The organism is Actinokineospora inagensis DSM 44258 (assembly GCF_000482865.1).
In the GTDB taxonomy this organism is placed as follows: Bacteria; Actinomycetota; Actinomycetes; order Mycobacteriales; family Pseudonocardiaceae; genus Actinokineospora; species Actinokineospora inagensis.
In genome coordinates, this window is record NZ_AXWW01000006.1 from 173,015 (window position 1) to 214,489 (window position 41,475).

38 protein-coding genes and 1 pseudogene (1 of these 39 running past the window's edge) are annotated in these 41,475 nt (G+C 70.7%); 7 read left to right on the top strand and 32 right to left on the bottom strand.

The features are described 5' to 3' along the window. From H504_RS0101925 to H504_RS0101940, 4 genes are all read right to left on the bottom strand, one after another. Positions 1 to 973, bottom strand: the 5' portion of a protein-coding gene (locus H504_RS0101925; RefSeq protein ID WP_245614031.1) for a Calx-beta domain-containing protein. Its footprint begins 932 nt before the window's first position; 973 of the gene's 1,905 nt are visible here — the first part of the coding sequence; it begins with the start codon at positions 971 to 973; the stop codon falls past the left edge of the window. A 246-nt stretch (positions 974 to 1,219) separates the two neighbouring features. After that, positions 1,220 to 1,825, bottom strand: coding sequence for a LutC/YkgG family protein (locus H504_RS0101930; RefSeq protein WP_035302991.1), 606 nt, complete (start codon positions 1,823 to 1,825; stop codon positions 1,220 to 1,222). Positions 1,826 to 1,827: 2 nt separating this feature from the next. After that, complete coding sequence (locus tag H504_RS0101935; RefSeq protein ID WP_035302992.1) at positions 1,828 to 3,189, bottom strand: LutB/LldF family L-lactate oxidation iron-sulfur protein; 1,362 nt, start codon at positions 3,187 to 3,189, stop codon at positions 1,828 to 1,830. A gap of 56 nt (positions 3,190 to 3,245) precedes the next feature. Next, positions 3,246 to 3,944: a (Fe-S)-binding protein gene (locus tag H504_RS0101940; protein WP_026421373.1), complete on the bottom strand. Its 699-nt coding sequence runs from the start codon at positions 3,942 to 3,944 to the stop codon at positions 3,246 to 3,248. A gap of 170 nt (positions 3,945 to 4,114) precedes the next feature. Between H504_RS0101940 and H504_RS0101945 the strand changes: the two genes are divergently transcribed. After that, positions 4,115 to 6,475, top strand: a complete 2,361-nt coding sequence (locus tag H504_RS0101945) for a Tex family protein (protein WP_026421374.1) — start codon at positions 4,115 to 4,117, stop codon at positions 6,473 to 6,475. 425 nt (positions 6,476 to 6,900) lie between these two features. Here the strand turns inward: H504_RS0101945 and H504_RS0101950 are convergent, their stop codons facing one another. The 20 genes from H504_RS0101950 to H504_RS0102040 form a co-directional block, all read right to left on the bottom strand. After that, positions 6,901 to 7,218, bottom strand: coding sequence for an STAS domain-containing protein (locus H504_RS0101950; protein WP_051385396.1), 318 nt, complete (start codon positions 7,216 to 7,218; stop codon positions 6,901 to 6,903). Positions 7,219 to 7,323: 105 nt separating this feature from the next. Next, complete coding sequence (locus tag H504_RS0101955; RefSeq protein WP_026421376.1) at positions 7,324 to 8,133, bottom strand: phosphate ABC transporter ATP-binding protein; 810 nt, start codon at positions 8,131 to 8,133, stop codon at positions 7,324 to 7,326. A 10-nt stretch (positions 8,134 to 8,143) separates the two neighbouring features. Beyond that, positions 8,144 to 9,055: a class D sortase gene (locus tag H504_RS0101960; RefSeq protein WP_026421377.1), complete on the bottom strand. Its 912-nt coding sequence runs from the start codon at positions 9,053 to 9,055 to the stop codon at positions 8,144 to 8,146. An 82-nt stretch (positions 9,056 to 9,137) separates the two neighbouring features. After that, the gene (locus H504_RS42280) at positions 9,138 to 10,760 is read right to left on the bottom strand and encodes a hypothetical protein (protein WP_211239239.1); all 1,623 of its coding nucleotides are present in this window, start codon (positions 10,758 to 10,760) and stop codon (positions 9,138 to 9,140) included. Positions 10,761 to 10,803: 43 nt separating this feature from the next. Continuing rightward, positions 10,804 to 11,559, bottom strand: coding sequence for a hypothetical protein (locus H504_RS0101970; RefSeq protein ID WP_026421379.1), 756 nt, complete (start codon positions 11,557 to 11,559; stop codon positions 10,804 to 10,806). Next, positions 11,546 to 12,586: a WxL protein peptidoglycan domain-containing protein gene (locus H504_RS32900; RefSeq protein ID WP_051385397.1), complete on the bottom strand. Its 1,041-nt coding sequence runs from the start codon at positions 12,584 to 12,586 to the stop codon at positions 11,546 to 11,548. The genes H504_RS0101970 and H504_RS32900 overlap by 14 nt, the downstream gene beginning before the upstream one ends. Before the next feature lie 101 nt (positions 12,587 to 12,687). Further along, positions 12,688 to 14,262 (bottom strand): Ig-like domain-containing protein, encoded by a 1,575-nt coding sequence (locus H504_RS0101980; protein WP_051385398.1) that lies wholly within the window; start codon positions 14,260 to 14,262, stop codon positions 12,688 to 12,690. 43 nt (positions 14,263 to 14,305) lie between these two features. Next, positions 14,306 to 15,289, bottom strand: coding sequence for a substrate-binding domain-containing protein (locus H504_RS0101985; RefSeq protein ID WP_084467301.1), 984 nt, complete (start codon positions 15,287 to 15,289; stop codon positions 14,306 to 14,308). Positions 15,290 to 15,853: 564 nt separating this feature from the next. Further along, the gene (locus tag H504_RS0101990) at positions 15,854 to 18,331 is read right to left on the bottom strand and encodes a type 2 periplasmic-binding domain-containing protein (RefSeq protein ID WP_245614032.1); all 2,478 of its coding nucleotides are present in this window, start codon (positions 18,329 to 18,331) and stop codon (positions 15,854 to 15,856) included. Next, a complete protein-coding gene (gene pstS / locus H504_RS0101995) occupies positions 18,328 to 19,944 on the bottom strand; it encodes a phosphate ABC transporter substrate-binding protein PstS (protein ID WP_026421383.1) in 1,617 nt (538 codons plus the stop codon). The genes H504_RS0101990 and pstS overlap by 4 nt, the downstream gene beginning before the upstream one ends. Beyond that, positions 19,941 to 21,320: a phosphate ABC transporter permease PstA gene (pstA, locus tag H504_RS32905; RefSeq protein WP_245614033.1), complete on the bottom strand. Its 1,380-nt coding sequence runs from the start codon at positions 21,318 to 21,320 to the stop codon at positions 19,941 to 19,943. The genes pstS and pstA overlap by 4 nt, the downstream gene beginning before the upstream one ends. Then, the gene (gene pstC, locus H504_RS0102005) at positions 21,320 to 22,342 is read right to left on the bottom strand and encodes a phosphate ABC transporter permease subunit PstC (protein WP_026421384.1); all 1,023 of its coding nucleotides are present in this window, start codon (positions 22,340 to 22,342) and stop codon (positions 21,320 to 21,322) included. Before pstC ends, pstA begins: the two co-directional genes overlap by 1 nt. 166 nt (positions 22,343 to 22,508) lie before the next feature. Further along, the gene (locus tag H504_RS0102010) at positions 22,509 to 22,862 is read right to left on the bottom strand and encodes a hypothetical protein (RefSeq protein ID WP_026421385.1); all 354 of its coding nucleotides are present in this window, start codon (positions 22,860 to 22,862) and stop codon (positions 22,509 to 22,511) included. A gap of 131 nt (positions 22,863 to 22,993) precedes the next feature. After that, positions 22,994 to 23,185: a hypothetical protein gene (locus tag H504_RS40755; protein ID WP_157440154.1), complete on the bottom strand. Its 192-nt coding sequence runs from the start codon at positions 23,183 to 23,185 to the stop codon at positions 22,994 to 22,996. Positions 23,186 to 23,202: 17 nt separating this feature from the next. Next, complete coding sequence (locus tag H504_RS0102015; protein ID WP_026421386.1) at positions 23,203 to 23,667, bottom strand: helix-turn-helix domain-containing protein; 465 nt, start codon at positions 23,665 to 23,667, stop codon at positions 23,203 to 23,205. 350 nt (positions 23,668 to 24,017) lie between these two features. Beyond that, positions 24,018 to 24,287, bottom strand: coding sequence for a DUF202 domain-containing protein (locus H504_RS32910; protein WP_035302994.1), 270 nt, complete (start codon positions 24,285 to 24,287; stop codon positions 24,018 to 24,020). Further along, positions 24,284 to 24,628 (bottom strand): YidH family protein, encoded by a 345-nt coding sequence (locus H504_RS0102025; RefSeq protein WP_026421387.1) that lies wholly within the window; start codon positions 24,626 to 24,628, stop codon positions 24,284 to 24,286. Before H504_RS0102025 ends, H504_RS32910 begins: the two co-directional genes overlap by 4 nt. Before the next feature lie 98 nt (positions 24,629 to 24,726). Next, the gene (locus tag H504_RS0102030) at positions 24,727 to 25,626 is read right to left on the bottom strand and encodes a 1-phosphofructokinase family hexose kinase (RefSeq protein WP_026421388.1); all 900 of its coding nucleotides are present in this window, start codon (positions 25,624 to 25,626) and stop codon (positions 24,727 to 24,729) included. Further along, entirely contained in the window at positions 25,623 to 26,477 is an 855-nt protein-coding gene (locus H504_RS0102035) for a class II fructose-bisphosphate aldolase (protein WP_026421389.1), read from the bottom strand. Before H504_RS0102035 ends, H504_RS0102030 begins: the two co-directional genes overlap by 4 nt. Before the next feature lies 1 nt (position 26,478). Then, positions 26,479 to 27,327 carry an SIS domain-containing protein gene (locus H504_RS0102040; RefSeq protein ID WP_026421390.1) on the bottom strand — a complete coding sequence of 283 codons (849 nt, stop codon included), beginning with the start codon at positions 27,325 to 27,327 and terminating at the stop codon, positions 26,479 to 26,481. Positions 27,328 to 27,497: 170 nt separating this feature from the next. Between H504_RS0102040 and H504_RS32915 the strand changes: the two are divergent. Then, positions 27,498 to 28,046: pseudogene (locus H504_RS32915) on the top strand (class I SAM-dependent DNA methyltransferase); the annotation flags it as partial. Between the two features lie 32 nt (positions 28,047 to 28,078). Here H504_RS32915 and eda read toward each other — a convergent pair. Next, positions 28,079 to 28,693, bottom strand: a complete 615-nt coding sequence (gene eda / locus H504_RS0102050; protein WP_035302995.1) for a bifunctional 4-hydroxy-2-oxoglutarate aldolase/2-dehydro-3-deoxy-phosphogluconate aldolase — start codon at positions 28,691 to 28,693, stop codon at positions 28,079 to 28,081. An 11-nt stretch (positions 28,694 to 28,704) separates the two neighbouring features. After that, positions 28,705 to 30,576: a phosphogluconate dehydratase gene (gene edd / locus H504_RS0102055; RefSeq protein ID WP_026421392.1), complete on the bottom strand. Its 1,872-nt coding sequence runs from the start codon at positions 30,574 to 30,576 to the stop codon at positions 28,705 to 28,707. A gap of 222 nt (positions 30,577 to 30,798) precedes the next feature. On the opposite strand from edd, the gene H504_RS0102060 reads away from it, so the two are divergent. Beyond that, complete coding sequence (locus H504_RS0102060) at positions 30,799 to 31,494, top strand: FadR/GntR family transcriptional regulator (protein WP_245614038.1); 696 nt, start codon at positions 30,799 to 30,801, stop codon at positions 31,492 to 31,494. A gap of 2 nt (positions 31,495 to 31,496) precedes the next feature. Here H504_RS0102060 and H504_RS0102065 read toward each other — a convergent pair whose 3' ends face one another. The 4 genes from H504_RS0102065 to H504_RS0102080 form a co-directional block, all read right to left on the bottom strand. Beyond that, a complete protein-coding gene (locus H504_RS0102065) occupies positions 31,497 to 32,036 on the bottom strand; it encodes a methylated-DNA--[protein]-cysteine S-methyltransferase (RefSeq protein WP_026421394.1) in 540 nt (179 codons plus the stop codon). A gap of 833 nt (positions 32,037 to 32,869) precedes the next feature. Continuing rightward, complete coding sequence (locus H504_RS40760; RefSeq protein WP_051385399.1) at positions 32,870 to 33,538, bottom strand: hypothetical protein; 669 nt, start codon at positions 33,536 to 33,538, stop codon at positions 32,870 to 32,872. Between the two features lie 38 nt (positions 33,539 to 33,576). Then, positions 33,577 to 34,173, bottom strand: a complete 597-nt coding sequence (locus H504_RS32925; RefSeq protein WP_051385400.1) for a hypothetical protein — start codon at positions 34,171 to 34,173, stop codon at positions 33,577 to 33,579. Positions 34,174 to 34,286: 113 nt separating this feature from the next. After that, positions 34,287 to 34,676 carry a rhodanese-like domain-containing protein gene (locus tag H504_RS0102080; protein WP_084467302.1) on the bottom strand — a complete coding sequence of 130 codons (390 nt, stop codon included), beginning with the start codon at positions 34,674 to 34,676 and terminating at the stop codon, positions 34,287 to 34,289. Positions 34,677 to 34,747: 71 nt separating this feature from the next. Between H504_RS0102080 and H504_RS32930 the strand changes: the two genes are divergently transcribed. Beyond that, positions 34,748 to 35,722 carry a helix-turn-helix domain-containing protein gene (locus H504_RS32930; RefSeq protein ID WP_035302996.1) on the top strand — a complete coding sequence of 325 codons (975 nt, stop codon included), beginning with the start codon at positions 34,748 to 34,750 and terminating at the stop codon, positions 35,720 to 35,722. On the opposite strand, the gene H504_RS0102090 is transcribed toward H504_RS32930, so the two are convergent. Further along, the gene (locus H504_RS0102090; RefSeq protein WP_026421396.1) at positions 35,677 to 36,165 is read right to left on the bottom strand and encodes a winged helix-turn-helix domain-containing protein; all 489 of its coding nucleotides are present in this window, start codon (positions 36,163 to 36,165) and stop codon (positions 35,677 to 35,679) included. The genes H504_RS32930 and H504_RS0102090 overlap by 46 nt on opposite strands. 146 nt (positions 36,166 to 36,311) lie before the next feature. Further along, complete coding sequence (locus H504_RS0102095) at positions 36,312 to 37,337, bottom strand: hypothetical protein (protein ID WP_026421397.1); 1,026 nt, start codon at positions 37,335 to 37,337, stop codon at positions 36,312 to 36,314. Between the two features lie 526 nt (positions 37,338 to 37,863). Here H504_RS0102095 and H504_RS0102100 point away from each other — a divergent pair. From H504_RS0102100 to H504_RS0102110, 3 genes are all read left to right on the top strand, one after another. Further along, on the top strand, positions 37,864 to 38,625 hold the full coding sequence (locus H504_RS0102100; protein WP_026421398.1) for a bestrophin-like domain: 762 nt from the start codon (positions 37,864 to 37,866) through the stop codon (positions 38,623 to 38,625). After that, entirely contained in the window at positions 38,622 to 39,833 is a 1,212-nt protein-coding gene (locus H504_RS38315; RefSeq protein WP_051385402.1) for a DUF6923 family protein, read from the top strand. Before H504_RS0102100 ends, H504_RS38315 begins: the two co-directional genes overlap by 4 nt. A gap of 66 nt (positions 39,834 to 39,899) precedes the next feature. Continuing rightward, positions 39,900 to 40,550, top strand: coding sequence for a 4'-phosphopantetheinyl transferase family protein (locus H504_RS0102110; RefSeq protein WP_026421399.1), 651 nt, complete (start codon positions 39,900 to 39,902; stop codon positions 40,548 to 40,550). Positions 40,551 to 41,475 lie beyond the last annotated feature (925 nt).

Here is a 41,475-nt window from a genome sequence, read left to right on the forward strand (position 1 = left end):
GCACGCGGATCGTCGTCGTCTGCGTGTACCCCTGCGACGCGCCGTCGACCAGGTAGTCGACCACGCAGGTGTAGGTGCCGGGGGCGGTGTTCGCGGCGACCGAGACGGTCTCGGTGAAGGTGGCGGCCTTGCCGCTGGCGACCGAGGTCGTCGCGGGCGTGTTGCTCACCGAGACACCGGTCGGGCAGCTCGTCACGCTCGGCGTCACGGCGACCTTGATGTTGTGCAGGCCGTCCAGGATCGCCTGCGGGACGGCGGTGGAGGACACGCCGTTGAGCAGGACGCCGCCGGTCGCGTTGACCAGTGCCGTCGCCTGGCCCCTGGCGTCCAGGCCGGACGAGTTGACCGCGACGACCCGGATCTTGGCGGCCTGCAGCGCGGCGGTCGTGTCGGCCAGGGTGTGGCCGTTGCTCGGGTCGTGCGAGGGCGCGTCGCCGAACATGACGACGACGCGGGAGCTCGTGGCCCGGAAGGCGATGTCGCCGGTGGCGATCCGGTAGAGGGCGTTGAGCTCGTCCTCCGGGAAGTCGCCGCCGCCGCCCGCCGACCACAGCGCCGTGCCCGCCTGCACGGCGGTGACGTCGGCGGTCAGCGACTGGTCGACCTGGAACGGGACGTCGTCGGTCATGTCCTTGTACTCGGCGACGGCGAACCGCGCGGTGGGCGCCTCGGTGAGCACGGACCCGGTGAGGGAGCCGATGTTGGACCGGACGTTGGCGATGGCCGAGGTCATGCTGCCGGTTGTGTCGGCCAGGAACACGATGTCCGGGGTGCTGGGCAGGGTCGAGGTGGTGACGGTCTTGGTGACGGTGGTCGACCCGCCCGGGGCGAGGACCACGTCCACGGTTGACGGCACCACACCGGGCACTCCCGCGTGCGCTGGCGTCACCCCGGCCGCGACCAACGCCGTGACCACGGCGAGTACTACTGGATAGCGGAGGGGTTTTCGCAGCGACTTTCCAACTGAGCGCACGGATCCTCCCATTCGGATGGCGTACCGGCCACCGGCCGGTCCGTCTCCGATCGTTGAGGCGCGGGCAGCGGGACGCCACTGGCCGGCCCCGCAGACCACCGACCTGGGTATCACCCCACTTCTATTGGCGTAGCCACCGGGTTCTCCGTCCTACTGACCGTCCACACGGGGCGGTGCTTGTTATTCCGGTGGGTGAGGTCGTGCGCACCACTGTGGACTTGCGCGACGGGCTGTGACGTCAGTGGGTCAGGGACCGGTGAGCAGCACGACCAGGGTTCGCGGCCCGTGCACCCCTTCCACCCGTTGGAGTTCGATGTCGCTGGTCGCCGACGGCCCGCTGACCCAGGTCGCCGGGAGCCGCGCGGCGGCGTGGTCGAGCTCCGGCACCGCGCCGACGACCCGGTCGGCGGGCACGACGCACAGGTGCACGTCCGGGACGAGGGTGACCGCGCGCCTGCCCTGGTCGGGACCGAGCACGATCGTGCCGGTCTCGGCGACGGCGGCGGCGCACTCGGTGATGACGGCGTCGGTCGCGTCCAGCTCGGCCATCCCCAGCGGCGGGTCGTCCCGGCGAACCTCGATGTCCACTCCGGACAGGTAGTCGGCCGGGAAGCCCGGCGGGACGGCCAACGACCGCAGCCCGAGGTCGCGGACCACCGCCCGCACCCCGGCCGCCACGTCCCAGCCCACGCGGCGCACGTCGGCCCGGTAGTCGGCAGCGCGTTCGGCGAACAGCGCGACCACATCGGTGCCTTCCGGTAAGGCGTGGTCGTAGTCGCGGGGGATGGTGACGGGTTCGCGGCGGGTGGTGGCGGCCCGGATACGGGTGAGGATCTCTGTTCGCGCGTCCATGGTCAGTTCCTCCTTTCCCACCAGTCGCGGAACGACTCGTGGGGTTGGGGCAGGTCGCGGGTGGTGGTCCACCTGCGCCAGGGGCCGGGGAGGCCGGCCAGCCGGGTGCCCAGGCGGGTGAGTCGGCGGGCCAGGGCGAACCGGCGGGGACTGGTGAAGATCCAGGCGGCCGCGCGCATGGCGAGGCGTTCGGCGGGCCGGTGGTGGACCTCGGCGCGCAGGTGGACCAGGGCGCGCGGTATGTCGATCTTGACGGGGCAGACCTCGTAGCAGGCACCGCACAGCGACGACGCGTACGGGAGGCTGTCGGCGACCGGGTCGGGGCCGCGCAGTTGCGGGGTGAGGATGGCGCCGATGGGGCCGGGGTAGACCGACCCGTAGGCGTGGCCGCCGGTGCGTTCGTAGACCGGGCAGACGTTCAGGCAGGCGGAGCAGCGGATGCAGCGCAGCGCGTCCCGCCCGATGTCGTCGGCCAGGGCCCGGGTGCGGCCGTTGTCGAGCAGCACCAGGTGGAACTCGCCGGGTCCGTCGCCGGGGGTGGCGCCGCGCCAGATCGAGGTGTACGGGTTCATCCGCTCCCCGGTGGACGAGCGCGGCAGCAGTTGGAGCATGACCTCCAGGTCCCGCGACGTCGGCACGACCTTCTCGATGCCGACGACGCTGATCAGCACCTCGGGCAGGGTCAGGCACATCCGGCCGTTGCCCTCCGACTCGACCACCACCAGCGCCCCGTTCTCGGCGACGGCGAAGTTGGCCCCGGACACCGCGACCCGCGCGGACAGGAACTTGCGCCGCAGGTGCGCCCGCGCGGCGGCGGCGAGGGCGACCGGGTCGTCGGTGAGGTCGTCGGTGCCCGCCATCTCCCGGCGGAACAGCTCGCGGATCTGCGCCCGGTTCCGGTGGATCGCGGGCACCAGGATGTGCGACGGCCGGTCGTGTCCCAATTGGACGATCAACTCGGCGAGATCGGTCTCCACCGCGGCGATGCCCGCGTCGGCCAACGCCTCGTTGAGCTCGATCTCCTGGGTGGCCATCGACTTGACCTTGACCACCTCGTCCGCGCCCGCCGCCCGGACCAACTCGACCACGATCCGGTTGGCCTCCGCCGCGTCGCGCGCCCAGTGCACCACTCCCCCGGCGGCCGTCACCTGCTCCTCGAGCTGGAGCAGGTACGTGTCGAGGCTGCCCAGCACCTCGTCCTTGATCGCCCGGCCCGCCTCGCGCAGCGCCTCCCAGTCCCCGCGCTCGGCGACGACCCGCGCCCGCTTCGCGCGGATCGTGCCCGTCGCGGCGCGCAGGTTCGCCCGCAACTGCGGGTCCGCCAACGCTTCCCGCGCCGCTTCGGGGAACGCGGGCATCCCCATCCACACACTCACGGCCGTATACCTCTCTTGTTCGGGCTGCTGTCTCCCATTTGCCGTCAATCCCCGCTGGCCAGGATCTCGGCCACGTGCAGGACACGGGTGGCCGCGCGCCAGCGGGAGAGCAGGCCGCCGATGTGCATGAGGCAGGAGTTGTCGACGGCGGCCAGGACCTCGGCGTCCGTGGCCAGCACGTGTCTGGCCTTGTCGGTGCCCATGGCGACGGAGGTGTCGGCGTTCTTGAGCGCGAACGTGCCGCCGAAACCGCAGCACTGGGTCGCCTCGGGCAGGTCGACGAGGCTGAGCCCGCGGACGGCGCGCAACAGCGCCGTCGGGCGGTCGCCGAGGTTGAGGGCGCGTAAGCCGTGGCAGGTCGGGTGGTAGGTAACCCGGTGCGGGAAGACCGCGCCGACGTCGGTGACGCCCAGAACATCGACCAGGAACTCGGTGAACTCGTGCACGGGCGGTACCCGGACGCCGGGGGCGACGAGGGCGGGGTGGTGCTCGCGGACCATCGCCACGCAGGACGCCGACGGGGACACGACGTGGTCGAGTCCGGCGAAGTCGGTGGCGAACTTGCGGGCCAGCGGGGCGCACTCGGACCGGTAGCCCGTGTTCAGGTGCGCCTGGCCGCAACAGGTCTGGGCGAGCGGGAACACGACCTCGTGCCCGAGCCGCTCCAGGACCCGGACCACGGCCTTGCCCACACCGGCGAACAGCATGTCGTTGAGGCAGGTCAGGAACAGTCCGACGCGCATGGTGACCTCCTTCCGGCACGACCATCGCACAGCCGGAAACCTCGTGCACGAAGTTGTCCACAGGCCGACCCGGCGCCGGAAGTTGTCCACAGGCCCGGCACCCAGCCGCCCGCGCCGCCCGCCGGTCCGCCAGAATGTTCGACGGACAGTGACAACAGGCGGGAGTAGCGATGAGCGCGCCAACCCTGGGGATCAACCAGCGGATCGCCGAGGAGCTCGGGGTGCGGGAACGGCAGGTCACGGCCGCCGTCAACCTGCTCGACGGTGGCGCGACCGTGCCGTTCATCGCCCGGTACCGCAAGGAGGTCACCGAGGCGCTCGACGACCAGCAGTTGCGCACCCTCGAGGAGCGCCTGCGCTACCTGCGCGAGCTGGAGGAGCGGCGCACCGCGATCCTCGACTCGATCCGCGAGCAGGGCAAGCTCGACGACGCGCTCACCGCGCAGATCATGGCCGCCGACGCCAAGGCCCGGCTGGAGGACATCTACCTGCCGTACAAGCCGAAGCGGCGCACCAAGGCGCAGATCGCCCGCGAGGCCGGGCTGGCGCCGCTGGCCGAGGGGCTGATCGGCGACCCGTCGGTCGACCCGCGCGCGGCGGCCGAGGCGTTCGTCGACGCGGAGAAGGGCGTCGCCGACGTCTCCGCCGCGCTCGACGGGGCCCGCGCGATCCTGGTCGAGCGGTTCGCCGAGGACGCGGACCTGATCGGTGAGCTGCGCGAGCGGATGTGGGCGCGCGGCGTGGTGGCGTCGAAGGTGCGCGAGGGCAAGGAGGAGGACGGCGCGAAGTTCGCCGACTACTTCGAGTTCTCCGAGCCGTTCGAGAAGCTGCCGTCGCACCGCATCCTGGCGCTGTTCCGCGGGGAGAAGGAGGAGGTGCTGGAGCTGGCCCTGGAGCCGGACCCGGACGCCGACCCGACCGCGGTGCCGCCGGTGCGCAGCGAGTACGAGGTCCGCATCGCGCAGCGGTTCGGCGTCGCGGATCTGGGCCGCCCGGCGGACAAGTGGCTCTCGGACACGGTGCGCTGGGCGTGGCGGACCCGGATTCTGGTGCACCTGGGCATCGACCTGCGCTCCCGGCTGCGGCAGACCGCCGAGGACGAGGCGGTCCGGGTGTTCGCGACGAACCTGCGCGACCTGCTGCTGGCCGCCCCGGCGGGCGCCCGCGCGACCATGGGGCTCGACCCGGGGTTCCGGACCGGGGTCAAGGTCGCCGTGGTCGACGCGACCGGCAAGGTCGTCGCCACCGACACGATCTACCCGCACGTGCCGCAGCAGCGCTGGGACGAGTCGCTGGCCAGGTTGGCGAAGCTGGCCAGCGAGCACGAGGTCGACCTGATCGCCATCGGCAACGGCACGGCGTCGCGGGAGACCGACAAGCTCGCGGGCGACCTGATCAAGAAGGCCGCCGAGCTGAAGCTGACCAAGGTCGTGGTGTCCGAGGCGGGCGCGTCGGTGTACTCGGCGTCGGCGTACGCGTCGCAGGAACTGCCCGGTCTCGACGTGTCGCTGCGCGGCGCGGTGTCCATCGCGCGCAGGCTGCAGGACCCGCTGGCGGAACTGGTGAAGATCGACCCCAAGTCCATCGGCGTCGGCCAGTACCAGCACGACCTGTCCGAGGTGAAGCTGTCCCGCTCGCTCGACGCGGTCGTCGAGGACTGCGTGAACGGCGTCGGGGTCGACGTGAACACCGCGTCCGCCCCGCTGCTGACCCGGGTGTCCGGCATCGGCGCCACCCTCGCCGAGAACATCGTCGCGCACCGGGACACCAACGGCCCGTTCCGCAGCCGGAGCGGTCTCAAGGACGTGGCCCGGCTCGGCGCCAAGGCGTTCGAGCAGTGCGCGGGCTTCCTGCGCATCCCGGCCGGGGACGACCCGCTCGACTCGTCGAGCGTGCACCCCGAGTCGTACCCGGTGGTGCGGCGCATCCTGGCCAGTACCGGTGGCGACCTGCCGTCGTTGATCGGCAACACCGGCGCCCTGCGCGCGCTGCGGGCCGAGGCGTTCACCGACGAGAAGTTCGGGTTGCCGACGGTCACCGACATCATCGCGGAACTGGAGAAGCCCGGACGTGACCCGCGGCCGGAGTTCAAGACGGCGACCTTCGCCGACGGCGTGGAGAAGCTCGCCGACCTGCGGCCGGGAATGACGCTGGAGGGCGTGGTCACCAACGTCGCCGCGTTCGGCGCGTTCGTGGACATCGGCGTGCACCAGGACGGGTTGGTGCACGTGTCGGCACTGTCGAAGAACTTCGTGAAGGACCCGCGCGAGGTGGTCAAGTCCGGCGACGTGGTGCGGGTGAAGGTGCTGGACGTGGACATCCCGCGCAAACGCATCTCACTCACCCTCCGCCTCGACGACGAGCTCCCCACCGCAGGCGGTGGCGGCCAGCAGCAGCGGCGGGACAAGGGCAAGCCACAGGGAAACCAGCGCGGCGGTGGTGGCAGTAAGGGGAACCAGGGCAGGCGCAACGAACCGCCCGCCAACGGCTCCCTCGCCGACGCCCTGCGGCGGGCGGGGTACAAGGGTTAGTCCCAAATGGATGGTGGTGCCGTGGCCAGGTGTGCGCGGCACCCACGGTCGCGCTGGCCGTGGGGGGTGTTGGCCCCGCAGGCGGTGTGGGTGACCCGAGGTGGTGGGCACGCCGATTCACCCAGGCTGCCAAGCAGGCGGATGGGCCGCGCAGGCCGCCTGCGCGATGAGGCAACGCCCGGCAGGTCACTCAATAGTGAGAGGCCGTCCAGGCAGGGCTTCGAAGTCACGTGCCGGAGGCGGTGACCTTCAAGTGGGCATTGATGTTCACCCTGGGCCGCCAAGCAGACGGAATTGGCCGCAGGCCGCCTGCGCGACAAGGCAACAACGCCCGGCACCCCGCTCAACGGCCGGATGCCGTCGAGGCAGAGCCTTGAAGTCACGCACGCTCAACGGTGGTGCATCGCTGAGGCGGGGCCGGAGGGTCACGTGCCGGAGGTGGTGACCTTCAGGTGGGTGTTCATGCCGTTGGCGTCCAGGACGCGGGAGACGGCGGTGGAGATGTCGACCAGGCGCAGCCAGCCGCCGGTGCGTTCGAGGCGGCGTTGGGCGGCCAGCAGGGCGTTGAGGCCCGCGCAGCCGAAGAACTCGGCGTCGGACAGGTCGATGATGAGGCCGGGTTTGCCGCTGCGTTGTTCGGCGACGGCACCGAGCAGGAAGCGTTCGAGGATGCCCGCGGCGACCAGGTCGACCTCACCGCCGATGGCGACCAGGACCACGCCGGGGGCCGGGGCGGGTTCCAAGCGAAGATCCACCACACCCCCAGGCACGACACCGCGACGTCACCCACGCTACCCGCAGGGCCGCCCACGGGACGACCCCTCGATCGGGTTACCCGCGGCCGTGGATCAGCCGAAGCGGCCGTGCACGTAGTCGGCGGTGCGCTGGTCGACGGGGGCCTCGAAGATCTGCTGGGTGGGGCCCTCCTCGACGATGACGCCGGGGGTGCCCTGTTCGGCGAGGAAGAACGCGCACTGCTGGGAGACGCGGGCGGCCTGCTGCATGTTGTGGGTGACGATCACGATCGTCACCTCGTGCGCGAGTTCCGCGATCGTCTGCTCGATGCGGCGGGTCGAGGTGGGGTCGAGCGCGGAGCAGGGCTCGTCCATCAGCAGGACCTTGGGCCGCACGGCCAGCGAGCGGGCGATGCACAGCCGCTGCTGCTGGCCGCCGGAGAGGGCGCCGCCCGGTTGGCGGAGCCGGTCGCGGACCTCGACCCACAGACCCGCCTTGGTGAGGCATTCCTCGACCAGGTGGTCGCGTTCGCCGCGGCCGACCTTGATGCCGGTCAGCTTCAGCCCGGCCACCACGTTGTCGTAGATGGACATCGCGGGGAACGGGTTGGGTTTCTGGAAGACCATGCCGATCTGCTTGCGGGCGTCGGTCAGCTTCCTGGTCGAGTCGTAGATGTCGGCGCCGGACAGCAGCACCTCACCGGCCAGCGAGGCGCCGGGGATGAGCTCGTGCATGCGGTTGAGGGTCCGCAGGAACGTGGACTTGCCGCAGCCGGACGGGCCGATCAGCGCGGTCACCGAGCCGCCGGGCATGACGAGGGAGACGCGGTCGAGGACCTTGCGTTCGCCGAACCAGGCGGAGATGTCGCGGGCGTCCAGCGAGGCCAGGTCCGCGGCGGGCGGCAGTGGTTGGGTGAGCGTCATCGGAGGGTCCTCACATCATGTTGGGCAGGAGGGCGGCGGCCTGGTCGGCCAGGGTGAGACCGACGGCGCCGACGACCGGCACCCCGATCACCCAGGCCTGCCACCGGCCGACCCGCTGGCGGACGTAGACGACGGCGACCCCGGCGGCGACCAGGATCAGCGTCCAGAGCACGAGCGGCACCAGCGCGGACTCGTCGCCGACCATGGCCTTCTCGTTGTCGGGAACGGCGAACGCGGGCAACTGCCGGGTCTTGGCCTGCTCCTCGGTGACCTGCCGGGCGTCGACCCGGATCACGTCGGTGGGCAGGAAGTAGTCGCCGTCCGCGGTGGCCAGGGTGAGCCTGCCCTCCCCAGCGGGCAGCGGGGACTCCTTGTCCCCGGCGCGGCGGACCTTCGACACCATGTAGCGGGCCTCGCCCTGACCGGTGGTGACGACGATCTCGTCGCCCGCGCGCAACTGGTCGATGCGGGAGAACGGGCCGCCGTAGGTGGCCTTGCGGCCGTAGATCACGCTGGTGCCGGTCTGGCCGGGCAGCGGGGTGTTGCGCAGGTGGCCCGGCCCGGACTTGAGGGTGCGCGCCGAGGTGCCCTCCAGCACCACCTCCTGCAGGCCCAGCTTGGGGATCTCCAGGATGGCGACCGGGGTGCCGCTGTCCAGGAGCCTGCCGTTGTCCAGACCGCCGACCGGGGCGGTCGCGTTGGCCAACTGGACCCGGAAGTCGGTGTACGCGGTGTTCTGGTCGCGGTCGTGCTTGATGCCACCGATGAGGGTGAGCTGGGCGACGAAGCACAACATCACCGCGCCGACGATGGCGATCATGTGACCGGCCAGCAGCAGCCCCGTTTTCTCCGCGCGCGCGGCGGGTTCGGGCTGGACCGGCGCGGCGGGTTGCGGCGCGGGCGGTGTGTCGAGCGTGGTCACCCGGGTGTCCTCTCTCCGTGACGACCGGTGTGCGCCGCGGGGTTCACCGCGGCGCACACCGGCGTCAGGCCAACAAGTCGGCTCAGTCCTCGGTCGGCCACTCGACGGGCGTGACGCCCGCGGCGGCGCGGCGACGGCGGGCGGCGACCAGCGCGAACGCGCCGAAGCCGACGAGCGCGGTACCGGTCAGCAGGGCCAGGCCGACGGAGGCGCCGGTGCTGGCGAGGCCACCGCTGCCACCGGTGCCCGAGGTGCCGGAGCTGCCCTGCGGGAGCGGCTCGGCGGCCGTGGTGGTGTCGGTGGTGGTGTCCGTGCTCGACGTGTCGGTGGTGGTGCCACCGGCGGTCGTCGTGGTCGTGGTACCGGGCGTGGTGGTCGTCGTGGTGGTGCCGCCCTGCTTGACCTTCCACAGCATGGTCTGCTTGCCGGAGTCGGCGGGGTCCGGACCGAGGAAGAAGGTCAGGTCGACCGAGTAGTACGCGACGTCGACGCTCGCGAACTGGTCCACGCACAGCAGTTCGACGGTGTAGTCGCCCGCGACGAGGTCGACCGAGTTGTCCTTGGCGACGTCGGTGAACGACAAGGTCTGGGTGCCGGTGAAGGCCGCGTCGGTGGAGAACTCCGAGCTGGTCGGGACAGCGGCCTGGAAGCCGGTCGAGAAGGCGCCGGGGCCGCGGAAGTTGATGCGGTAGCCGTCGGACTTGACCGCCGGGCAGGGACCGTCGGTGATGTAGGTCGGCGCGTCGATGGCCAGGCCGTTGTCCTTGCTGGGGGTCAGCTTGCCCAGCTTCTCGGGGCCGCTCGGGGTGGTGGTGGTCGTCGTCGGCTTGGTCGTGGTGGTCGACTCAGTCGTCGTGGTCGGCTTGGTCGTGGTCGTTGTGGTCGCCGTGGTGGTCGTCGTGGTGGTTGTCGGCTCAGTCGTGGTGGTGGTCTGAGTTGTGGTCGTCGTCGGCTGAGTCGTCGTGGTGGTGGGCTCAGTCGTGGTCGTCGTCGGCTGAGTGGTCGTGGTCGTCGGCTCAGTCGTCGTCGTAGTGGGCGGAGTCGTCGTGGTGGTCGTCGGCTCAGTGGTGGTCGTGGTCGGCTGAGTCGTCGTCGTAGTGGGCTGAGTCGTGGTGGTGGTCGGCTGAGTCGTCGTGGTGGTGGGCTCAGTCGTGGTCGTCGTCGGCTGAGTCGTCGTGGTCGTCGGCTTGGTCGTGGTGGTGGTCGTCGTCGTTGTCGTGGTGGGCGGCGCCGACGGGTCGGTTAACTGCCAGTGCTTCTCGTCGGTGAACCACAGGTTCTTGGTGAAGGTGCCCGTGCTGCGGTCGTTGAACTGGTCCGTGCAGAACACGACCACGGTGTACTTGCCCGCCGTGATGGTGGTGGAGTGGTCCTGCGCGACGTCCTTGAACGTCAGCCCCTGGGTGGCGGTGAACGCCTGGGTGTTGGAGAAGCCCGCCTCGGACACCGAGGTGGCGATGAAGCCCACGTCCCACACACCCGGGCCGTAGACCCGCAGCGCGTAGCTGTCGGAATTGTCGGTGCAGGGACCGTCGGTGATGTACGACGGCGCGTCCACGTCCAGGCCGGTGGTCTTGCTGGGGGTGAGCGACCCGAGGGTCGCCGCGGGGGCCTCGGCCCCACTGGTGCCCGCGGCGAGGATGACGCCCGCCGCCGCGGTGGTGACGACGGCCGCGCCCGCCGCGATCATTTGGCGCTTACGCATGAGTTCGTTTCCTCCTGGTGGTGAGTTGCGGCCGGGGTCGGCGTCACTCGGTTTCGGACTCGGTGCTGCGCGTACCCCGCCTGCGAACCACGGTGACGACGCCCGCGATCACGAGGATCACGACCACGCCCGCGGCCAGGTAGAGGAACGGCTGGCTCTTGGAACCGGAGCTCGCGGCGGCGTTGTCCGCCTGCTGCTGCTCGGCGGGTTGCTGCTGCGCCTGCTGTTGCTGCTGGGCGGGCGGCTGCGCCTGGCCGGACTGCGGCGCCTGCTGGGCGGGCGGCGGGCCCGCCTCGGTGCTCAGCCCCAGCTCCGGCGGGATGATCGGCTCGGTGTTGCGCGGCGGGCCCTTCGCCGCGCCGACCGCCGCGTACCGGCCCGCGGCCGGGATGTCGATGGACGCGGTGAAGTCGCCGAAGTCCTGCTGGGAGAACGCGTCGATGCACTTGAGGGTGACGTCGTAGCGGCCCTGCAGGGTGGTGTGGTTGTCCTCGGCGTAGTCGTGCAGCGTGTTCGCGACCGGCACCATGAAGCCCTGGGTGTGCGAGAGCAGCACGTCCGAGGTGGGGACGACGATGACGTTGTCCAGGCCGTGCCCGTTGATGGTCGCGAGGTAGCCGGTGGCGCCCGCCGGGCAGCCCTTGTCGGTCTTGAGCCGCATGGGGACCAGGTCGACGCTCTCCCCCGGCGTCACCAGCAGCCCGCCCAGCTTGTCCGCCGACGCGGTGGCGGGCTGCAGCAGGAGTCCCAACAGGACGGCCAGTACGGCCGTCGCGGCGATTCGGCTAAGCCGACGCATGTTCCACCTCCGGCGTGGACTCGGTCTCCGACGGGTCGGGGTCGGTGGTCTCGACCCGGTTCCGGCGCTTGCGCCGCCTGCGCCAGAGCAGGAACAGCACCAGCAGCGCGACGATGAGCAGGATGATCAGCACCAGCCACGGCACGGCGACGACGGTGAAGCTCGCCTCCACCGCGGTGGCCTGCGGCTGTGGCCCGGCCGGGGCGACCGGGTCGATGTGCACCAGGCCGTCCAGCCAGCCCGCGGGCAGTACACCGGGGACGGTGGTGCGGACCCGGAAACTGTTGCCCGGCAGCAGTTCCGGCAGGTCGGGCAGGTTCGGCGCGGCGGTCTCGGAGCCCCACGGGGTCTCGACGGTGACCTTCTGCCTGCCGCCGAGCCGGACGTTGCCGGTGTTGCGGACCGTGTACTCGATGGTCGTGTCGCCCGAGCCGAACAGCGACCCGTGGTACTCGGCGGACAGGTCGTCGACGCTGAGACCGGGGTGCAGGTCGCCGGAGACGCGCAGGTAGATGCGGGCACCCACGCGCTGCTCGACGGCGACGCGCTGCCCGTCGGCGTTGGTCGCCTCGGTGACCAGGGCCGCCACGATGCCGCCGACGTGGTCGCCGGGGGTCGCGTTCTGCGGGATGGTCAGCCGGAAGGGGACGATCTTGACGCTGCGGCCGGGGACGTCCACCTGGCCGAGGTCGGTCTTCGCCCACGCGCCGACGTCCACCGACTGGTGCCCGGAGGCCAGCAGGTCGAACCCGCCGTCGGGGGTGTTGAAGGCGTCGTTGGCGTAGAGCTTGAGCGACAGCGGCGCGGTGGACACGTTCGACACGGCGACGTAGTCGGTGACGATCGCGCCTGGGGTGGCGCTGTAGCTGAAGTTCGGGCGGTTGTCCGGTGCCTGCGCCGTCGCGGGCCGCACGCCGAAGGTGGCCGGTGCGGCCGCCGCGGTGGCGTGCGCGGTCGTCGGCGCGATCCCGACGGCGAGCAGGGTCAACATGCCCGCGATCGCCGAGCGGAGCCAGATCCGCTTCATGGTCTGTCCTTAGTAGAGGGTCAAGGGGTGTGGGGCGGACCGGGTACCTGGCCCGGTCCGCCCCACCGGCTGTGCGAATCTCAGCCGTTCGCGTTACCGACTCAGATGGCGGTCAGGGTCAGCAGCGCGGAGTAGGTGCCCGCCACAGTGGAGGTGGGCACGTTCAGGGCCAGGTCCGCGGAGAGGTTCGCGGTGCCGTTGCCGCCGAGGGCGGCAGCGGTGGCCAGGGTGCGGGCCGAGGCCAGGCCGAGGCCTGCGGGCGCGGAAGCGCCCGGGGCGATGGCGTTGGCCGGGTTGACAGCGGCACCCACGGTGATGTTCTGCGGGGCGGACTTGTCGACGAGCTTCGGGGTCCAGCCCAGGTTGCCACCGTTGATGGTGTTGGCACCGTTGGAGAAGTCGGACACCTGACCCGAGACGTTCCAGCCCGGGTTACCCGCGCGGGTGTCGGTGACCTTGATCGGGTTGAGCGAGCCCGCGGTGGTCAGCAGCGAACCGTCGGCGGCCATGACCGGGGAGGGCAGGACCACGTTCTGGTTGGCGACGCTGATGAGCAGCTCACCGGCGAGCACGGTGGTGGTGATGTTCTCCGAGGCGGTCACACCGGCGAACGGGGTGACCTCCAGGGCGACGTTCGCCGAGGTGGACGTCACGTACGCGGCGGCGTTGGCAGGCACGAACTTGGCGGAGAACGAGTGCTGGCCCACCGCGAGGGTGGAGGTGGTCAGCGTGGCCGCACCGGCGGACACGGTGACCGGGTTGCCCAGCACGTTGGCACCGTCGTAGAACTGCACGGAACCGGCGGCCGCACCCGGCGCGACGGTCGCGGACAGGGTGACCGGGGAGTAAGCGGACGCGGTGCCGCTCGGGGAGACCGCGAGGGCGGTCGTGGTCGGGGTCGCGGCCGGGGCGTTGACCTGGTACGACACCGCCGGGGAGGTGGAGGTGGCGTAGCCCGCGCCGGAGAACGACGCGGTCAGCGAGCGGGTGCCGGTCGGCAGCGCGGTGGTGGCCAGGGTGGCCACACCGTTGACGACGGCGACCGGGTTGCCCAGGTTGCCCGCGCCGTCCTTGAACTGCACGGTGCCCGCGGCGGTGGCCGGGGTCACGGTGGCGGTCAGGGTGACGTTCGCGCCCTGGACGACCGGGGCGGCCGGGGCGACCGACAGCGCGGTGGAGGTGACCGCCTGCGCGTTCGGGTCGGTGTCCTGCCAGGCGGTGGCCGAGGTGAACCACAGGTCCCTGGTGAAGGTGCCCTTGGTCTCCGCGGCGAACTGGTCGACGCAGTTCACCACGATGGTGTACTTGCCCACGGCGATGGTGGTGCTGTTGTCCAGGGCGATGTCCTTGAAGGACTGGCCCTGCACGACCGGGAAGCCACCGGAGGTGGAGAAGCCGAAGTCGGTCACCGGGGTGCCGACCAGGCCGTTGGCGAAGCCGCCCGGACCGTACACGAACAGGCTGTAGCCGTCCGAGTTGGTGGAGCAACCGGCCGAGGTGGTGAAGGTGGGGGCCTCGACGTCGAGACCGGTGTGCTTGCTGACGGTCAGCGTGCCGAGGGTACCGGCCGGGGCGTCCGCGAGGGCGACGCCTGCGGCGCCGAGGGTGGCCGCGGTGGCGGCGGCGATGGCGACAGCGCCACCGACGATCCTGCGGGCGGAGATGTTGACGCGCACGGTTGTGCAAACCTTCCTAGGTCAGGGAAAGAGCAAGAAGTGGTTACTGAACCGGCTGGCCACAGGTCGGGTTCACACCGAAGCCGTAGCGGGTGATGACGTCGGTCGCCTTGCAGACGAGCGAGTCGCCGCCGACGAACACGGTGCTGTACGGCGCGACGGCGAGCTTGTCGGCCGGGATCACGTTGTAGACGTCGCGCTTGAGAATCGAGTTGGTGTTCATGTTGGTCGGCTGGACGTTGTCGATGGTGCCCAGCACGGCCTTGCCCTGAGCGGCGGGGGCGTTGCCGTAGACCTGCGAGTTGTAGACCGCGATCGAGTACGGGACCAGGTTCTTCACGTCGGTCAGGTAGGTGCCGACGTGCTCCTGGATGCCCTCGCCCGAGGCGTCCTTGTCGTTGACGCAGGAGTACTGGCCACCGACACCGAACAGGGTCGCCGAGTCGACGGTGCCCGACGGCATGACGTTCTTGACGAAGAACGACCGCGAGCCGGAGCCGAACTGCGGCGCCAGCGGCTTGAACGCGGTGTTCGCGCAGGTGTAGATGGCGGTCAACTGGAGCTTGGTCAGCTTCTTCGGCACCGAACTGTCGCTGCGGACCGCGTAGGTCAGCGCGTCAACCGCGAACGGGATGAACTTCAGGTTCGGGTTGGTCGCGGCCGAGTTCGACGACGAACGGGCGAACTGCACGCAGTTGGTGCCCGCCTGGATGTCGTTCTGCAGCGCGGTGACGCCGCCGCCGGAGTTCTCCGGGCGGGCGATGCTGCACGCCGGGTTGGTCGCCGGGTCCTTGGTGACGATCTGGGCGCTGCCCCGGGCGTCGTACGAACCCAGGACCTTGACGCCGTTGACGGTGACGGAGTCGGCCAGGCCGTTGAGCACGGTCTGGGTGGTGTCCGAACCGACACCGACGAGGTCGCGGTACGTGGGCGGACCGGTCGGGTCGGCCTGCGCGTTGCCCGCGAGCAGACCCGCGAGGGCCGCGGTGGCGGCCGCCACCACGATGAAACGCTGCTTCTTGCTCACTACCTGTATCCTTTTCTTCGCAGTGGTGTGCGTACTGCTGTCCGCACACGTCCCGGTGGGCTGGTTCACGCCGTTGACCACCGGGTCCACGCAACTGGTCCGCCCGGTCCGTTGGCGGGAGTGGCGACTCCCGTCACGGGCCGGTCGGCCTCATCACCCCCTCGCACACGACCGCCCGGTCCCGGCGAAGTTGTCCGGACATCGGGTGTATCGCGTGGAAGGTGGCGGCCTCGGTGCCTTTACATGACGGGGTGACGAACAGGGCGTTCGCAACAGACTGTCCTATCCAGACAGTCCGGACCCCGGTCACGGCAGGCCGACCCGCAGCGCTGCGAACAGCCCGGTCTGCCCCCGGTACACCGTTTGACACCGCGCCGTAACGGGCACTGTCAAGGCGGGGGAAGCCGAACCCGGCATCGGTGTGGGCGTCTGCACCGCGAACAGCGACGACTCGATCACAAGCCGGGTCGGTGGTTCGCGGAAAACCTCGGTAGGACGGCACAGGTGACGACAGGTGTCGACGCGGTGACCGCACGCGGCGGACCCGTACACGCGGTAAGGCCATCAGGTCCTCGCCCGGGAGCCGTACTGGGCGAGCAGCGGACCGCCGACGGTGGCCAGCGCGCCGGTCACCAGCAGACCCGCGAGCAGGTAGCGCAGCACCCAGCCGACCGGGGTGGACGGGGTGTCCTTGCTCTGCGCGACCGGCTTGGTCTCCGCGGTCGCGGCACTGCCTGCGGCAGGCGCCGGACCGGGCGCGGGCACCGCCTGCGGGGCCGGGGGGTTGGCGGCGTCACCCGGCAGGGCACCGCCGGTGTTGGTGCCGCCCGAGCCACCGGTGCTCGTCCCCGGGGTCGAGGTGCCGCCGCCGGTCTCGGCGGGGGCGGGCGGCTTGATGCCCGCGTCCCGCTCGATCACCTTCGCCGTGGCCTCGGCCTGCTCGCGCATCGCCTGCGGCAGCGGGACGTAGCCCAGCGGCAGCTTGCCGATGCCCTCGCCGTTCTGCTGCCCGCCGTTGGTGGTGTACCGCAGGAAGGTGGCGAAGTCCTTGCCCAGGTCCTTGCTGATCATCGACGGGGTGGTCGCCGCGTAGGTGACCGCGGGCAGCGGGTAGGCGTTGTCCGCCTTGGCCTGGGTGTTGGTGACCCGCACCCCGGCGACCGGGGTCGAGGTCATCTCGGCGACACCGGCGAGGATCGAGTCGGCGGTGGGGGCGACGAACTTGCCCGCCGCGTTGCGCAGCTTCGCGGTGTAGAGGCCGTAGCGGGCGGCGGTGGCGGTGTCGACCACGGCGAGCATCGCGCGCTTGCCGACCACCTGCCTGCCGACCCGCTGGTACGCGGGCAGGCTCGGGTTGTTCGGGTCGTGCTGGCCGTTGGGCTCCTTGCCCAGGCTGTCGCCGCGGTTGACCGAGCGGCCCGCCTCGTGCATGTCGGCGGCCAGCGGGCGGCGGGTGCCGGTGCAGATCGGCGCGACCACGCTGTTGACCTTGATGTCGACGCAGGTCTGGTCGGCCTTGGGGAAGTTCGTCACCGGCAGGGACACGCCCTGGAAGTTCTTGTTGACCTTCATGCCCCACTGGTCGGCGGTGCCGTTGAGCCAGGCGCGGGCGTCCGCGTCGGCGTTGACGTACTCCCACAGCGTGGACGTGGCGTCCATGTCGACCGAGGAGGCGAGCGCGTCGACGGTCTGCATGGTGAACGAGTAGTCCGCGAACGACGGGTTGAGCGCCTGGAACTCGGGGTCGTTGCTCAGCCGGGTCGGGTTGCCCTTGAGGTAGGCCTGCGCGCCGGGCACCGAGTCCGAATAGGACTGGGTGAGCAGCTTGGCGATCAGCCGGGGGTTCAGGTTCAGCTCACCGATCGGCTGGCCGTCGTTGGCGATGACCTCCGGTGGCGCGTCGACCCTGGGTTGTCGCTCCATGATGAACGCGACCGTGTACGCCGACACCGCGACCGGCGCGTACACCGGTGGCTGCCCGGTCGGCACCGTCGCCGGGTCCGCCGGTCGGGCCAGGAACACCATGCCCGGCTCGTCGCTGACCAGGATCTCGCGGGCCTGCCGGTCCGGCATCTGGACGAACCCGAAGACCGGGCCGGTGCCTGCGCACAGCGCGGGCTGCCAGCGCAGCACCGCGTCGGCGATGAACTCGTCGCCGGAGAGCGGCCGCTCCGCCCGGCCCAGCGCGCACGCCTCGCCGACCGGCAGGAAGTCCAGCCGGACCGGTGGCAGCCGGTTGTCCCAGTTGGACTGCTGCAGCGGGGAGGTGTCCAGGTAGTTGTGGTAGTGCCCGCCCGGCTCGCCGACCTTCTTGCCGTTGACCTCGGTGTCACCGCGCGGGACGACCACCAGCCAGCAGTTGCGCGCCTTGCCCGCGTCGGCGCCGCTGGAGCGCACCCGGCCGCAGTCGAGGCCCGGCGCCTCCAGGGTGGTCTGGACCTCGAAGTCGAGCTGACCGGTGCCGTTCTGCTGGGTGACGGCCTGCTGCACCTCGTTGGTGGTGCTGGCGTCGAAGTACCGCCCGTAGCCGGGTTCGCTGCTGGTCGTCGGGTCGCCGCTGACCGGGGTGAACGGCACGTAGGTGGCCAGGCCCGGTTTCTCGGTCTGCTGCGGCAGCTTCTCGTTGGGGTCGTGCAACTGCTCGGTGTAGCTGATCGAGCGCGACCACATGGCGGCCGAGTCGTAGGTGCCCAGCGGGGTGCCGTACTGGCACTGGTCGCGGCGCGGCCCGGTCGGGTCGTCGCCCCAACACTGCATGATCTGCAGGTAGTTCTTGCCCCGGGTGGAGTCGGTGGGGGTGCCGCCGGTCCAGGCCAGGTGCACGGTCTGGTTGATCAGGTCCTTGGTCTGCGACACGGTGAACTTCAGCGACGAGAACGCGCCCGCGCCCTGCACGGTCACCTTGGACGGGGTGTCCACCGCGGTGGGCGGCGCCTCGGCGACCGCCCGGCTCGGCAGCACGATCACCGTGGCCAGGGCCAGCATCACCAACGCGAGCAGCAACCGGCCCGCGCGCTCCCCGGTGGAGATCCGCCTGATCACGACTTCCTCCGCATGAATCGCGCCACCAGCGGTGGTCCGGCGACCACCATGACCATCAACACGACGGCCACGACGATCAGCAACGTGCCGTCGTCCTGCGGCAGGCTCACCGACACCGGGACCGCGGACACCGAGCCGTCCGACCCCCCGTCGCCGGTGGTCCCGCCGTCCGCGGCTGTGCCGTCACCCGAGGTCGTGTCACCGCCGCCGCCCGACGCACCGGCCGCTCCCCCGGTTCCCGGGGTCGTCCCGCCCGTGTTGGTACCCGCGCCGCCGGACGAACCACCGCTCGACGTGCCACCGGTGCCACTGGTGCCGCCGCCGCTCGCCGCGGGCTTGCCCGAGACGTCGCACTGGGTCGGGCCACCCTTCTTGTCACAGGCCGTGGGGTGCGGCGCGGTGACGGCCAGCGTGTTCGTGCCGTTGTTGGAGAACGTGGGGTTGTTGCACTTGCCGATGTCGGTGGGCTTCTTCGTCGAGCCGGGGATCTTGGCCACCTGCTCCAGACCGGCCTGCACCAGGTTGATCGGCAGCGGCGAGAAGCCGAGCCGGTCGGCGGACTGCTGGCCCTCGCAGAGGAAGTAGTAGGCGAAGTCGGACAGCGTCCGACCCTTCTGCTCGTCGAACTTCCCGGTCACCACCGTCGGCAGGATCATGTAGCTGTAGCTGGACATCGGGTAGGTGCGGTCGTCGCCGTCGCTGTAGACCTGGGTGAGGTCCTGGGTCAGGTCGGTCGGGTTGATCTGCGCCTTGAGCAGCGCCACGGCGACCGCCTGCGCGGTCGGGCTGACGTAGAAGCCCGCCTGGTTCAGCAGCTTGGCGACCGGGAAGCCCGCGTTCTTGGCGTAGGAGTACTCGACGTAGGTGATCGAGCCCTCCGACTGCGCCTGCCGCACGTAGTTGGAGACGCCGATCGAGCCGTTCTGCGCGATGATCCCCTGGTACGACGGGAAGTTCGAGGTGAACCCGCACGGGGTCTGGGCGCGGCCCGCCTTGTGGCAGAAGTCGTCCCAGATGCCGCCGTACCGGTTGGCCATGTACGCGGTGAACTGGGCGCTGGACCCGGAGCCGTCGGAGCGCACCACCGGGATGATCTGGCGGGCGGGCAGCTTCAACGACGGGTTGTCCGCGGCGATCTGCGGGTCGTTCCACATGGTGATGTTGCGGGTGAAGATCTTGGTGACCGTCTCGCCGGAGAGCCGCAGGTTGGTCACCCGCTTGCCACCGATGTTGATGTTGTACATCAGCGAGGTGCCACCGGCCACGATCGGCATGTAGGAGTAGCTGCCCGCGGGCGGCGGGTAGTCCTTGACACCGGCGTCGGTCAGGCCGTAGGGGATCTCGGAGACCGCGAAGTCGACCTGGTTGTTCTTGAACTGGTTGCGGCCGTCGGTGGAGCCGGTCGCGGCGAAGTTGACCCGGATGCCGAACTGCTGGACGTTCTTGCGCCACTGGTCGATCGCGTTGAAGCTCCACGTCGAGCCCGCGCCGCTGATCGGCACGTAGCCCTGCGCGGACGCGGTCGGGGCGAACCCGATCAGCACCACGCCCAGGGTCACCAGCACGGTCAGCAGTGCCGCCGCCCGGCCGCGCGGGCGTGCCTGCGGTGTCATGACGAGACTCCTTGCTGCGGTTTCGGGGTCGAGCGGAACGCGGGGCGGGGGTTGAGGAGCTCGTCGGTCAGCGGGTTGGCGGGCGCCCGCTTGGCGGCGATGTAGCGCTCGCGGTCGCGCACCGACTGGCGGTCCCGGCGGCGCGACTGCCCCGCGGAGAGCTGGCCCGCGCCGCGGCCGCCGATGATCCTGGCCAGCCCGAACAGCACGAACACCAGCAGCAGCAGCACCGTGGCGGCGCCGAACGCGCGGATCCGCATGGTCTCCTCCGAGGAGGACACCATCTGGAAGGTGGCCAGCGGCAGCGAGACCTGCGGGTCGACGAACGGGTTGAGGTTCAGGTACGGGGTGAAGCCCGCCGCGATCAGCACCGGCGAGGTCTCGCCGACACCGCGCGCGGTGGCCAGCAGCACGCTGGTGGTCAGGCCGGACCGGGCGGTGGGCAGCACGACGTGCCAGGCGGTGCGGAGCTGACCGGAGCCCAGCGCGAGCGAGGCCTCCTTCAGCGACGACGGCACCAGCCGCAGCACCACGTCCGCGGCCCGGATCATGATCGGCAGCATCATGATGCTGATCGCGCAGCCCGCGGCGAAGCCGGACCGCTCGAAGCCGAGCAGCAGGATCAGCGAGGCGTAGATGAACAACCCGGCCACGATGGACGGCAGCGCGGTCATCGCCTCGACGATGGTGCGCACCAGCCGGGTGAACGCGCCGCGGGTCTCGTTCAGGAACACCGCGGTGGTCAGTCCCAGCGGGACGGTGATGATCAGCGCGATGGAGATCTGCTCCAGGGTGCCGACCGCGGCGTGCAGGATGCCGCCGAGCTCAAGCGGGTCCAGGGTGCCCGCGTCGGCCATGTCCTGGGTCCAGAAGTTGCTCAGCCAGATGACCCGCCAGCCCTTGATCACCGGGTAGGCGATGATCCACACCAGCGCCGCGAAGACGAGCAGCGCCGCGCTGTGCACCACCGCGGAGACCAGCTTGTCCCGCACGATCAGCGCGTCCTCCTCCAGCGACACGAGCAGCGCGTAGAGGGCGAGGAACAGCGGGTAGGCGATGGCGATGAAGCCGACCACGCCGGAGAACGGGGCGATCTGGTCGAACAGCACACCGGTCAGCGCCACCGACGCGACCAGCGCGCCGATCATGGCGACCACGTCGGTGCGGCGGATCGACCGGGTGTCCCGGCGCACCTCCGGCTTCAGCGGTCGCGGCGCGGCGGCGGCCGGGGTGGGTCCGGTGTGGACGGTGGTGACCGGCTGGGTGGCGTCCGGCTCGGCGTGGTGGCGACCGCCGGGCACGGTGAGCGGCAGGGTCACCTGCTGGGACTGCGCGGGTTGCTGGGAGTGCACGGTGGGGTGCTCCGTCGTCGACATCAGGCGTCGCTCCCCTGGCCGGAGCGGCTGCGGGCGATCACCGCGGAGGCGGCGAAGTTGACCACCAGGGTGAGCATGAACAGCGCGAGACCGGCGGCCATCAGCGCGCCGAGGCCGAACGGGCTGGCCGCGCCCCACTGCTGGGCGATCAGCGCGGACACCGAGTTCGCGCCCGCCCCGAGGATGTGCGGCTGGATCACGAAGATCGGCGAGATGATCAGCGCGACGGCGATGGTCTCGCCGAGCGCCCGGCCGAGGCCGAGCATGGTGCCGCCGATCATGCCGCTGCGCCCGAACGGGAGCACGACGCTGCGGATCATGCCCCAGCGGGTGGAGCCGAGCGCGTAGGCGCCCTCGCGCTCGCCCTGCGGCGCCTGGGTGAACGACTCGCGCATCACCGAGCAGATGAACGGCATGATCATGAAACCGACCACCAGCCCGGCCCAGAAGGTCGAGGTGGCGTAGACGGTCTCCGGCGAGAGCGGGTTGTCCGGGTCGGCCTGCGGCACCGACAGGAACGGGATCCAGCCGAACTGGATGGACAGCCAGCGCGGGATGTCGGTGCCCCGCCACTGCAGCAGGGTCGAGCCGAACAGGCCGTAGACGACGCTGGGCACCGCGGCCATCAGGTCGATCGCGCTGGTGAGGAACCGCTTGAGCCAGCGGGGCGCGTACTCGGAGATGAACAGCGCCATGCCCAGGGCCAGCGGGAAGGCCACCACCAGGGCGACCGAGGCGATCAGCAGCGTGCCGACCAGCACCGCGGCGATGCCGAAGTTGCGCGAGTCCGGCTGCCAGGTCTGCGTGGTGAAGAAGCTGAACCCCGCCACCGAGAACGCGTCGAGGCCGCGGATGAGCAGGAAGACGCCGACCGTCGCCATCAGACCGAGCACGGTGAACCCGGCGCCGCGCAGCACACCGCGGAACACCCGGTCGATGCCGCCCGGGAGGGACACCCGCCTGCGCGGGGCGTCCGGGGTCGCGTGCCCGACCGGGTCGGGCACGTCGATCAACTGGGTCATCTGGGGTTGCTCCGAGTCCGCGGGTGCCGTACGGGCGTGACGCGGGCAAGCCAAGGCTGCCGAGTTGTCCGCCGCTGAATGCGAGCGTGAACAACGGACGAACGACTACTCTTCGCACATCCCGGATAGGCCAAACGGAAGCGCTGGGAATAGGCGGTTGTGCGCATCAGAAATGCACCACTCGCGGGAGGTCCGCGACCGGGGAGTTGGCGACGAGTCCGAGGAAACTGCGGCACGCGTACTGCGCCTGCACGCGCCGGTGGTACTTGCGGCTGGAGACGGCGAGATCGCTGCCCGCCAACCGGACGCGCCACGACCACAGTTGCGAGGGGGTCTCCCTGGCGGTGGTCGCGGAAATCTCGGACAATCGGGTGCGCAGCTCGAGCAGTGCCCGCGAGCACATCTCGGCGTCGGAGAACCGGTGTGCGGCCTGGCCGAGGCTGCGGTTGTTAGCGGAGAGGAATCGCCAGGTCACCGCGTCGTCGGTGGATCTGTAGATCTGGAAGCGGGCGACCGCCATCGGGTTTCTCCCATCAACTGGTACACCCCGACGTCTGCGCGAATCGTCTGGTTCGCCGGTGGCAGGCAGAACAAGGACAGATGTCGCACAGGTTGCGATCACGCTCACGACGGACGACGGCGCACCAATTGTCACAATTCGGAAACCAGATGTAACGCTTTCGCGGTTATAAACCGCGTGCGGTGGCGGAAAATCACCACCGGATGATCAGGTAAAAGGCGTAAACACGCACAGACGGTACCGATCACGTCACGCAGCAGCGCGGCGGCAACCTTTTCGCTCGAACCTGGGTCCGCATTCTTCCGGCGCGTTCGCGCCGACACCGGGCGAAGCGTTCTGACTACTCTTCGGAATTCTCACCGGAACGGAGCATCCGGACCAGCTCGACGGTGCCGACGCCGCACAGCGCGGCCAGCGACTCCAGCGCGCCGATGTCCAGGTCGCGGGAGTTGGCGGCGTGCCTGGCCACCTCGGTGGCCGCCCAGCGGCGGGCCGGGGCCAGCTCCGGGTGCCGGTCGTTCGCCAATTCGCTCAGGTCGACCTTCAGCGACGCCGGGTACTCCTCGTGGCTGACCTGGTCGTGCACCCGCTCCAGCAGGTCGTGCGGGGAAGCCTCCAGCGCGGTGCACAACTGCACGAAGCGGACGACGGTGCAGGACCGGGTGCCGGTCTCGTAGGACGCCAGCGCCTGCGCCGAGAGCTCGTTGGGCAACCGCTGCACCAACTGCGCCCGGGTCCAGCGCCTGCGCATGCGCAACTGCTGCAGCTCGCGCCCCAGCGCGCGCTGGTAGGCCACACCGTCCACGCCAGTTCCCCCGTCCCGAATCCACACCGCGCCACCCCTGGGCAGCGCGCTGACCTGCGGTTTCCCCGATTGTTGACACGTTACGCACATTTGCGCGCGACGCACCCCGCACGGGCAGGTTGTTCCACCATCGAGTGAGACCGCACCGGGTGAACTACACACTGCGTAGAGGTGGCCTGGACCACTGCCTTACCGGCCGGTAGGTCTGGACCAGCGCCATCCGCCAGCGGATACTTCCCTGGCACCAGGCTCAACGGGACCCGCGTCGAGGCCCGTCGCCCCCCTCCTTCGACGGGGCGGGACCCGAGCGAGTGCGCGCCCGGGGTCGGTGGTGCCGCACCGGCCCCGGGTCACCCGCTCAGCAGGGTGAGCACCGTGACGACGCCGGGGGCGACCGCGAGCAGACCGGTCCACGCGGGCAGCGGCCTGTCCTGTTTCCGGTAGCGCGCGGCACCACAGAGGACCATCGTGAGCGCGCAGGTCATCACCGCGAGCCCGCCGACCAGTCCGGGAAACCCGTGGTGACCGTGCATGAGCAGCGCGCCGACGGCCGCGCAGGACAGTCCGGTGCGGGTCCAGGCGAGCCGGGTCCGCTCGGCCTGCAGCCCCCGGTCGGTCACCGCCCGACCACGACGAGCACCAGCACGGCCAGCGCTATCACCGTCACCCCGCCTGCCAGCAGCGGCACCTGCCGCCCGTCCGGCAGCGGCTGGTCGCGCCTGATCGCCCGCTGGACCGCGCGCCACCGGTGGTGGCTCGACCCGGCCAGCGCGGTCCCCAGCACGACCAGGCCGACGCTGATGCCGTAACGCAGCGCCGGGACGCCGAGGTCGGGGAGGTACTGCCACACCGCGACCCCGCCCGCCACGAGCGCCAACGCGGTCCGCACCCAGGCCAGGAAGGTCCGTTCATTGGCCAGGGTGAACCGGTAGTCCGGTTCCCTCCCCGTCGACTCGCTCATCCAGGCACCACCCCTCCACCGGGGATGGTAGGTGATTACGCCGCCGCCCAGAATGGACAGCGCGCCACCTCACACCGGATTCGGGGTTAATGCGGCGTTCAGATCGGCGAAACAGTGACCTCGTTCTCCAACTCGGCGAGAACGTCCCAGTCGACGCTGCCCGCCAGCGGCGCGGCGACCGCGGCCCCCGACCACGCGACGGCCAACCGGAGGCGTTCCGGCCAGGTCAGGCCGGTGCGGATGCCGAAGGCGAGCGCGGCGACGGCGGCGTCACCGGCGCCGGTGGGGTTTCCGGCGACCGGTTTCGGCAGCGCGGCCCGCCATTCACCGTCGGGGGTCGCCGCGATCGTGCCCTCCGCGCCGAGGGACACCACGACGGTTTCCGCGCCGAGCGCCCGTAATTCCCGCGCGCCTTTGAGCGGGTCGTCGTGGCCGACCGCCGCCGCCAATTCCTCGGCATTCGGCTTGACCACCGACACGCCTGCCTCGGCGGCCGCCAGGAGAACCGGGCCACCGGCGTCGACGACGGTCGGGACGCCGTGCGCGAGCCGCACGAAGCCCGCGTACGTGTCGACGGGGGCGTCGAGCGGGAGGCTGCCCGAACAGACCAACACGTCGGTGTTCGGGAGGTGGGACCGGACGAGGTCGCGCAACCGGGCCCAGTCGGCGTCGGCGAGCGGCCCGCCGGGCTCGTTGAACATGGTGGCCTCGTCGGCGACGACGGCGATGGTCATCCGGGTGGCGGCGGCCACCGGGAGGAGCTCGTGCGGCAGCCCGGAGTCGATCAGGTCGGCGCGCAGCGAGTCGCCGAGGATGCCGCCGACCGGGCCGAGCGCCAGCGTCGGCACCCCCTGGTCGTGCAGCACCCGGCTGACGTTGAAGCCCTTGCCGCCCGCGCGCTCGAACACCGCGCCGATGCGGTGGGTGTGGCCGGGGCGGAGCCGGTCGACGCGGTAGCTGACGTCGAGGGCGGGGTTGGCGGTGACGGTGAGGATCATGCCGGGGTCCCGATCGTCTGTGCCGGGACCGCGCGCAGCGCGCCCAGCAGCCTGCTCACCTCGGCGGCCACCGCGGTGCGGGCCGGGCCGAGGTACTTCCTGGTGTCCACTGTGGACGTTTCGTGCAGCGCGGCGCGGACGCTCGCGGTGAACACGGCGTTGAGGTGCGTGGCGATGTTGACCTTCCGGATGCCCGCGGCCACCGCGGCGGCCAGGTCGTGCTCCGGCACACCGGACGACCCGTGCAGCACCAGCGGCACCGGGACCGCCGCGCGGATGGCGGCGATCAGGTCCAGGTCGAGCACCGCGTCCTTGGTCACCATCGCGTGCGAGGTTCCCACGGCGACGGCCAACGCGTCCACGCCCGTCGCCGCCGCGTACGCCGCCGCCTCGGCCGGATCGGTGCGGACACCGGGGGCGTGCACGCCGTCCTTGCCGCCGATCTCGCCCAGCTCAGCCTCCACGGCGACCCCCGCGTCGTGGCACTGGCGCACCACCGCGGCCGTCCGCGCGACGTTCTCGGCGTACGGCGAACGTGACGCATCGAACATGACCGACCCGACCCCGAGCCGGATGCCTTGCGTCACCAGGGTTTCCGACTCGACGTGGTCCAGGTGCACGGCGACCGGGACCGCGGCGGCCTCGGCGACGGCGAGGGTGGCGAGCGCGATCGGCCGCAACGCGCCGTGGTAGCGGACGCAGTTCTCGCTGATCTGCAGCACCACGGCCCGCCCGGCGGCCTCGGCTCCAGCGACGATGGCCTGCGCGTGTTCGAGCTGCACGACGTTGAACGCCAGGACCGCGTGCCCGGCGGCCGCGTCCAGGATGGCGGCGGTGGGGACGAGCGCCATGTCAGAGGATGACCGAGCGGGTCAGGTTGCGGGGCCGGTCCGGGTCGAGCCCCCTGGCGCGGGCCACCGCCACCGCCAACCGCTGGGCGACGACGAGGTGCGCCATCGGGTCGAGATCACTGTGCACGAACTCGGCGCCGGTGGCCGCCACCTGCTCCGGTAAGCCCAACGGCGGCTGCCCGAACACCCAGGTCAACCGGTTCGGCTGCGCGATGCTGATCGGCCCGTGCCGGTACTCCATGGCCGGGTAGGACTCGGTCCACACCCCCGCCGCCTCCCGCATCTTGAGCGCCGCCTCGTGCGCGATACCCACGGTCCACCCCCGCCCGAGGAACGTGACCTGCTCGACGGTGGCCCAGCGGTCGACATCCACGTCCAACGCCCGCTCGGCATCAGTGATCGCTTGGCTGAGGTCTTCGCCCAGGGAGGTCCGCAGCAGGGCCAACGCCGTCGTCGCGAACCTGGTCTGCACGACCGACCGCTCATCGGCGAAGTCCAGCACGATGGTCTCGTCGGCGTGCTCGGCCGCGGGCGAGTCCGCGACCCCGGTGATCACGGTGGTCGGCTGGGTGGCCTTGCTCAACAGGTCGACGACCTCCGTCGTCGTCCCGGACCGGGTGATCGCGACCACCCGGTCGTAATCCCGGTCCAACAACGCCTCCGACGCCGCGAACGCGTCGGTCCGCCCGCGCCCCGCGCCTTCCCGCAACCCCGCGTACGCCATCGCCACGAACCAGGAAGTCCCACACCCCACCACGGCGACGCGCTCCCCACCCGCCGCCACCTGCACGGCCGGAACCCGCCCCCAACACCCCGGCTGACTCGCGATCTCATCCTCGACGTACGCCATGACACCGACCCTTCTGCTCACAACTGCACACTTACGACGATCACCGTGCATGTGTGCGCAGCCGCGGCACCAGGGTATCAGGAAGAGGGGGTCAGAGGTCTACACCAATCTTGGCTCTTGTGGCGTCGCTCGGTGTCGAGGGCCACCCCGCGTCGCCTACCGTTCCCAGCATGGTCGACTGGCTCGCCGACACCCGCGCCTCTTACGACACCGTCGCTCAGAGCTATGCCGACCAACTGCGGGACGCGCTCGCGGAGAGACCCTATTTGCGTGGGGCTTTGGTGACGTTCGCGGGCCTGGTGGGGGCGGGGCCGGTGGCGGACATCGGGTGCGGACCCGGCCATGTGACCGGCCATCTCCACAGTCTGGGCGTGCCGGTGCGCGGGATCGACCTCTCCCCCGCGATGGTCGAGATCGCCCGTGAGAACCACCCCGGGATCAGGTTCGACGTCGGGTCGATGACCGACCTGCGCATCGATGGCGGGTTGGCGGGCGTGCTTGCCTGGTGGTCGTTGATCCACGTGCCGGATGACGAGGTTCCCGGGGTGCTCAGCGGGTTCCGGCGCGTGCTGCGCGACGGCGGCGTGGTCATGGTCGGCTTCCACACCGGTGACAGCGTCCACCTGAAGACGGCGGGTTACGGCGGTCACCCGATGAAAGTCAACGTCCACCACCGTCCCCCCGAACGCGTCAAGGACTGGCTGACCGCGGCCGGTTTCGCCGTCGAGGCGGAGTTGCTGATGGAACCCGGTCAGGCGGTGGTGTTCGCGCGCAGGGCTGAGGCTTGCCCCGCCAGCCGTTCGACCGTGGCGAGGTCGGTTGAGGCGGTCAGCCAGGAGCCGCCGACGCAACCGACGTTGGGGAGGGCGAGGTAGGCGGGGGCGGTGGTGGCGGTGATGCCGCCGGTGGGGCAGAAGCGGATGTCCGGGATGGGGCCCGCGATCGACTTCAGGAACGGGATGCCGCCCGCGGCTTCGGCGGGGAAGAACTTCAGTTCGCGGTAGCCGCGTTCGGCCAGCCGGAGGACCTCGGTGACGGTGGCGGCGCCCGGCAACACCGGCAGGCCGGTCGAGGCGGCGGCGTCGAGGACGGCGTCGGTGCTGCCGGGGGTCACGATGAAGCGGGCGCCCGCCTCCTTGACCGCCAGGGCCTGGGCGGGGGTCACCACGGTGCCCGCGCCCACCACGGCGTCCGGGACCTCGGCGGCGATCCGGCGGATCGACTCCAGGGCGGCCGGGGTCCGCAGGGTGACCTCGATGATCCGCACCCCGCCGCGCACCAGGGCGTTGGCCAGGGGCACGGCCTGGGCGGCGTCGTCGAGGACCACGACCGGGACGACGGGGGACATGTCGAGCAGGCTCAGCATCTGACTCTCCCTCACGCCGTGATGTCGGCGAGGTCGGGGGTTTGCACGTGGGCCGGGCCGAAGACGCTGGCACCGTGGTCGGCGGGGCCGACCGAGCGGCGCAGGGCCGCGAACAGTTCCCGGCCGGTGCCGGTCCACTCGGAGTCCGCGGCGGGGGCGTCGACCGGGTGGCGGGCGGCGAGGACGTCGGCGTCGACCAGCACGTCGACCCGGCCGGTCACGGCGTCCAGGCGGACAACGTCGCCGTCGTGGATCAGGGCGATGGGGCCGCCTGCCGCAGCCTCGGGGGTGCAGTGGATGGCGGCGGGGATCTTGCCCGACGCGCCGGACATGCGGCCGTCGGTGACCAGGGCGACCTGGTGGCCCCGGCTCATCACCGCGCTCAGGGCCGGGGTCAGGCCGTGCAGTTCGGGCATCCCGTTGGCGCGCGGGCCCTGTTGGCGCAGCACGATCACGACGTCCCGGTCGAGCTCACCGGCGCGGAACGCGGCCGACACGGCTTCCTGCGTGGTGAACACCCGGGCGGGCGCCTCGACAACGTGGTGTTGCTCGGCGACCGCGGACACCTTGATCACCGCGCGGCCGAGGTTGCCGGAGAGCACGCGCAGACCGCCGTCGGCGGCGAACGGGTCGGTGGCCGGGCGCAGCACGGCGGTGTCACCGGATGTGGTCGCGCCGTCGCGCCAGGTGAGGACCCCGTTCTCCAGCACCGGTTCCTGCCGGTACCGGTCCAGCCCCGGACCAGCCACAGTGGACACATCGGCGTGCAGCAGACCCGCGTCGAGCAGGGTGCCGACCAGGAACTGGACCCCGCCCGCGGCGACCAAGTGGTTGATGTCGGCGACCCCGTTGGGGTAGATCCGGGTGAGCAGCGGGACCACCGCGGACAGGTCCGAGAAGTCGTCCCAGGTGAGCTGGATGCCCGCCGCGGCGGCGATGGCGACCAGGTGCAGCGTGTGGTTGGTCGAGCCGCCGGTGGCCAGCAGCGCGATCACGCCGTTGACGACCGCGTGCTCGTCGACGACCCGCGAGATCGGCGTGTACTCGGGTCCCTGCGCGGTGATCGCGGTCGCCCGGCGACCGGCGGCCTCGGTGAGCGCGCGGCGCAGCGGGGTGCCCGGCGGGACGAAGCTGGCCCCGGGCAGGTGCAGGCCCATGACCTCGACGACCAGTTGGTTGGAGTTCGCGGTGCCGTAGAAGGTGCAGGTGCCCGGCGAGTGGTAGGACGCGGACTCGGCGGCGAGCAGGTCGTCGCGGGTGGCCTTGCCCTCGGCGTACGCCTGGCGGATCCGGGCCTTCTCGTTGTTGGGCAGGCCGGAGGCCATCGGACCGGCCGGGACCAGGATGGTCGGCAGGTGGCCGAAGGCGAGCGCGCCGATCAGCAGGCCGGGCACGATCTTGTCGCACACGCCGAGCAGCAGCGCCGCGTCGAACATGTCGTGCGCCAGCGCGACCCCGGTGGCCATGGCGATGACCTCGCGGCTGAACAGGGACAGCTCCATCCCCGCGCGGCCCTGGGTGATCCCGTCGCACATGGCCGGGACGCCACCCGCGAACTGGGCGACGCCGCCCGCCTCGCGGACCGCTTCCTTGATCCAGGCGGGGAACTCGAGGAACGGCTGGTGCGCGGACAGCATGTCGTTGTACGCGGACACGATCGCCACGCCCGGCACGCTGACCCCCTTGACGGCCAACCGGTCCGGCCCCGAGCAGGCGGCGAACCCGTGCGCCAGGTTGCTGCAGCCCAGCCCAGCGCGGGTCGGCGCCTCGGTGCGGGCCGCCGCCATCCGCTCCAGGTAGGCGGATCGGGTCGCGGCGCTGCGGGTGGCGATCCGGGCGGTCACCTCGGCGACAACCGGGTGCAATGGCACGCTCATCGTCATCTCTCCGGCCTAGTGTGTGTCTTGCCCCCAGGCGCGAACGACGACACTGGCGCGCACCCCGTGACACCGACGTTACCGAGCGGCCGAGCGCGCTGTCAAAATCGATTCAGCCCGCCGAACGCCCAGTTCACGGCCCGGTCACCGGCCGGACACCCCGGCGGTCGACCGGCCACGCCGCCGTACGTGAGAAGGTGTCGCCAGCGAGGAGAGGGGTTGCCGGACGTGGTGTCCAACGAACGGGTCGGGCGCGCGCTGCTGCGCGAAGAGGTCTCCGAGCGCATCAAGCGGTACATCCTGGACAACCGGCTCCGGCCGGGCGCCCCGCTGCCCACGGAGAACGAACTCTGCGCCGCCCTCGGCGCGTCCCGCTCCAGCGTCCGCGAGGCCATCAAGACCCTGGACGCCCTGGACATCGTCGAGGTCCGGCACGGCCACGGCACCTACGTCGGCCGGTTGAGCCTGTCGGCCCTGGTGGAGGGACTCACCTTCCGCGGCCTGCTCAGCCCGGACGACGAGTTCGGCGTGCTGTCCGACCTGGTCGAGGTGCGGGAGCTGTTCGAACGCGGCAACGCCGCCCGCATCATCGACTCCCTCGACCCGGAACACCTGGACTCGTTGGACGCCCTGGTCGACCGGATGGGCCGTGGGGAGAACTCGGTGGAGGCCGACCGCGCCTTCCACGCCCTCCTGGTGCACCCGCTGGGCAACGAGCTCGTGAGCCAACTGACCGACGCCTTTTGGGACGTCTACACGACTGTCGCCCCCCACCTGGGCCTCCCCACCGACGAACACGACACGGTCCAATTGCACCGTGGCATCGTGAACGCGGCCCGCGCCGCCGACTTGGACGGGTTCGCCGTCGCCGTGGTCGCGCACTACGCGCCCATCAAGCACCGGATCACCGCGGCCCGCGCATAAACTCAGTCAAACAACGACGGCTGCCCATTCGGCGCCGCCCCCTCGATACCGAGGATGCGGAGCTTGGTCACCGCGCCCTCCCCCGCCGAAAAGCCACCAACCCGACCATTCGCACCGAGAACCCGGTGACAGGGAACAACAATCGGATACGGATTCCGCCCCAACGCCTGCCCAACAGCCTGCGCCGACCCCGGATGCCCGATCCGCGCGGCAACCTCCCCATAGGTCAAGGTCTGCCCTGGCGCGATCCCCCGGGCCACGTCATAGACAAGACGATCGAAGTCGGGAATCCCGTCCGGATCAACGGGAATGTCAGCAAGGTCGTCCCGATCACCGCCAAGCAACCCAAGCATCCGGTCAATCGCCCCAACCACCCACCCCGGCGGTTCACCTTCCGCGCCATAACGCCGCAACCGCCCAACAGCCACCGCCTCAGCACGCTCAGGAAGCTGAACGGCCCGGATACCCGCGGCCCCCCAGGCCACCCCACACCGCCCAATGGGCGTGTCGAACAACGCGTAAGCCACATCCCCTCCCAGCATGGACGTCCCCGCACCAGTCTGCCTGATGCGGGGACTCGACCACGCCCCACCACCACCCGCGACCCCCCACCCCCACAAGCCCGGCCCCCACCCTTCCCGGGGGGCGTCCCCGAGGCCAGTCTACCCGGACCCCATGATCATCAGGGGCGGGTGCCATGACCTGTGGACAGCCGGGCTGAATGTGGACAACTCGGCGGATACGGGGCAGTTCGGCGGATGCGGGGCAGTTCGGTGGAGGGAGGCCGTTCGGTGGATAGGGACAACTCGGCGGATGTGAGCGACCCACGGTTGTGGCCGCTCGGTGCCGGGGCGGCTCAGGGGATGCGGGCGGCTCGGGTCGCACGGCGGCTCGGGTCGCACGGCGGCTCGGGTCGCACGGCGGCTCGGGTCGCACGGCGAATGGGGCAGTTCAGCGGTGGTGGCAGTCCGGTGGCTGGGGCGACTCAACGGTTGTGGGCAGCTCACTGGTTGTAGGCAGCCCACTGGATGCGAGCGGCCGGTGGACGTGGGAAACCCAGTGCACGCAGGCGGTCGATGAGTGCGGCCGACCCCGCGACCACGGGCAACTCAGTGGATATGAGCGACCCGGCGAATGCGCGACCAACCCGGCAAACACGACCAGGCCCCGCAACCCTGCGACCCGGCAGGCCCCGCGGACAGGGCCCAACCCGGGCCGACCGGACCCCAGCCCCCACCCTGTCCCGGGGGGCGTCCCCGAGGCCAGCCTACCCGGACCCCATGATCATCGGGGGCGGGTGCCGTGGCCTGTGGACAGCCGAGCTGACTGTGGACAACTCGGCGAAGGCTGGCCACGGCGTCCGGGTAGGGCCTGCTTACGAGTGCAGCAACTGGTTGAAGAAGGACCGGTACCGGCGCAGCGCCTGTCGCAGGTCCTCGGTCTGGGCGTCGGTGCCGTCCCGCCACTGTTCCTCCAGGCCGCGCTTGTGCTCGGTGAAGGTGGCGGCGAGCGCCTGCATGACCTCGGCGACCAGGTGGTCGGCTGAGCGGACGGCGTCCTGCGGGTCGTCGACGAAGGTGGTCTGGATGGCCTGCCACTGGTCGCGGAACCGCTCGACCTCGTCGTCGGCGAACAGTTGCGCGCCGGGTTCCTCGGCGGTGGTGGCGGCCGGGACTCCCGACTCACGCGCTTGCTGCTGCTCGGGAATGGCCGCGTACTCGCCGCCGTGGACCTGTTCCGCGCCAACGGTTTCGGCGTCAACCGGCTCGTCCTCGACCCCGCCGGCCCGGTCCGCGTAACCGCGTTCCGACCCAGAATGGTCCGCATAACCGTGGTCTGCCTCGACCTCACCCGAGCGCTCCGCGTAATCAGCGTCAACGCCTTCGCGGCCGGTGGGCTCGACCCCGGCGTGGTCGGCGGGCTCGCGGGTGTCCTCGCCCGCGCGGTACACGTCATCGCGGGTGGTGTCGTCGTGGGTGGTGTCAGCCGGGCCGCCGAGCAGGTCCTCGGTCTGCAGCTTGCGGTCGCTGTCGTGCTGTGTCACGGGAATAAGACCCTTCCGTGGTGGGGGACCGGGGTTTCTCAGCGGTGGTTGTGGCCGTCGCGGGCATAGTGCTCCGCGGTGGGCTCGTCGGTGCTCTTGGTGTCGTCGGACAGCAGGTCCTGGAACAGCGACCGGTAGCGCACGATCGCCTCGCGCAGTTCCTCGGTGGAGGCGTCACCGTCGCCGGTGTGCTTGGCGCGCACCGACTGCGCGGTCCGGTAGTGCTCCACTGTGGACGCGTGGCGGACCGAGAGGTCGGCGACCCGCTGCTCGTTGTCGCCGTCGACCGGGTACCCGCGGTCGGCCATCAGCGCGGTGATCAACTGGTCGGCTTCCTCGACCGCGGGGCCGGGCTGGTCGACGAACTTCTCCTGCACCCGGGCCCAGCGCGTGGTGTAGTCCTCCCGCTGGGCCGCCGAGAGCGGGCGGATGTCGAGCTCGGCGTGCCTGCGTTCGCGGTCGAGCAGTTCGCGTTCGGCTTCGCGCTTGGACCGGTCGCTGGCCACGCGGTCGTACTCGCCACCGAACTGCTCACGCAACCGCGTGCTGCGCGAGCGCGAACGCAGCGCGAAGGCGACCAGGGCCAGTACGACCACGACCGCGACGATGATGCCGATGATCGCGCCTGTTGACATCGGGGGGCTCCTTCCGGGCTTACCGCTTGCCGGGTAGATACCCCCCGCGTGGATGACGAAACGGATTCGCGGGCCGGTTGCGCCATTGGGCCCAATCCATCCACAGTGGACGGTCAGCAGCCGCAGGCGACCACCGTCGTGAGCGGGTCGGCGACCGGACTGGTCATGCTGCCCTCGACCGGGAACCCCTCGCGCGCCCAGTACTCGAAGCCGCCGAGCATCTCGCGGACCGGGTGGCCGAGCCGGGCGAACTCCAGCGCGGCCTTGGTGGCGCCGTTGCAGCCGGGTCCCCAGCAGTAGGTGACGACCCGCGCGCCGGGCGGGATCACCGTATTGCAGGCGATTTCGCGGGTCGGCAGGTGGACCGCGCCGGGGATGTGGCCCTGTTCCCAGGCTTCGGCGGACCTGGTGTCGACGAGGACGAAGTCACCGAGTGTGGCGTGCACGTCACTGACGTCGGTCTCGTGGGCCAGTCGGTTGGTGAAGTGTTCGATCGCGTTCATGCCACCCATGGTCTGGCCCGGCCCGCCTCGGCGGAAGTGGCACTGACGCCGCCGTCCGCTAACATCACGCCATCCACACCGTGAGCGTCCTCGCCTATGACGGCATGTCACCGTTCGAACTCGGCATCGTGACCGAGGTCTTCGGCCTGCCCCGACCCGAGTTGGAGGTCGACTGGTACCGGCTCACCATCTGCGCCGACGGGCCGGTCCGGGTGGTCGGCGGCGCCACCCTGGTCGCGGACACCGCTCTGGACGGGCTCGCGGCGGCGGACACGGTGATCGTCCCCGGGGTGTCGGACGTGCACGGCACCGTGCCACCGAACGTGGTCGAGGGACTGCGCGCGGCACACGCGGCGGGCGCCCGGCTGGTGTCGATCTGCTCCGGCGCGTTCGCGCTGGCCGCGACCGGGCTGCTGGACGGTCGGCGCGCGGCGACGCACTGGCGGTACGCGGCGCTCCTAGCCGAGCGGCACCCGGCGATCGAGGTCGACGCCGACGTGCTCTATGTCGACGACGGCGACGTGCTGACCAGCGCGGGCAGCGCCGCGGGCATCGACCTGTGCGTGCACCTCGTCCGCGCCGACCACGGCCCGACGATCGCGAACGCCGTCGCCCGCAGGCTGGTCGTCGCCCCGCACCGGGAGGGCGGGCAGGCCCAGTTCATCGAGACGCCGGTGCCCGCCGCGGCCGAGGACGTGATCGCGGCGAGCATGGCGTGGGCGGTGGCGAACCTCGCCGAGCCGATCACGGTCGAGTCGCTGGCGCGGCGGGCGCACCTGTCGACCCGCACGTACCTGCGGCGGTTCAAGCAGAGCAGTGGCACCAGCCCGATCAAATGGCTGATCGCGCAGCGGGTCCAGGCCAGCCTGCCGTTGTTGGAATCCGGCGACCTGCCCATTCCGACCATCGCGACCGCCGTCGGGTTCGATTCGCCGGTGACATTCCGGCACCACTTCGCCCGCGTGCTGCGGACGTCACCGTCGGCCTACCGGCGGGCGTTTCAACCGCGTTCGACGGAAACGACGCCCGGGTCGGCGAACTGGTAGCCGACACCGCGCACGGTGCGGATCAATTCGACGGTGCTGTCGATTTTTCCGCGCAACCTGCGCACGTGGACATCCACCGTGCGCTCGGAGACGTAGGTGGTGCGCCACACCTGGGTCATCAGCGCCCGGCGCCGGTGCACCCGGTTGGCGTGGGTGGCCAGGTACAGCAGCAGGTCGAACTCCAGGCGGGTCAACGAGACCTCCCGCCCCCGCCACAGCACCCGCCGCGCGTCGGCGAGCACCCGCAGCGGCGCGGGCTCGCCCCCGGGCAGTGCCACCAACCGGGGGGTCGGCTCGTCCACGGTCACCGCGAGGTCGTCGCGGCTGAGCGCGTGCAGGGCGTTGACCAGCCCCTCGGTCAACTCCGGCAACCGCGCCGGCTCCGCCGTGACGTGCACGGTCAACGTCACTCGCGCCGGTGACAGCGCCTGCGGTGAGGCCATCGGGTGTCACCAACTCCGCAGCGTAATCAGGTCTGAGCGCACGGCGACCAGTCGACCAGTCGGGCACCGTAGGGTCAACGGCGTCCGGCAGGTGGGATCAGACCGGCCAAATGTCCAGACAGGGCACCGAGAACGGCCGCGGAGACCTACTCCGCCGCGAGGTACGGGTGCAGCACGTCCGTCCCGCGCGGCAGGAACCACTCGTCGATGTCGAGGCCCGGGGTGCCCAGCAGGTCGATCTCGTCCTCGCCCGACTCCTGGTCGAACAGGCGCTCGTGGTCGAGGTCGGCGAAGACGTGCTCGTCGAAGGCCGCGAAGATCTCCTTGACCGGGAGCTCGTCGAGCAGGCCCGCGAGGTCGAGCTGCACGCCCGCCTCCGCCTTGAGCACGTGCAGCGCGAGCGCCTCCGCGGTGCACAGCGGCGGGGTCCAGCCCGGCTGGGCGAGGCGGTAGCCGAGGATCGCGGTGACCACCAGGAACTGCTTGGCGAACAACGCGCCGTAGTGGTCCGCGTAGCGCAGCGGCAGTTGGTTGAGGACGCTGAGGTCCTCCACCTCGTTCGCGGCGGACTCGGCGTCCTCGAGTTCCTGGACGTCGGCGAAGAGCTCGTCGGTGAGGATCTCCATGGCCTGGACCATGGCGCCCGCGACGAGGGTGGCGGCCTCGGCGGAGACGGGGCAGCCGGGGTCGGCCGGGTTGTGGCCGAACGCGTCGAGGCCGAAGGCGCGCAGGGTGCCCGCGGAGCCGCGCAGCTCGTCGCGCAGGGCGGCGACCTCTTCCTCGGTCAGCTCGTCCTCGTCGTCATCGTCGTCGACCGGTTCGTCGTCGTTGAGGGCGGCGGCCAGGTCGTCGTCGGTGGCGATGACCTCGCACCGGCCGACGGTCCAGGTCTCCAGCAGCTCGCTGGCCGCGAGCAGCTCGGTGAGCACGTGCCGGGCGGCCTCTTCGGCGAACGACAGCGCGGGGGCGTCCAGCAGCCAGGTGATCACCGCGCCGGACGGGTGCACGGCGACCCGGTGGTCCAGCGGCTCCACCTCGACGCCGTCCGGGCCCTCGATGCCCGCGAGCAGGTCGAGCTGCTCGTCGAGCAGGGCGGCGACGCCGTGCCGCTGCAGCGGGTCGAGCTCGGTGTCGGCTGGCGGGATCACGTCGGCGGTGAGCTGGTATTCCACGACGGGCAGTCTATGAGCGGTGCCGCCGCCCGAGCGCGCCGCCCCGCCGTCCGCGCCACCTTGCTCGATTGAGTAGCCGCCCCCGATCGCTCGACGGGCGAGGGGTCGCTGCCGCCGGTGATGATCGCGTGGCCTGACCGGGCGGTCCTTTCCACAGTGGAGGGAGGCCGAATGGCGGTACCGGACACGCGCGGTCACTTCCATCCGGGCTCGCGCTCACCCCGTCGGACGATCAAGTCCCGGTACGGGGGAATCGCGGCTCGGCTGCGTGCTCGTGCCCGGGATTCCGTTGCCGCCATTCGGTCGTTCAGGAATACCGAACGTGGGCTTTCCGGGCGCGCTCTTGTGGCACACGCGGGCCGCTCACTACCTTGTGGACTCGGAGCGGGTGCTGGATCACTTTGGCAGGTAATCCGATCGAGTAGATCGATCACTCTCGCCGCGCACCACCGACCGTCCTTCCGGCACAGTTTGCTCGGTCGCGAACACGAATCCGCTTTCCCGGAAAGGGCGTCGCAGGCGAGTCATGAACATCTATGTCACCGGGCTCATCTGGGTCTTCGGCGCGGCGATCGTCACCGCCGGTGTGGCCTACCTGATCCGCTGGATCGGCGAGACCCAGGGCACCATGGAGAACAACGAGGCCGCGGGCCAGGTGTTCACCATCGTCGGCGGTTTGCACGCGGTGCTGCTGGCGTTCGTGCTGATCTCCCTGTTCGACGCGACCAGCGCCGCCGAGGACGACTCGTACCGGGAAGCGGAGAACCTCGTCGCGACCCGGTGGGCGGCGGACTCGCTGGGTGAGCCCACCGCGTCCGCGGTGCGCCAGATGGCGGACGACTACGCGAGCACCGTGGTCAACCAGGAGTGGCCGGACCTGGAGAAGGGCAACGACGACGTCGCGGGGGACGGCTGGGCGCTGCTGGACAGGATGCGCGCCACCATCTCGAAGGCCGCAGGCGACGACGACTGGCTGCGCGACCAGAAGTCCGACGCGGCGAGCAAGCTGTGGGAGGTCTACCAAGCAAGGCAGGACAGGCTCAACGCCGCAGGCAACGGCGTCAGCAACGTGATGTGGTTCGCGTTGTTGGCCGGTAGCGCCATGTCCGTCGCGTTGCCGTTGTTGTTCGGTGGGCCTCGACCGGTCACCCACATCATCATCGTGTCGATCCTCGCGGGCACGTTGTCGTTGTTGTTGTTCGCCACGCAGCAGTTGCAGAACCCGTACAGCGGTGGGGCGAAGGTGGAGCCATCGGCGTTCGAAAGCGCTCAGGCCAGACTGCAATGAAACGACTGGCCGCTGCGGGCGCGGTCGGCGTAGTCATCGCCGGTTGCGCGGTGTTGGGCATGGCCGACGGTGAGGCCGCCCCAGCCGACACGTGTGTCTTCTTTCGCGTTTCGGCGGCCGGGCAGGGGTTTTCGACGTTGAGCCGGGTAAGCCTGCCGGACGCGACAACGGCTCACATCGCGGATCTGCGGTATAGGGTCAACGCCATCGCTTACGCCGTCGACACGAATTCGCTGTGGGGCCTGTCCACGCGCTCTACCGACGGCTACTTCGGTGATGGCGCGCACGTTGTCGCCATCGGCAGCGACGGCGACATCATCGATCACGGTCCGGTCCGCCGCGGCCCCGACCTGCCGTACCCCGTCGACCATTTCAGCGGCTCCACCGCGGGCACCATCGTCGGCGACACCTTGCTCGTCCGCGACGACTCAGACCTGTACCGGATCAGCCTCGACGCAGGTAGCCCCAACTACCTGTCGGTGGTGGACGTCCTCTCCACATACCCGGACGGTCAGATAGTCGGGGTCGACGACCTGGACGTGCACGGTAACGCCGCCTATGGGGTGTACGCGGACTCCTGGGCAAGCCGGGTAGTCCGAATCGACCTCAGCACCGGTGAAGTCACTCGGGTCGACGCGCCCGTACTCCCGGGCACCAGCTCTTACGGGTTCTCAGTCCTGTCGCAGGACGGGTCCACGCTGTACGCGGCCGCCAACCGCATCGGCGACCGTTCCCGCCTTTACCGAGTGGGCCTGTCGCGCAACGGCACCGTCGACGAGATCGGCACCTGGCCCGCCACATCCACCTCCGACGCCACGTCCTGCCTCCCCGGCGTCGAACCCGCGACCACCCCCCAGCAGACGCCCGAGCAGCCTCCCGTCCCGCCCGCGCCAACCCCGACGCGCGCCCCCGCGATCCGTACCACCACCCCGGTGACGATCAGCCCCACGCCGATCCCGGTCGTGCCGCCGCCCCCGCCGGAGCCGGTCCCGACCACCGCCGTGCCGTCACCCCCGGCCCAGGTGCCGATCCCAACGCCCGCAGCCCCGAGCAGTCGTCGCTACCGCCCCCTGCCGACGACCGCCGCGGCCGGTGTCGCCCCGCGCTCGCACGCCAAGACCCAGGAAAAGCGCCGCTGGAGCCTGACCATGCTGATCATCATCGTCGGCGCGGGCGCGGCGGGCGCCGCCACCCGACGCCGCCGCTGACATGATCCGCCGCACTCCACCCCCACCGATCGGGTTCGCCCGATAGGGTCGAGTACGTGGTGGACCGTGATTGAGCGAATCCTGCCCCCCGCCGTCATCGCGGTCGAGGCGTTCGACGACCCGCCCGAGGCGACCCTGCTCCCGGCGGAGGAGGAGTTCGTCGCCAAGGCCGTCGACAAGCGCCGCCGCGAGTACACCACCGTCCGCCACTGCGCCCGCCAGGCCCTCGGCAAGCTCGGCCGCCCCCCCGCCCCCATCCTCCCCGGTGAGAAGGGCGCCCCCCAGTGGCCTGCAGGCGTCGTCGGCAGCATGACCCACTGCGCCGGGTACCGAGCCGCCGTCCTCGCCGAGTCCACCGAGATCACCACAGTCGGCATCGACGCCGAACCCCACGCCCCCCTCCCCGACGGCGTCCTCACCGCCGTCAGCCTCCCCGACGAACGCACCCACCTCGCCGACCTGACGACGCGGTCACCCGAGGTCCACTGGGACAAACTCCTCTTCACCGCCAAGGAAAGCGTCTACAAGTCCTGGTTCCCGCTGGCCCACAAATGGCTCGGCTTCTCCGACGCCCGCATCCGCCTGCACGAGAACGGCACCTTCACCGCCGACCTCCTCGTCCCGGGCCCGGTCGTGCTGGGCACGGAGTTGACGGGCTTCACCGGCCAATGGACCACCGGCAACGGCCTGGTGGTCGCCGCCATCGCCATGCCCTGACCCCACGCTCACCCACCGAGCGCTTCTTGCCCCCACCGCCCCAGACGCCGTTCGAGCCTCCCCATCGAACCCCGTTCCCCACGTGAATCTCCACCTATCGAGCCCCACCCACCCCTTGACGAAACCTCCGCCCCGGTGCAGACACGAGCCCGCCCACCCGGGGCACCGGGGCCCATTCCTGACCGTATCGCGATCCCCAGCGTGTCAAGTGGGCATGCCCCAAACCTGTGGACACCCCAACAACCTGTGCACAACCACCCCGCCCAACCTCAACCAATCGAGCCCCACGACACACTTGACTTCAGCGCCGCCGTGGTCCAGACAGAGGCCCACCCACCCGGGGGCCGGGGGCCCATTCCTGAACATATCGCGATCCCCGGCTTGTCAAGAGAGCACGCCCCAAACCTGTGGACACCTCGACCACCTGTGCACAACCACCCCGCGCAACTTCAACCAATCGGGCCCCACCACACACTTGACGAAAACGCCGCCGTGGTCCAGACAGGAGCCCGCCCACCCGGGGCACCGGGGCCCATTCCTGACAATAACCCGAAACGCGAGTTGTCAAGAGGGCACGACCCCAGAACTGTGAGGGTTATTCAGGCGGATTCTGGTCACGCCTCTGTGATCGTCAATGTGGGGGCGGTTGATAGGGACAGCGGCCGGTTTGGGAGAGTTCGGTTATCACGCCAGAGACTCTCAACGAACGGACCGCCTGACATGTGTCATGCCACCGGCCTGGCGCGGGTCTCCATCGAGAACGTGTGTGCCGCGATTCACCACGGAACCGGCGGGCCGACTCGACGGTGGCCGCCGGTGTCGGGGTTGTTCACCTCGGTGGTGGTCACCTTGGCCTATCTGCGCCGTGATCGTGTTCAGGCGGAGTTGGCGGAGGCGTTCGGTGTGTCGCGGTCGACGGTCAGCC

Bases quoted from the DNA above. Each gene is read 5' to 3' on its own strand.
- H504_RS0101930 (WP_035302991.1), bottom strand. From the start codon at position 1,825: ATGGACGCGCGAACAGAGATCCTCACCCGTATCCGGGCCGCCACCACC.
- H504_RS0101935 (WP_035302992.1), bottom strand. From the start codon at position 3,189: ATGGGGATGCCCGCGTTCCCCGAAGCGGCGCGGGAAGCGTTGGCGGAC.
- H504_RS0101940 (WP_026421373.1), bottom strand. From the start codon at position 3,944: ATGCGCGTCGGACTGTTCCTGACCTGCCTCAACGACATGCTGTTCGCC.
- H504_RS0101945 (WP_026421374.1), top strand. From the start codon at position 4,115: ATGAGCGCGCCAACCCTGGGGATCAACCAGCGGATCGCCGAGGAGCTC.
- H504_RS0101955 (WP_026421376.1), bottom strand. From the start codon at position 8,133: ATGACGCTCACCCAACCACTGCCGCCCGCCGCGGACCTGGCCTCGCTG.
- H504_RS42280 (WP_211239239.1), bottom strand. From the start codon at position 10,760: ATGCGTAAGCGCCAAATGATCGCGGCGGGCGCGGCCGTCGTCACCACC.
- H504_RS0101970 (WP_026421379.1), bottom strand. From the start codon at position 11,559: ATGCGTCGGCTTAGCCGAATCGCCGCGACGGCCGTACTGGCCGTCCTG.
- H504_RS32900 (WP_051385397.1), bottom strand. From the start codon at position 12,586: ATGAAGCGGATCTGGCTCCGCTCGGCGATCGCGGGCATGTTGACCCTG.
- pstS (WP_026421383.1), bottom strand. From the start codon at position 19,944: ATGACACCGCAGGCACGCCCGCGCGGCCGGGCGGCGGCACTGCTGACC.
- pstA (WP_245614033.1), bottom strand. From the start codon at position 21,320: ATGTCGACGACGGAGCACCCCACCGTGCACTCCCAGCAACCCGCGCAG.
- pstC (WP_026421384.1), bottom strand. From the start codon at position 22,342: ATGACCCAGTTGATCGACGTGCCCGACCCGGTCGGGCACGCGACCCCG.
- H504_RS0102010 (WP_026421385.1), bottom strand. From the start codon at position 22,862: ATGGCGGTCGCCCGCTTCCAGATCTACAGATCCACCGACGACGCGGTG.
- H504_RS0102025 (WP_026421387.1), bottom strand. From the start codon at position 24,628: ATGAGCGAGTCGACGGGGAGGGAACCGGACTACCGGTTCACCCTGGCC.
- H504_RS0102030 (WP_026421388.1), bottom strand. From the start codon at position 25,626: ATGATCCTCACCGTCACCGCCAACCCCGCCCTCGACGTCAGCTACCGC.
- H504_RS0102035 (WP_026421389.1), bottom strand. From the start codon at position 26,477: ATGGCGCTCGTCCCCACCGCCGCCATCCTGGACGCGGCCGCCGGGCAC.
- H504_RS0102040 (WP_026421390.1), bottom strand. From the start codon at position 27,327: ATGGCGTACGTCGAGGATGAGATCGCGAGTCAGCCGGGGTGTTGGGGG.
- eda (WP_035302995.1), bottom strand. From the start codon at position 28,693: ATGCTGAGCCTGCTCGACATGTCCCCCGTCGTCCCGGTCGTGGTCCTC.
- edd (WP_026421392.1), bottom strand. From the start codon at position 30,576: ATGACGATGAGCGTGCCATTGCACCCGGTTGTCGCCGAGGTGACCGCC.
- H504_RS0102065 (WP_026421394.1), bottom strand. From the start codon at position 32,036: ATGCTGGGAGGGGATGTGGCTTACGCGTTGTTCGACACGCCCATTGGG.
- H504_RS32925 (WP_051385400.1), bottom strand. From the start codon at position 34,173: ATGTCAACAGGCGCGATCATCGGCATCATCGTCGCGGTCGTGGTCGTA.
- H504_RS0102080 (WP_084467302.1), bottom strand. From the start codon at position 34,676: ATGAACGCGATCGAACACTTCACCAACCGACTGGCCCACGAGACCGAC.
- H504_RS0102090 (WP_026421396.1), bottom strand. From the start codon at position 36,165: ATGGCCTCACCGCAGGCGCTGTCACCGGCGCGAGTGACGTTGACCGTG.
- H504_RS0102100 (WP_026421398.1), top strand. From the start codon at position 37,864: ATGAACATCTATGTCACCGGGCTCATCTGGGTCTTCGGCGCGGCGATC.
- H504_RS38315 (WP_051385402.1), top strand. From the start codon at position 38,622: ATGAAACGACTGGCCGCTGCGGGCGCGGTCGGCGTAGTCATCGCCGGT.